Genomic DNA, 41,116 nt, shown 5'->3' with positions numbered 1-41,116 from the left:
CGCCTCTACCCGTTGCCGGCCACGGCCGACATCCCCGACGCCACCCAGGTCTGCCGCTGTGAGGGCGTCAGCGCCGGCGAGATCCGGCAGGCCGCCGCGACCGGCTGGAACGACCTGCACGGCACCAAGGCCGCCACCCGCGCCGGCATGGGCCCCTGCCAGGGACGCGAATGCGGCCACATCGTCGCGGCGTTGACCGGACGGGGCGAGGGCGGGGCGGAGTGCTTCGCGGCCCGGATGCCGATACGGCCGCTGCCCATGGCCGCGACGGTCGAAGGGCGGGAAGTCCCGTGAACCAGCCCGACGTCGTCGTCATCGGCGCCGGCATCCTCGGCGCCAGTGCTGCCTTCCATCTCGCCGAACGCGGTTACCGGGTAGTGGTGTTGGAGCGCGGCGCACCCAACCGCGAAGGCTCCGGCACCACCGCGGGCAACCTGCACATCCAGGCCATCCACACCCGCCGCCCGGGCCAGGAGGTCCCGGTCGACAGCGCCCGCCTGCTGCCGCTGCAACGCCGGGCCTCCGACCACTGGTCGCAGATCGAGGAACGGCTCGGCGCGGACGTGGAGTTGCGGCGCGGAGGCGGCTTCATGGTCGCCGAAACCGCCGTACAGGAAGAGGAGTTGCGGGAGAAGCACGAATGGGAGCGGCGGGCGGGCATCCCCACCGAGGTGCTCACCGGCGACGAAGCCCGTAAGGAACTGCCGCTGCTCTCCGGCCGTGTACGCGCGGCGAGTTGGTGCTCGCTGGACGGCTACGCCAACCCGCTCCTGATCACCCCCGCCTATCTCGCCGCGGCCCGCCGCCTCGGCGTCGAGGTGCACGCCTTCACCCCGGTGACCGGCATCCAGCGGGTCGGCGACGACTACACGGTCCTTTCAGACGACCGGAGTTGGACGGCACCCGTGGTCGTCAACGTGGCCGGACCGTGGATCACCGAGATCTCCGCACTCGCCGGGTTGGGGATACAGATGTCCCCGGTCGCGATCCAGATGCATGTGACCGTGCGGGTCCCGCCGGTCATGCACCATCTGGTCCAGCACATCGGCGAGGGCATGTCGGTCAAGCAGGTCAGCGCGGGCAACCTGCTGATCGGCGGTGGCTGGCCGGCCGGCGAGCTGAACATGGCGGGCCGCAGCACGGTCAGCGTGCCCAGCATGGCCGGCAACCTCGCCCAGGCCGGGCGCATCCTGCCGTTCCTCGGTGATCTGCGGCTGCTGCGCATGTGGGCCGGACCGCTGGCCGCCACCCCGGACGAGATGCCGGTGATCGGCGAAGTCCCCGGCCACCCGGGCTTCTTCGTCGCGGGCGGCACCTACGCGTTCACCCTCGCCCCGGTGTGGGGTGACACGCTGGCCCGCCAAGTCGCCGGGGAGGCACCGGCCGACCCGGTCGACGACTTGGGTCCCGGCCGCCTGTTGCACGACGACGCCACCACTCCCGTATCGCCCTGAAAGGCACTCCCCCATGACCCTGAGAATGTTCGTCAACGGCCAGGCCATGTCCGGAGGCACCCTCAACCACGCACTGAGCGAGGCCCGCCTCCTCGGTCCCGCCCGCACGGCCCCCGCGTACCAATTCTTCTCCGTACGCGACGAGTTCCCCGGCCTGCACCCGGTCGCGGAGGGCGGCGCGTCGATCAACGGCGAGGTGTACGAGGTCAGTTACGAGGTGCTGCGCGAACGGCTCCTCCCCGAGGAGCCCGCGGAACTCGAACTGGGCGTGATCGCGCTGGCGGACGGCTCGGGTTCCTTCTCGATGCGGATGCGTGCCTCCGCGCTGACGGCCCCCGGTGTCGTCGACATCACCGCCCACGGCGGCTGGCACTCCTACCTCGCCTCTCTCTGACACTTCGTCCTCGCTGGAGGTCTGCCATGTCCCACCCCACATCGATCGAACCCGTCGCACCCGTCGACCTCGTGGTCCGAGGCGGCACCGTGGTCAACGCCGACTGGCAGGGCGCCGCGGACGTCCTGGTGGGCGGCGGCAAGGTGCTCGGGGTGGTGGAGCCGGGCGCGTACCGCACCGTACAGGCTCCCGGCACCACCGAGTTGGACGCTTCAGGGCGCCTCGTGCTGCCCGGCGGCGTGGACCCGCACTGCCATGTCGGCTTCACTTCGGGGGACTTCACCTCTCTCGACGACTACCGCCAGGCCACCACCGCGGCTGTCTTCGGCGGTACGACGACGATCGTGGACTTCGCCATCCCGCGCCCCGGTGAGAACCCGGCCGATGTCGCCGCGGCCCAACGGGCCAAGGCGGCACAGGGGTTGTGCGACAGCGCGCTGCACGGGTGCGTGGTCGAGTGGGACGAATCCGTGCCGGAGCAGCTGCGGTCGCTGGCCTCCGACGGCATCGTCACGGTGAAGATGTTCACCACCTACCGCGGCGAGACCATGGCCGACGAGAAGACCATCCTCAACGTGATGACCACGCTGCGGGACCTCGGCGGCATGGTGGTCATCCACTGCGAGGCCGACCACATTATCGCGGACACGCAGGAGCGCGGCGAGGCGGCCGGGGCGATCAGCGCGGGCCATCACGCCGGTACCCGGCCGGAGTTGGCCGAGAACGCGTCGGTCGCCGAGATCCTCGCCATCGCCGAGTCGGTGTCGGCCCCGGTGTACTTCGTCCACCAGTCGACACCCGAGGCGGTCGACCTGGTGGCCCGCGCCCGTGGCCGCGGAGTGCGGGCGTTCACGGAGACGGTGGCCCACCACCTTGTGCTGGACGACACGGCGTACGCGGGCCCGCACCCCGAACGCTTCGTGTGCTGCCCGCCGTTGCGGGACGCCGGCACGGTCGCCGGACTGCGCTCACGACTGCTCATGGGCCAGGTCGCGACGATCGGCAGCGACCACTGCTGCTACGACACGGCCCAGAAGGAGTCGGTGAGTCACGACGTACGGGCAATGCCCAACGGGCTGCCGGGAGTTGAGACGCGCATGCCGGTGATCTTCAGCGAGCTGGTGGTCAAGGGCGGTCTGCCGATGGGCCGCTTCGTGGAGTTGATGTGTGCCAACCCGGCCAGGCTCAACGGCCTCTACCCCCGCAAGGGAGTCATCGCCCCCGGCTCGGACGCGGACCTGGCGATCTGGAACCCGACGGCCACCCGCACCGTCCGCAGCACCGGCCTGCACATGGCCACGGACTACACGCCGTACGAGGGCATGCCGGTCACCGGCTGGCCGGAGACCGTCGTGGTGGGCGGCCGTCCCGTCGTCGACGCCGGCCGACTGACCGACGCCGAACCCCACGGCCGTCATCTGCGCTCGGGCCCACTGAGCCGGTCCCTGGTGTGCTGACGCGGGTGGTCGTTCGCGGCACGCGATCTCGTGGTGCGCGGCGCGAAGACCGAGTTCTCACCGGGAGGTGAACAGCCGCTCCGGCCCTGGTCAGAGTCCGCAGCCGCCGTCGCCGTCGCCGTCGCCGGGACGGCAACCCGGCCCGCGCCAAGATCGGTACGGCGCTGACGGCACGGCCCCCGTCAGCGGGGCTTGGCCATGGTGCGGCGTACGACGAGATGCGGAGCCAGGACCACCTCTCGGGGCTCGGTGCGACCCTGGTCGAGGCGTTCCACCGCGGCGGCGACCGCGTAGCGCGCCTGCTCCTCGGCTCCCTGGCTGACCGTGGTCAGGTCGAAGCAGCTCAGGCGGGAGAGTCTGTCGTCGTCGTACCCCGCGACGGACACCTCACCGGGGACGGACACACCGGCGCGGGCGAGAGCGGCCAGGACGCCGATCGCGCTCTGGTCGTTGAACGCGACCACGGCGGTGGGCAGTTCGTCCGCGTCGAGGAGGTGGCGGGCGGCGCGCTCGCCGGCCGCCTCGGTGTTGTCACCGCGCAGCACACGGATGTACGCGTCCAGACCGTGGCGCCGCATGGCGGTGCGGTACCCGCGGCGCCGGTCGGTGGCGATCACGCCCTTGCCGCCGTCGACGTATGTGATCTCACGGTGCCCGAGCGCCACCAGACGGTCGACTATCTGCCCCACGCCGGCGTCGTCCGCGGTGCGCACCACGTCCAGCTCCCCGTCTTCGATACGACGGCCCACGACGATGACGGGGGCCTTGCCGTCCAGTGCGGCGAGCGTGTCGACGGGGGCGGTCGGGCCGAGCAGGATCAGTGCCTCGCTGCGGAAGGCCAGCAGCGTCTCGATGGCGGTGCGCTCGTCGCGGGTGCGGGTCTGGGTGCTCAGGACGAGGTCGTAGCCGACCTCCTCGGCGGCCGAGTGGAGGTGTTCGACCAGGTCCGCGTGGAAGGGGCTGTGGACGTCGACCATGACGCCGAGCATCCGGGTGCGCCTGCTGGCCAGCAGGCTGGCGGTGCGGTCCACCTGGTAGCCGAGGTCGGCGGCGGCCTTCAGGACGCGCTGCCTGGTGCGTTCGCTGGGGCCCGCCACACCGCGCAGCACGAGGGAGACGGACGCGGTGGAGACACCCACGCGTGCGGCTACGTCTTCCAGCCGCGGGCGCCTCTTCGCAGCTGCCCGGCGGTGTTCCGCCCCGGCGTCCTCCACTTGTTCCTCCCGGCCGCATTCTTCTCGCGCAACGCCCTTGACACGCTCTCGAAACGAGTCGATAGTACCAGGAATTAAAGCGCTTTAAATTGTCCTGACGTTCCAACGAAGGTCGTTGGCTCGTCGCCCGCGACCGGCGGGGACACTCGCTCACCGTCGACGCCGCCCACAAGGCGGACAAGCTGTCGCGGACGGTACATCCGGCCACCACACCGCAATGTGAGCCCACTCCGGTCCTCCGGTCCTCCCGTCCTTCCTTCCGACCCCGGCCCATCAAGCAGCCGCGGACCTGCCGCCCTGCTACCTCTTTCAGTCGCACAGCGAGGTGCACGAACCATGAGCCGTACAGCCCTTCCCCGCTCCCGCAGAATCGCCCCCGTCGTGGCGGTCGCCGCCGCGGCCGCCCTCACCCTCGCGGGCTGCTCCAGCAGCTCAGGTGGCAAGAAGTCCGACGAGACCGCGGGCAACGTCTCCGCGGGCAAGGCGACCACGCCCCGTATGACGATCGCGATGGTCACCCACGCACCCTCCGGCGACACCTTCTGGGACACCATCCGCAAGGGCGCCGAGGCCGCCGCGGCCAAGGACAACGTCAAGCTCATCTACTCCAACGACGAGACCGCCGCCGACCAGGCCAACCTCGTGCAGAACGCGATCGACCAGAAGGTCGACGGCATCGCGGTCACCCTCGCCAAGCCCGACGCCATGAAGGCCGTCGTCGCCAAGGCCGAGCAGGCCGGCATCCCGGTCGTGGGCTTCAACGCCGGGCTGAGCGACTGGAAGAAGCAGGGCCTGCTGTCCTTCTTCGGACAGGACGAGTCCGTCTCCGGGCAGGCACTCGGCACCAAGCTCAACTCCACCGGCGCCAAGCACGCGTTGTGTGTCATCCAGGCCCAGGGCGACGTCAACCTCGAACAGCGCTGCGCCGGCGTGAAGAAGACCTTCACCGGCAAGACCGACATCCTCTACGTCAACGGCACGGACATGCCGTCGGTGAAGTCGACGATCACCGCCAAGCTCACGCAGGACAAGTCCGTCGACGAGGTAGTCACACTCGGGGCGCCCTTCGCGCTGACGGCGGTGCAGTCGCTGTCCGACGCGGGCAGCAAGGCGAAGGTCGCCACCTTCGACCTCAACGCGAACCTCATCTCCGCGATCGAGAAGGGCAGCATCCAGTTCGCGGTCGACCAGCAGCCGTACCTCCAGGGCTACTTGGCGGTCGACTCGCTGTGGCTCTACAAGACGAACGGCAACTACAGCGGTGGCGGTGAGCAGCCCGTACTGACCGGCCCGGCCTTCGTCGACAAGACCAACGTCGCAGCCGTCGCCAAGTACGCCGCCAACGGAACCCGGTGATGAGCATGACCCAGCACGCCGAGCCGGCGGTGACCTCACCGCCGGCCCCCGGCCCGAAGGAAACCGACGGCCGGACCTCTGAACGGCCCCTGGTGATACGGCTGTTGGCGCGTCCTGAGATCGGTGTCTTCCTCGGCGCGGCAGCGGTGTACGTGTTCTTCCTGATCGCTGCTCCGCCGGTGCGGGACGGCGCCTCGATGGCGAACATCCTCTACAGCTCGTCGACCATCGGCATCATGGCGCTGCCGGTCGCCCTGCTGATGATCGGCGGGGAGTTCGACCTCTCCGCCGGTGTCGCGGTCATCACCTCGGCGCTGACCGCGAGCATGCTCAGCTACCAGCTCACCATGAACGTGTGGGTCGGTGTGATCGTCGCCCTGCTCGTGTCCTTGGGGGTCGGTTTCCTGAACGGCTGGATGGTCGTCAAGACCGGCCTGCCGAGCTTCCTGGTCACCCTGGGCAGCTTCCTGATCCTGCAAGGCGTGAACCTCGCGGTCACCAAGCTGGTCACCGGCAACGTGGCGACCGACGACATCAGCAACATGGACGGCTTCGGCCAGGCGAAGAAGGTCTTCGCGTCGTCGTTCGACGTCGGCGGTGTCAACGTGAAGATCACCATCGTCTACTGGCTGGTGTTCGCGGCGATCGCGACCTGGGTGCTGCTGCGCACGAAGTACGGCAACTGGATCTTCGCGGTCGGCGGCAACAAGGACAGTGCTCGCGCTGTGGGTGTGCCGGTGGCGTTCACGAAGATCTCGCTGTTCATGCTGGTCGGTTTCGGTGCCTGGTTCATCGGCATGCACCAGCTGTTCACCTTCAACACCGTGCAGTCCGGCGAGGGTGTCGGCCAGGAGCTGATCTACATCTCCGCGGCGGTGATCGGCGGCTGTCTGCTGACCGGTGGTGCGGGTTCGGCGATCGGCCCGGTGTTCGGGGCGTTCATGTTCGGGATGGTGCAGCAGGGCATCGTCTACGCGGGCTGGAACCCCGACTGGTTCAAGGCGTTCCTGGGCGTGATGCTGCTCGGCGCCGTCCTCATCAATCTGTGGGTGCAGCGCACCGCGACCCGGAGGTGACCTCCATGACGAGCGACCATCCCCTCGTTCAACTCCGCGGCACCGGCAAGGCGTACGGCAATGTGCGTGCCCTGCACGGGGTCGACCTCGCGGTCCGCCCCGGCCAGGTCACCTGCGTCCTGGGCGACAACGGCGCGGGCAAGTCGACGCTGATCAAAATCATCTCCGGGCTGCACCAGCACACCGAGGGCGAGTTCCTCGTCGACGGCGGGGCGGTGCACTTCACCACCCCGCGCCAGGCACTGGACCGGGGTATCGCGACGGTCTACCAGGACCTGGCCGTCGTGCCGCTGATGCCGGTGTGGCGCAACTTCTTCCTCGGCTCCGAGATGACCAAGGGCCCCTGGCCGCTGCGCCGTCTCGACATCGAGAGGATGAAGAAGACCGCGGACGAGGAACTGCGCAACATGGGCATCGTCCTGGACAACCTGGACCAGCCCATCGGCGCCCTCTCCGGCGGCCAGCGCCAGTGCGTCGCCATCGCCCGCGCCGTCTACTTCGGCGCCCGGGTGCTGATCCTGGACGAGCCGACCGCAGCCCTCGGCGTCAAGCAGTCCGGCGTCGTCCTCAAGTACGTGGCAGCAGCGCGTGAACGGGGCCTCGGGGTCATCTTCATCACGCACAACCCGCACCACGCCTACATGGTCGGCGACCACTTCAGCGTGCTGCGCCTGGGCACCATGGAACTCTCCGCCGAACGCAGCGAGATCACCCTGGAGGAGCTCACCAACCACATGGCCGGCGGTACCGAACTCGCCGCGCTCAAGCACGAGTTGTCCCAGGTCCGCGGCCTCGACGTCGATGAACTCCCCGAGGAGTCCGCGCTCAAAGTCGGCTGACAGCGACAGCGGACAGCAGCCCTGCCCCGCGCGGGCGGACGGCGGCACCAGACGTATCCCCGCTCCCCTACACCCAAAGGCATTCCCTCATGAAGATCGCCCTCGACCCGTACATGATCCGTCATGTCCCGTTGCTCGAACTGCCCGGTGTGGTGGCCGAGTTGGGCTACGAGTGGATCGAGCTGTCGCCCCGCGAGGACTTCATCCCGTTCTTCCGGCACCCCCGCGTGGACGACGCCACCGTGCGCAAGTTCCGCAAGGCGCTGGACGCGGCCGGCGTCGGGATCTCCTCCCTGCTGCCGCTGTTCCGCTGGTCCGGCCCCGACGAGGACGACCGGCAGGCCGCCGTGCGCTACTGGAAGCGCTCGATCCAGATCGCGGCCGAGCTGGGCGTGGACAGCATGATCTCGGAGTTCAACGGTCGGCCCGAGGAAGCGGACCGCAGCGAGGCCCGGTTCTGGAAGTCGATGGACGAACTCCTCCCCCTCTTCGAGCAGGAGGGCATCCGGCTGACCCTGGAACCGCACCCCGACGACTTCATCGAGGACGGCCACCAGGCGGTCGACTTCATCCGGGGCATCAACCACCCGAGCGTCAGCTTCCTCTACTGCGCCCCGCACACCTTCCACATCGGCGACGACGCCCCCGGGATCATCCGGCACGCGGGCGATCTGCTCACCCATGTCCATCTGGCCGACGCGTTCGACCACAACGCGTCCTCCGGCAACCGCTACATCCTCAACCCGCCCGGCACCACGGCCCGGATCCACCAGCATCTCGACATGGGCGAGGGCGAGGTCGACTTCGGCGAGCTGTTCCGGGCCCTGCGGGACAACGACTTCGACGGCACCCTCACGGCGTGCGTCTTCGCCTGGGAGGAACGGGCCAAGGAGTCCTCGCTGTTCATGCGCGCGAAGATCGACGAATACCTCGCCGCATCGTCGTGACCAAGCCCGAGGCGGCGGGCCTCGGACACTCCGACTTCGCGCAACCGCCGCGCGCGTCGGAGGCCCTGGACAGCAGTGCGGACGGTGGGACGTTCGCACTGCCCTCCGCCCGTACCGAGCGGAGCTCACTCTCCGCTCGGTACGGGCCCAACGGCACCGCCCTGTTCGCGGCCTCCGGCGAGACCGCGCCCCGATTCCGGCGCAACGTCGGGATCCAGACGATCGGGGTCGACGTGCCGGTGCCCGTGCCGATCCTCTCCACCCGCCCCATCCTCTCCACCCGCCCCAAGGCCGCCACCACCCGTCGGCCACAGCCCGCCCAGCAACACACGGCCGCCTTCGGCCTTCCCGCCCCCAGCTGATCCAACTTCTCAAGGGACACCCCCATGACCTCGTCCGCCAAGCCCCTGTCCGTCGCGGTGATCGGAGCCGGTATGGCCGGCCGCAGCCACGCCGCCGGATACCGCAACGCCAACACCGTCTTCGGCCCGGGTCTCCCGCCGGTCCGGCTGGCCGCGATAGCCGACGCCAACACCGCGCTCGCCCAGGACGCCGCCCGCCGCTACGGCTTCGACAAGGCGCTGCCGAGTTGGGAGGCCGTCGCCGAGGACCCCACGATCGACGCCGTCAGCATCGTCGTGGGAAACGCGCTGCACCGGCCGATCGCCGAGGCGCTGGTCGCCGCCGGGAAGCACGTGCTGTGCGAGAAGCCGCTGGCCGGCTCGCTCGAAGACGCCCGTGCGATGGCCGAGTTGGAGCGGTCCGCCGATGTCGTCACCGCCGTCGGGTACACCTTCCGCCGCTCCCCCGGCATCGCCGCTATCCGCGACCACGTGCGGCGCGGGGAGCTGGGTGACCTCACCCTGTTCAGCGGGCGCTACTGGTGCGACTACGCCACCGACCCCAAGGGGCCACTGAGTTGGCGCTTCAAGGGGGGTGCCGGTTCCGGCGCGCTCGGGGACGTCGGCTCGCATGTCATCGACGCCGCCGAGTACGTCGCCGGGCCCATCGCCTCGGTTTCCGGTGCCACGCTGTCCACACAGATCCCCAAGCGTCCGCTGCCGCTGGGCGCGGTCGTCGGGCACAACTCCGCTCCCGTCTCCGACGAGTTCGGCGAGGTGGAGAACGAGGACACCGCCTCCTTCACCGCCCGCTTCGAGTCCGGGCTCGTCGGCACCTTCTCGGTGACCCGTACCGGTTTCGGACTGCCCAACGGGCTCGCGTTCGACGTGCTCGGGGTCGGCGGGCGGGCCGCCTTCGACCAGCACCGGCCGGCCGAGTACCTCTTCGACGACGCCCAGCCCGACGCCCGTACCCGCGGTGCCCGGCAGATCATCGCCGGCCCCCAACTGCCGTACTTCGCGGGCGGGGTGCCGATGGAGGCGCCGGGTGTGGGTGCGAGCAACGCCGACAACTTCACCTACCAGGCACGGGCGTTCCTCGACCAGGTCGCGGGGGTCGCCGAACCGCTGCCGGCCTGCGCCACGTTCGCCGAGGGACTGCGGACCATGGAGATCATCCGCGCGATCGTCGAGTCCTCGCAGGCCGGTGGCGCCGCCGTTCCCGTCCCGCCCGCCGTCTGACCACCCGCACACATACAAGGAGCACCCGCATGTCTCTCAAGCTCGGCGCCTACACCGCCTGTCTGCACGACCGCCCCCTGGCGGAGGCCCTCGACTTCCTCAAGGAGAACGGCCTGACCTCCGTCGAGGTCAACACCGGCGGGTTCATCCCCTCCCCGCACTGCCCGGTAGACCTGCTGCTGTCCTCGGCGACCGCACGCGAGGAGTACCTGGCGACGTTCGCCGAGCGCGGAATGGAGCTCACCGGCCTCAACTGCAACGGGAATCCGCTCAACCCGCTCCCCGGGGTCGGTCCGAAGCACGCGGACGACCTGCGTCGTACGATCCGCCTCGCGGGGCTGCTCGGCGTGCGGCACGTGGTCACCATGTCCGGCACGCCGGGCTCCGACCCGGACGCCAAGTACCCCTCCTGGGTGGTGAATCCGTGGGACGGCGTCTACATGGACGTCCTGGACTACCAGTGGGGTGTGGCGGTCGAGTTCTGGAAGGAGATCGACGCGCTGGCCCGGGAGAGCGGTGTCCGGGTCGCCATCGAGATGCACCCGCACAATCTCGTCTTCTCCCCGGTCACCCTGAAGCGGCTCGTCGACACGACCGGCGCGACCAACCTCGGTGCGGAGATGGACCCTTCGCATCTGATGTGGCAGGGCATGGACATCGTCGCCTCCATCAAGTGGCTCGGCCCGCTGGTGTTCCACGCCGCCGCGAAGGACGCGACGCTCTGCCCCGGCGCCGACATCCGCGGTGTACTGGACACGTCGTTCACCCGCGTGCCGGCCGACGCACCCGACAAGGTGCCCACCGGCTACGGCTTCTGGTGCAACTCCTGGCCCGAGAACCCGGCGTGGAAGTTCGTCGCCGTCGGTGTCGGCCACGACGTGGCGTACTGGACGGAGTTCCTGCGCGCTCTCGCCGAGGTCGACCCGGACATGGCGGTGAACATCGAGCACGAGGACGCCGCCTACTCCCAGACCGAGGGTCTCGCCCTGGCGGCGAAGAACCTGCACGCCGCCGCGACCGCCGTCTAGGGCGGACACCCCGGCACCGCCGCACGGGACCGGCCCCGCCGGGTCGGTCCACCGTCCGCGGCCAACTCGACGTGGCCGCTCGTCACCGATGGTTGCGGGGTCTCGCTGCCGTCGAGACGCTGGGACGCCGAGGTTGCAGCTCCAACGACCGCACACAGACGCCGAGTTGCCGACGCCGTACGCCAACTGGGCGGCCCTGTCGGCGTCCTTGCCGGCCTCTGCCCGGGAGACGGGTGAACCGCGGGCGGGTACCGCTCCGGACGAAGCCGTACGCTCCCCGGGAAAGCGTCGTCCGCCGATCCGTCAGGCCGGCTCCGTGGTCCGACGCCGATCGCTGACGACCACCAGGCCACCGATGACCGCGAGCCCCATGAGGACGGCGCCGAAGACGGTGGTGCCGTTGGTCAGGCCCACGGCATCGCTGAGGTAGCCGGCGGACACGGGCAGGATGCCGGCCAGGACGTAACCGCCCACGTTGAGCGCGGCGTTGGCTTCCGCCAGGCGCTGCGGCGGGACGCCGGCGTTGAGCAGTGACAGGCCGCCGAGCTGGCCCATCCCCTGGCCGGCGCCGGCTAGCAGCGCGGCGGCGAGGAGGACCGGCACCGACGAGGTGTGCACAGTGACGATCAGGGTGACCATGCCCAGTGTGGTGCTCACCGCACCGGCCGCGAGGATGGTGGGCCGGCTCAGCCGTTGGACGGCGAACTGCACCCCGGTGGCGGTGAGGAACATGGCGAACGCCATGGCGCCCGCGACGATCCGGCTGGTGGTGCCGAGCAGGCCGGACAGGAGCGAGGGTCCGAGCGAGAGCACGAAGGACGTGGCGGTGATGCCAGGGGCGAACACCGCGATACCCAGGGCGAGTTGACGTCCGTTGCCCTGCGGTACGCCTGGCACCCGCACCCAGGCACCTTTCGCGGGCGCCGCGGGACGCCGTATCGGCATGCGCAGCACGGCGAGCACCGCGGTGATCAGCAGTACGGCCTCGACGGCGAAGACGGTGACGGTCGGCGCGGGCAGCATCTCGGAGAGCACACCGGCGAGCAGCGGGCCGAGTCCCGCTCCGAAGACCATCGCGCAGGAAGCGAGCAGGGCGGCGATCCGCTTGCGTCCGGGACCTGCCACGTCGGTCACCGCGGCCATGCCCGCCGAGACGACGGCACCCACGGCGATCCCGGTGAACAGCCGTGCCACGATCAGCGCGGTCACGGTGGTGGCGGTCGCGAAGATCAGGCAGGCCGCCAGGGCGAGCCCCAGGGCCGGGAACAGTACGGGTTTGCGTCCCAGCCGGTCCGAGACGACGCCGGAGACCAGCAGCGAGCCGATGAGCCCGACGATGTAGAACGCGAACACCACGGTCAGGGTGCCTTTGGAGAATCCGATGTCGCGCTGCCACAGCACATACAAGGGCGTCGCCGCGTTCGAGAGCACGAACACGGCGGTGACCGGCCAGGCCGCCAGCCACACCCACCAGAGCGGAGCGTCGTCCCGTCCGCCGGCCCCCGCAGAGCCACTCCCCTGCCTTCCGTCGACGGCCTGGACAGACGCGGTCCCGGTCCCGGTCTCGGACATGACTGTTCCTCCCGACTCCCAAGTACGAGTTAAGTCGAACTTAGCATGCAGTACGATTGGAGTCGTACAAGGAATCCCGCTACGAGGAGTTGCCCATGCCTCCGACCACGGGCACCGCACCCGTCATCAAGGCGCTCCCGGAGCCGCCCGACCTGCCCGCACCGCTTCCGGAGCCGGCGGTCGACGAACTGCGCCTGGAGACCGTGCTCGGCGCGCTCAGTGACCCACTGCGGCTGACGATCATCCGCAAACTCCTCCTGGAATCCGAGCAGTTCGACCACACCTGCGGCTGGTTCGGCTTCGACCGGCCCAAGTCCTCGCTCACGCACCACTTCAAGGCACTGCGGGAAGCAGGGCTCACGCGCCAGCGCCAGTACGGGCTCGAACGCCGCAGCCACGTACGCGTCGAGGACCTCGACGCCCGCTTCCCCGGCCTGCTGGACCTGGTCGCGGCATGGACCCCGGAGGCATGACCGGTCCGGCCGTCCCGCGGCGACGGATTCCGCCCAGCCGGACGACCCGACCGGCGTGCGACCCGAGGGCCTGGCATCACCGCAGGTGACAGTGGTAACGGTGCTCATTGCAGCCTTTGGTGAAAACCTCCGGGGCGCGGTTGACTTGCCTTCCGCCGACGCAAGACCGCGACTCCTGGGAGCTCCCGTGTCCGACCACCCCGACCACGAGCACGGCGGCCACGACCACGACAGCGGCGGCGGTCATTCCGGCCACTCCCACGGGGTGTCCGCGGACGCCGACCGGCGCTGGCTGACGCTCGCCCTCACCCTGATCAGCGTGTTCATGCTCGCCGAGGTCGTGGTCGGGGTCGCGGCCAACTCGCTGGCGCTGATCTCGGACGCCGCGCACATGCTCACCGACGTCGCCTCCATCGTCCTGGCACTCGTCGCGATGCGACTGGCGGCCCGCCCGGCCAAGGGGCACTTCACCTACGGCTTCAAGCGCGTGGAGATCCTGTCGGCGCAGGCCAACGGCCTGACCCTGCTGCTCCTTTCGGTGTGGCTGGCCTACGAGGCGGTACGTCGCCTCGTCTCCCCGCCGGAGGTCACCGGCGGCCTGGTCCTCGTCACCGCCCTGGTCGGAGTGGCGGTCAACCTGCTGGCCACCTGGTTCATCTCCAAGGCCAACCGCACCTCGCTGAACGTCGAGGGCACCTACCAGCACATCCTCACCGACCTGTTCGGCTTCATCGCCACCGCCGTCGCCGGAGCCGTCGTACTCACCACCGGCTTCGCCCGCGCGGACGCGCTCGCCTCCCTGCTCGTGGTGGTCCTGATGCTCAAGGCCGGGTACGGCCTGGTCCGCGACTCCGGGCGGATCTTCCTCGAAGCCTCGCCCGCCGGGATCGACCCCGACGCCCTCGGCGATCGCCTGGCCGCGCAGGACACCGTGGTCGAGGTTCACGACCTGCACGTCTGGACGATCACCTCCGGCCAGAGCGCTCTGTCCGCCCATGTCCTGGTGGAGCCGGGCGGCGACTGCCACGCCGTACGCCGCGGCCTGCAGAAAATGCTCCTGGACGACTACCGCATCGGCCATGCCACGCTGCAGGTCGACCACCTGGGCGAGGACGCCCCGGACCTGCTGCAGATCACCAGCGCCACCGGCGACGACCGGGACGCACACTGCGACGACGCCCACGGTCCCGTCCACCGCCCGGGCCCCCACGACCACTGACCGACCGACGACTCACCCGGCGGATGCCCGACTCCTCCGCCAGGTCGGAGGGGAGGAGGTCTGCGGTCCCGCCGCCGCGCCGGCCGGCCGCCGTACACGAGGTCCCCGCCCTCGACCGCGACCCGCGCTGACGAGCACGACCCGCGCACCGACGATCAAGCCGACGGTCAGCAGTTGCACCGCCGTCTCGGTGTCGGCCGACGCGCCGTGGTCGGCGCAGGGCTCTGCCCGCCTTGTGAGTGCGGCTGCGGCGAGGAGGGCTCCGAGCGCCCAGGGCAGCAGCCGGGTGACGCCTCGATGCCTACGGTCGTCCACGATGACGTCGGCATGAACCCACAGGCCGGCAAGGGTCCCCCCGGGGTGGCGGGCGATCTCGGCAAGGATCTCCGGGTTCAGCTTCCGTTCGCGGGGCGTCACGTGGTCGTCTCCCCCGGGCCTGACGGCGTCAGTTCGGCAGGTGCTCGGCCAGTTCTCGGGTGAGAGCGGTGGCGGCGCGTTCCAGTTGGGAGCGCAGCTGTTCCAGACGGGCCCGGTTGAAGCGGACCGAGGGGACTGCCAGGGCGATAGCGGCCAACGGGTCGTGATGCGGGGCGAGTACCACGCTGATTCCGACAACTCCGGTCTCTGTCTTCTGGTCGTTGACGGCGAAGCCGCGTTTGCGGATAAGCGCGAGTTGCTTGCCGAGTTGCGCCAGGTCGGGGTGGTCGGGATCGTCCTCGTACAGCCTTCTGAGCGCATCGTCGTCAAGGGCCGCGAGGAGCGCCAGTCCGCCCGACGCCTGGTGGACGGGCAGGACGCGGCCTGTGCGGTCGCCGACGCGGAGGACCTGCTCGCATTCCACAGAGGCGATGAAGCGGATCTCCGTCCCGGCCCTGACCTGCAGGTTGGCGGTCTCGTGCACCCGCCCGACGAGCTCACGCAGATGCGGGGTGCCGATCTGACGCAGGAGACTGATCGGCCCATGGCTGATCAGCGTCGGCCGCAGCGTCTCGCCGGGCCGGTACCTGCGGTCGTCGCCCCGGACGGCGAAATCGCGGTAGACGAGCATCGCGAGCAGCCGGTGCGCGGTGGAGCGCGACACGTTCAGACGCTCGGCGGCGTCGGTGACCCGCAGCGATCCCTCCTGCTGCAGGAGCTGCGCGAGCTGCAGGGCATGGTCGACGGACTCGATCGCGTATGCCGGTTTGTTCTTCACAGTAGAAAAACGTATCCCGACAGACAGAACAGCTCCACCATCCTGTCTATGAACGACTTCACGGGCGGCCCGGCGGGAGTGGCAGTGTCGCGAGGGCCCGGGCAGCCAGAACAGACCGCGGAACTCCGAGAGCTCCATCAGGGGTTCGAGCGCGAACTGCTGGTCCCGCTGTGGACCGAGATCGGTGAGCTGATGCCCGCCGAGCCGATGCCGAAGACCTCGGCGCACCTGTGGCGGTGGGATCGGCTGCTGCCGCTCGCCGAGCAGGCCGGTGAGCTGGTACCGGTCGGCCGGGGCGGGGAGCGGCGCGCGATCGCCTTGGCGAACCCGGGGCTGGGGGGTGCGCCGTTCGCCACCTCGACACTGTGGGCGGCGATCCAGTATCTGGGTCCGCGTGAGGTCGCGCCCGAGCACCGCCATACCCAGAACGCGTTCCGGTTCGTGGTCGAGGGCGAGGGCGTCTGGACGGTCGTCGACGGCGACCCGGTCGCCATGCGCCGTGGGGACTTCCTGCTCACCCCGGGCTGGCACTTCCACGGTCACCACAACGTGTCCGACACCCCGATGGTGTGGCTCGACGGCCTGGACATCCCGTTCGCGCACCACATGGACTCGGCGTTCTTCGAGTACGGCGCGGACGAGGTCAGCGACCGTTCCACGCCCGAGCGGTCACGCGCCGAGCGACTGTGGGCACACCCCGGGCTGCGCCCCGTGTCGCAGCCGCGGTCCCTGCCCAGCTCGCCGATCGCCGCCTACCGCTGGGAGCACACCGACGCCGCTCTGTCCGAGCAGTTGGCGTTGGAACGCGAAGGCCACCCCGGTGTCATCGAGCCGGGACACGCCGGCGTGCGGTTCACCAACCCCACCACCGGCGGGGACGTGATGCCGACCCTGCGGGCGGAGTTCCACAGGCTGCTCGCCGGCACGACCACGCTGCCGCGCAGGGAGGTCGGTTCGGCCGTATGGCAGGTGTTCGACGGTGCCGGAGTCGTGCGGGTGGGTCATTCGACCTGGACCGTCGGCCGCGGCGACCTGTTCGTGGTGCCCTCCTGGCAGCAGTTGGAGATCGGCGCCGAGTCGGAGCTCGACCTGTTCCGGTTCAGCGACACCCCCATTTTCGAGCACCTGCACGCCCACCGCGTGCAACTGGAAGGAGCGTCGTGATGAGACTCGCGACCCTGCGTATCGCGGGTGCCACGCGCGCGGTTCGTATCGACGGCGTCCACGCGGTGGACCTCGGCCACGCCGATGTCGGCGCTCTGCTGGCGCATCCGGACTGGCCCGAGCGCGCCACCGTGGACGGGCCCACCCACAGCCTCGCCGGTGCCGAGTTCGCACCCGTGGTACCCACGCCCGGCAAGATCTGGTGCGTCGGACTGAACTACCGCGGCCACATCCTGGAGATGGGACGCGAACTCCCGGAATTCCCCACCCTGTTCGCCAAGTTCGCCGACGCCCTGATCGGGCCCAACGACTCGATCATGCTGCCGCCGGAATCCGACGCGGTGGACTGGGAGGCCGAACTCGCCGTCGTGATCGGCCGGCCCCTGCGCCGCGCGTCGCACACCGAGGCCGCGGCCGGTATCGCGGGGTTCACCGCCGCCAACGACGTCACCGCGCGCGACTGGCAGTTCCGTACCCGCGAATGGCTCCAGGGCAAGACCTTCGAAGCCACCACCCCGATCGGGCCCGTGCTGGTCACACCTGATGAACTGCCCGGCGGCGTCCGGCCCCGACTGGACATCACCGGATACGTCGACGGGAGGATCGTTCAACAATCCCGCACCGACGACCTGGTGTTCGACCCGCTGGACCTGGTCTGCTACATCTCCACGATCACGACGCTGCGCCCTGGTGACGTGATCCTGACCGGCACCCCTGCCGGCGTCGGACACGCGCGCACACCCGCCCAGTACCTGCGGCCCGGCAACCGCCTGATCACCGAGGTCAGCGGCATCGGCAGACTGGACAACCGGGCCGACGCCGAACTCGTCGAGGCCGGAGCATGACACCCGACGCTCGCACCCACACCGTCAGGGCCTGGATGCGCGAGGGCACGGTGACGCTCCTGGACGACCTGGCCCGGCTCGACGACGGGGCCCTCGACGCATCCAGTGCCCTGCCCGGCTGGACCCGCCGTCATCTGCTGGCACACGTGGCGTCCAACGCCGAGGCATTGAGGCGCCTGGTCGCCTGGGCGCGCACCAATGTCCCGAACGCCATGTACGCCTCCCCCGCCGCGCGCGGCGCGGACATCGAAACCGGCAGCCGGCTCCCCGCGGCCGAGTTGCGGGCGTGGGTGATCTCGTCGGCCCGCCAACTCGCCGCCGACCTCGAAGAGTTGCCCGGCCCGGCATGGCAGCACCAGGTCGTCACTGCCCAGGGCCGCACCGTGCCCGCATCGGAGATCCCGTGGCTACGGGCACGGGAGATCAGCATCCACGCGATCGACCTCCTCGCGGGGAGCGACTTCGACGACCTTCCAGCCGGAATGTGCGAAGCCCTGCTCCTGGACGTGACCACGCACCGCTCCGCCCGCCACGGCGGGCCCTCGGTCCTGCTGCTGTCCACCGACGGCGGTGGCCCGTGGAAGATCACCGGCACCGAACCAGAAGTCACCGTCAGCGCCGGCCGGGCCCACCTGACCCGCTGGGTCACCGGCCGGGGCGCCGACGGGTTGACGGCCGAAGGCCCGCTCCCGGAGCTGGGCCGGTGGCTGTGACCGCAGTGGACACCCTCCGACATCACTGGACATGACCACGGAAATCCCCCGAACAGAAGGACAGCCCCATGACCATCACCGAGTCGCCCACCGCCCACCGCGTCGACACCTCACATCCCACTCCCGTGCCGTGGAGAGTCTGGGTGACCCACCACCGTCTCCCGGCCGCGCTGCTGGCGGGCCTGGTCGCCACCCAGATGGCCACGATCGTCGGCTACTTCCTGCCAGGCGTGGGACTGGCCAAACTCGACTGGAACATGGTCAATGGCGCCGTCTACACCCCGGGCGCGTCCCCGATGGCGCAGTTCGTGTCCGGCGGCTTCTTCCACTACCTCGACGGCATCGTGTTCACGGTGCTGTTCGTCGTGGCCGTGCACCCGCGGCTGCCATGGCGCGACACCGCGGCCGGCAACCTGGCCAAGGCCCTCGTCTTCGGCACGGCCCTGGCCCTCGTCAGCCTCGTGTTCATGACGCCCCGCGTCTACGGGCCCGCACTCGGCGCCGACGCCGGGTTCTTCAGTCACCACTTCGGCTGGAAGTTCATCGTGTCCGTCTTCGTGTGGCATGCGGTCTACGCGGTCCATCTCGGCCTGATCTACAACCCGTCGGCGCAGTCACCGGACACCGAACGATGAGCGCGGGCGCGGTGACCAGGGCGACCGCGGCCGTGGTGGAGGGAACCGGCGCCCCGTTCACCGTCACCGACATCGTCCTGGACTCCCCCAGGTCGCACGAGGTCGTCGTCCGGGTCGAGGCGGTCGGCATGTGCCACACCGACCTGTCCGTGCGATCGGGTGCCACGCCGTTCCCGCTTCCCGGAGTGCTCGGGCACGAAGGCGCCGGCACGGTGGAGGCCGTGGGCCCGGAGGTCATCAAGGTGGCGCCCGGGGACAAGGTGCTGATGACGTTCACCTCCTGCGGGTCGTGTATCGCCTGCGTGACGGGCCGCCCGGCGCAGTGCGCGCACTGGCCGGCGCTCAATCTCCTCGGCGGCAGCAGACTCGACGGGTCCGCCACGATCCGGCGCGACGGGGACGACCGGCCGCTGCACGGACACTTCTTCGGCCAGTCCTCGTTCGCCTCGCACGCGATGACCCATGAACGCAACGTCGTCAAAGTCGCGCCGGACACGCCCCTGGACGTCCTCGCCCCGCTGGGCTGCGGCGTGCAGACCGGGGCCGGCGCGGTGTTCAACGTGCTGCGCCCACGGGCCGGCGGCGCGCTGGTGGTGTTCGGCGCGGGCGCTGTCGGACTGTCCGCCGTCATCGCCGCGAGGCTCACCCCGTTGACGAAGATCATCACGGTGGACCTGCACGACTCACGACTCGACCTGGCTCTGCGACTCGGCGCGACCGACGTCGTCAATCCCCGGCACGCCGATGCCGTCGGGGCGGTTCGTGACATCACCGGTGACGGAGCCGACTACGCACTGGAGACCACCGGAAACACTCACGTTCTCCGCCAGGCGGTGGACGCGCTGGCCACCGACGGCACATGCGGTGTGATCGGAGCCCCGCCGTTCGGGAGCGAGGTGAGCCTGGACGTACCCCGGATGCTGGTGCGCAACCCGCACATAGTGGGCGTCAACCAGGGTTCCTCGGTACCGGACCGGTTCCTGCCCGCTCTCGTCGAACTGCACCGGCAAGGCCGGTTCCCCGTCGAGCGACTCGTCGAGCACTTCGCGTTCGACGACATCGAGAACGCCGCCAAGGCCGCGCACCACGGTGACGTCATCAAACCCGTACTACGACTGTCGTGACCCACGAAGAGGAAGGACCAACGATGTCCACTTCCGCACCGCACGCCAGAAACTTCATCGACGGCCGATGGGTCGACTCCGCCACGGTCGGCGAGTCGAGCAATCCCGCGACCGGTGAAGTCCTGGGCACCTTCGCCGACGGCGGAGCCGACGCGGCGACGGCCGCGATTGCCGCCGCCCGCAGGGCCTTTGACACCGGGGACTGGTCACGCAACCGCGACCTGCGCGCCGCCGCGCTCTTCGAAATGGCCGACCGGATGGCCGCCCGCCGGGACGAACTCGTCGAACTCCTGGCCAGGGAGAACGGCAAGGTCCTCGGGGAGGCCGCGTTCGAGATCGACCTGACCATTCCGAAACTGCGCTACTACGCGGCCCTCGCCCTCACCGATCTCGGCAGCGCCGCGGAAGGCAGACCCGGCCTGTACTCGATGGCGCTGAAGGAGCCCGTCGGGGTCGCGGGCGTCATCGCGCCCTGGAACTCCCCGGTCGTCCTCGCGGTGCGCTCCTTCGCCCCCGCCCTGGCCGCCGGCTGCACGGTCGCGCTCAAGCTGCCCGGCCAGACCGGCCTGACCAACGGGCTGCTCTACGAGATCATCGCCGCCACCGAGAGCCTGCCCGCCGGCGTCCTCAACGCCTTCACCGAATCGGGCAACGACGGCGCACCGCTGCTGGTCTCCTCACCCGACGTCGACGTGGTCAGCTACACCGGCAGCACCAGGGTCGGCAGGCTGATCATGGCCGAGGCCGCGGCCACCCTCAAGCCGGTGTCACTGGAACTCGGCGGCAAGAGCCCGATGATCGTCTTCGACGACGCCGACCTCGACGCCGTGGTCCCGGTACTGACCAAGGCCGTGACGACCTTCGCCGGCCAGTTCTGCATGACGGGCAGCCGGATCCTCGCCCAGAGCGGGATCGCCGACGCGCTCCGCGAACGTCTGTCCGCCGCGTTGGCCGCCGTAAAGGCAGGCCCCGGCGATGACCCCACCAGCGAGATGGGTCCGATGATCGACCGCGCCAGTGCCCAGCGCGTCGATCAGCTCGTCCAGGACAGCGCCACCTACGCGAAAATCTTGGTACGCGGTGGACTCGTCACCGAGGGCCCCCTGGCAGGTCAGGCGTTCTGTCTGCCCAGCCTGGTCGAAGTCACCGACCCCGCCGGGCCGATCGTGCAACAGGAAGTGTTCGGCCCGGTCGCCACTTTCGAAGTGTTCGAGACCGAGGCCGACGCCGTCACGCTTGCCAACGCCACCGAGTACGGGCTCGCCGCCGGCATCTGGACCCGCGACGTCGACCGCCCCCTGCGGGTGGGACGCGAACTCAAGGCGGGCACCGTCTGGACGAACACCTGGGCTGTCGTCCTCGACCAGTTCGCGGAGGGCGGCTTCAAGCAGAGTGGGGTGGGCCGGCTCAACGGCCGGCGTGGACTGGAGGAGTTCCAGGAGATCAAACACCTCGTCCACCTCGCACCCCCGACCGCCTGAAACCACCGCCGGCCACAGACACCTCGCACAGGGCCGAGCGCGGACCTGAGCGTCTCCCAGAAAGAGTCAAGCCATGACAACCCGTCGTACCGTACTCCGCAAGAGCGCCGCCGTGACCCTCGGCGCCGCCGCCCTCGGCGCGTTCGTCCCCGCTGCCTCCGCGGAGGCTCACACGTCGGATGCGCGTCAGCAGAACCGGCTCAGGGCACAGCAGTGTGCCGAGATCGTGGGAGTGCTGAAGAACTACGAGCGATCACTCAACGCCGGTGATGTCGCAGGCGTGGTCCGGCTGTACACCGACGATGCCGTGTTCCTGCCGCCGCAGGCCCCGACCGCGGTCGGCATCGATGCCGTGCGGGCGACGTACGCGGGCCTGTTCCAGACGCTCCGCCTCGACCTCACCTTCGAGATCGCCGAGGTGAACGTCGTGTCTCCCGACTGGGCGTTCCTGCGAAGCTCCTCGACCGGCGTCGCCACCGTCCTCGCCAACGGAACACAGGTCCCGAGCAGCAACCACGAACTGTTCGTGCTGCAGAGGATTCACGGCCGTTGGAAGCTCGCACGCTACAGCTTCTCGTCGGTCCTGCCGTCGGCATAGCCAACTGCGGTTGCTGTTCCGATCGTTCGGCGTTCGCGTCGCCGACCTGTGGGTTCCGGGGCGCCGGAGCCCGCAGGGATGGCTGGGCTGTGCCCCAGGTGCGGTCGGCGTGGCCGCCGGCGAGTTCGGCAAGGATCCGGCTGGTCTTGGCGAAGCGGACGTCACACTCGCCTCCCGGGCCAGACCGACCACCACCAGCGTGCCGCCGGGCCGCAGCAGCTCACGCATGCGGACGAGGGCCGCCTCGAAGTCCATGTGATGGATCGTGGTCACCGAGCAGACGAAGTCGTGCTGCGCATCGGGAAGTTCCGCGGTGAGGAAACCTCCCTCGATGAAGGTGAGTTGCGGGTGGCCGGCAGCGGACTCGCGTGCGCAGGCGATCATGTCCGGCGACGTGTCGATACCGGTGACGTGTTTGGCCCGCCCGGCGAGCTTCCGGGCCAGCAGCCCGTCCCCGCAGCCGACGTCCAGGGCATCGCCGCACCCCAGGGATGGGGGATTACGTGAAGCCGATCATGGGGAATTGCCTGACCGTCAACACCCTCTGTACGTCACCGTTGTTCATCCGCTCACCACCGCCTCCGTCGCCACCGGGCTCGCCGCCCGAAGTTCCTGCGCCCTCACCCGCCCGCGGCCGAGGGCCAGCGTGCCGAGGAAGCCGAGCACGAGAGCCACCAGCACGCCCAGGTTCGCGTACGCCCACGCGCCCGACTTCCCGCCGAGGCCGAGCGGCCCGAGCAGATAGCCCTGCCACTCCAGCCAGCTCGCCGCCGCGTTGGTGACCAGCCCCCAGCCGATCCCCGTCACGGCCAGGGTGAGCAGCAACGGCCGCAGGGGAACATCGCCGTACCGACCGTCGCCGCGGAACAGGTCGGCCTCGTCGTAGTCCCGGCGGCGCAGCGCCAGGTCGGCCAGCATGATTCCGCACCAGGCGGCAACCGGGACACCCAGCGTGGTGAGGAAGCCGATGAACTGGCCGAGGAAGTCGTCGGTGAAGAACACGATGTAGACCGAACCGGCGATCATCAGGACGCCGTCGACGAGCGCGGCCACGTACCGCGGCACCCGCAGGCCCGCGGCGAGCAGCGCCAGGCCGGAGGAGTAGATGTCGAGGACCGCGCCACCGACCATGCCGAGGACGGCGACCACGGCGAAGGGGACCAGGAACCACTGGGGCAGGATCGTGGTCAGCGCGCCGATGGGGTCGAGGCCGATGGCCTTGCTGAGGTTGCCGGAGGAGGCCGCGAGGAGCAGGCCGAACACCAGCAGGAGCAGGGGTGCCACCGAACCGCCGAAGGTGGTCCAGCCGATGACACCCCGGCTGGTGGAGTCGCGCGGCAGGTAACGGGAGTAGTCCGCGGCCGCGTTGACCCAGCCGAGGCCGAAGCCGGTCATCATGAAGACCAGGGCGCCGATGAACTCCTGCGCGGAGCCGGCCGGTACGGCACTGACGGTGTGCCAGTGGATGTGGTCGGCCACGAGCGCGATGTAGACGACGGTGAGTACGCCGGTGACGACCGTGATCACCGTCTGCAGTCGCATGATCAGGTCGAAGCCCATCACCCCGCCGACCACGGTCAGCGCGCTGACCAGGAGCAGGGCAACCACCTTGATCCCGCTGCCGCCGCCCCAGCCGAGCCGGTCGAAGACGGTGGCGGTGGCCATGGTGGCGAGGGAGACGAGCACGATCTCCCAGCCGACGGTGAGCACCCACGAGATCGCCGAGGGCAGCCGGTTGCCGCGGATGCCGTACGCGGCGCGGCTGAGCACCATCGTCGGCGCGGACGCCCGCTTGCCGCCGACCGCGATGAACCCGCAGAGCAGGAACGACAGCACGATGCCGAGCGCCCCGGCCACCAGTGCCTGCCAGAAGGAGATGCCGAAGCCGAGCGCGAAAGCGCCGTAACTGAGGCCCAGAACCCCGACGTTGGCTCCGAACCAGGGCCAGAACAGCGTGCGTGGCGTGCCCTTGCGCTCGGCGTCCCCGATCACGTCGAGGCCGTGCACCTCCACCTGGAGCTGCTGCCTGCCGGAAGTGCCGCCGTCGGTCGCGTTGCCCGGAAATTCCGTCATCGTCGACCTGCCTTTCTTCAGGATCTGTACGGAGTCGTGGTCGATGGGCCGGTAGAGCTCTCGGGTGGGTGGACCGGCTCCGGCAGTACGCCCTTGACGGCCAGGAAGCAGCCGTACGGCCGTGTCTCACCGGTCTGGACGACCGCGAACGCGCCCTTCGTCCGGGAGTAGAAGGCATGGCGTTCGATCGGCTCCACATCAAGAGAGCGATCGGCGGACCGCGAGGCGGCACGGATGAACTCGGCCTGCACATCGGGAATCGTGTCCGGGTCGCCGACGATCTCCATCCGTGCGAGCGGTGACGGCACGAAGGTGTCGAGGGGCAGCAGGCTGAAGACGGCCTCGCCGGTCTCGACGACATCCGCCGCGGCCAGGTGGATGACACGATCACTCAGCGAGTACGCCGGGAAGTTGCGGTCGACGATCGCGATCGTGTCGCCGTGTCCCATCGCGGCAAGGGCGTGCAGCAGGTCCGGGGTGAGGAGCGGGTTGAGTCCCTTAAGCATGGTGGCTCTCTGAGTCGTCGTTCGTCATGGCGGATTCCGTGGCGGCGTCGGCGAGGACCGGCGGTGCGAGCAGGCCGCACGGCTCCGGGCCCGCGCGCAGGCCGGTGCCGGCGTAGTAGCGGTTTGCCGCCGGGGGCGCCACGCGTACGCGCAGTTCGCAGCGCTCGGCGCCGGGCGATGGCCGGCCGGGCAGGATGAACCGGTACGGGGGCCAGCCGGCGGCTGCGACGCTCATGCCGTCGACGAGAACCTCCACCGCGCCGGCGACGGCCGGGAGTTCGAGGTGGCGCGGAATCCCGCTCGCGGGAATCTCGCGTACGTAGTCCGCGATGCCGGCGAAGGTGTCCAGGCCCTGCTGTTCCCATCCTGCGGTCACGGCGATGGGGCGGCTGGTGCCCGGGCTTGTGTGGGCCTCCTGAGGGAGTTCGAGGTGCCAGCCCGAATCGAGCACGGTGGCGGCCGTCATCGAGGACCCTTCGAAACGCGACGGGACGTGCGCCGGTCCGCTCGCCCCGGTGCCGGGCGCGTCCGCAGCCGCGTGCAGGCGGAGCAGGCGTACCTCCTGATCGGCGAGGGCGACCGTCAGCGTGGACGACGCGGTGCCGATCGTCTGCCGCTGTCCGGTAGCCGGCTCCCAGTCCTCGACGATCCAGTCTCCCGGCGGGAGGTCGACCGTCGCCTCCGTACCCGTACCGGCGGTCGCGAACAGCGCGACGCGCAGCGCCCCGCGGCCGTCCGTCCCCGCGCGGACACGCAGTGCGGAGTCCGACGGAACCGAATCCGAAGGCGCCCGCACCGACAACTCCTGTGCCGGTGCCGGGAAGAGGCCGGGCAGCTCGGCGGCAGCGGGGACCGTGTCGAGGCTCGTGACCGACGCGCCGAGGCGCGCCCAGTCCGTGCCCGCCGTCTGCGGCCCGTACTCGTAGACCTCCGGCTTCGGTCCGCTCGCCACCACTGGTACGCCCGCGGCAAGCAGGTCGCGCAGTGTGTCCATCGTCCTGCTCGACCGCAGTGTGGTCGTCGCGGGCAGGACGAGGGCGCGGAAACTCCGGTCGCCGATGCGCAGGGCGCCGTCCCTGGCTTCCGCGGCGGCGAGGTCACGCTCGTCGATGAGCAGGAAGGGCACGCCCGCCGAGGACAACCCGGCCGCCCACTGGCCCAGTTCACTCGCCTGCCGTGCGCACTGCCCTTCCGACCACACCGTACGGAGCGGGTAGAGGACCGCGACATGGGTACGCGGACGTACGGGTTCGAGGAACTCGCTCACCCTCGCGCTCTCCAACGCGAAGCGGGCGTGATGCCCGGTGAACCACGGCTCGAAGTTGATGCCCGGCGGGAAGTCGAACCGGGGGTTGGCAAGGGACTCGTGGTCGTGGCCGTGCCCATGGGTCTGGTAGAAGCCGTGGAAGATCATCTGCCGCATGCCGCGCAGATGATGCGTCATGGCGGTGGCCCGCAGCTCCCGCAGGCTCAGGCCCCAGTGCCCCGACCACGGCGTGCCGCCCGGTGGCGGGGTGAGGAAGTACTGCTCGACCAGTGTGCCGCTGCGCCCGTGGTGGCGGGCCACCGAGTCGCCGAAGACCGGACTGAGTTGGTCTACGGCGTCCTGCGCGTCCACCGCGGTCAGGTCGCGGTAGCCGTCGACGCCGAAGTGGTCGAGGCCGAAGTTGACCCGCAGGTCCCAGTGCGAGAAGGCGGTGTCGAGGTTCCAGCCGCCGACGTGTCCGAGCACTTCGTGCCCGGACACGAGCAGCCCGTGGCCGTGGCACCAGTCCCGGACGCGTCCGAGGAACGTCTCCTGCGCGTGCCGGCTGAAGTGGTCGTAGAAGCGGGTGCGCAGGCTGCGTGCCTCGGTGTCGGCGCCGCCGAGCAGGGCGGTCAGGGCGCGCGGCAGGTCATCGGCGAGTTCCTTGCGCAGTGCGTCGCCGAGGCTGTGGTGGTACGGGATCGCCGATCGCTGCTGGCCGGTTCGCTCCGCCCAGTCGTAGAAGACGGCGTGCGGCTGGTCGAAGAACAGGTAGGCGACGGTCGAGCCGAAGTGGTCGCCGAGGGCCCGGGCGAACGGTTCGTAGCCGGCCGCGATGAAACGGTCGACGGCGACGGGATCCATCGGGTTGACCAGACGCGACGTCGCACAGCGGGCGGACACGAACACCACGACCTCGGCATCGGCCGGCGCCGTGTCCTCCAGCGTGACCCGGCAGCCCTGTGCCCGCCCGTCCACCTGGACGCTCGCGGCGTCGCGCTCGACGCCGCCGGCCACCACGTACTCGCAACGCCAGTCCGTCCAGGCGACGTTGCCGCCCTCGTAGTGCCACTCCATCGCCACCCGGCCGAGGGACTGCGTCGCCGAGCGGATGCCGCTCACCTCGCCCGCGCGGGAGCCCGGCGCGAGCCGGATCCAGAACAGATGACGTTCACGCAGCTCGTCATGACCGCTGACCGCTCGTCCGGCCGCGTGGCCGCTCTGCCAGTTGTAGTCGTCGTAGAGCCCGACAACCATGCCGAGCCCACTCGCCGTATCGACCGCGAGCCGGCACGCCGTGAGAAAGTCCTCGTCCAGATAACCCTCACGCGGGTACGACAGGCGGGCCTGGATCTGGAAGCTGCGGATGCCCGCGTCGTACATCTCGTGCACCTGACGCCGGATCAGTGCCGGGTCGGGCGGCTCGTGCCAGAACCAGTACGCGGCCGGCCGGTGCCAGGCGTCCGGGTCGGCGAACGTGCCCTGCCCGCGTGCCGTCGCGCTGGTCAACGCTCCACCGCCGCAGGCTTCTTGGCACGGCCGTCGGCCGACGCACGTGAATAGTCGGGCCGCGGGTCGAGCCCCAGCGCGTACGTGAGCACGGCATAGAGCGCCGCCGCGATCACCATCGCGATGACGACGCCGAGACTGCTGGCGCCGAACACTCCGTCGCGGCCCGCCTTCGTGAGCAGGAAGCCGGTCAGCTTCGCGAAGTTGGGGTCGGCACTGGTGACGAGGCCGAGCCCGACGACGGTCCCGACGCCGAGGCTCACCAGGGCCGTCCAGCGGCCGTTGCGCCCGCCGTATCCGGCCGGCAGCGCCATGTCCGTGTTCCACCCCATCCGGCGCTGGCGTACGAAGTCGACCAGCTGGATGCCGCCCATCGTCCCCATCATCACGGCGATCAGCGACAGGAACGACTGGAACGTGGCCAGGAACGAGTCCGAGATGAACAGCAGGTAGAACGCGCCCAGAGCGATGACCACCGCGTTGAACGCGGTCGTCGCCGAGCGGCGCAGGGGGACACCGACGGCCATCAGGGCGAGCCCGGAGCTGTAGATGCCGGTGATGGCGGCGGAGACGAGGGAGACGACGATGACGATGGAGAAGGGGACGAAGAACCACATGGGCAGCAGATCGGTGAGCGCGCCGATCGGATTGGCCGCGGCAGCCGCTCCGAGCTGGGGGTCGCTGCCGACCAGCAGGGCGCCGACGATGAGCAGTAGCACGACGGGCAGGCTGAGTCCGGTGGCGGTCCAGCCGACGACACCGCGCGCCGGAGTGTCCTGCCGCAGGTAACGGGCGAAATCCCCGCCGTAGTTGAGAAACCCGAGGCCGACCATCGTCATCGCCATGACGACGCCGCCGATGAAGACGAACGGTCCGCCCGCGGGCGCGTCACCGAGATGGGACCAGTGCACCTCGGGGAGTACGAACCCGAGGAACGCGAGGGTCATGACGCCCGTGACCCACGAGACCCACACCTCGATCCGCATGATGAACTCGTGCCCCAGCACGGACACGGTCATCGTGACGGCCAGAACGAGGACGAACCAGATCACGATGGTGAAGGTCGAGCTCGACCCGTCGGAGTCCGCGAAGACGCCCGGCCACAACTTCCCGAAGAGGTTCGCGCCCGTGGTCGAGGCGAGCGTGATGATGGTGATCTTCCAGCCCATGTTGGAGAGATAGGCGAAGAACGCCGGTATGCGGTTGCCCTGGATACCGAAGGCGAACCTCGTCTGTACAAGGGTCGGTAGGCCGGTGCGCGGACCGCCGACGGCGAGCACGCCGACCATCGTGCAGGAGATCGCGTAACCGAGGGTTCCGGCCACGATGGTCTGCCAGACGTTCAGGCCCAGGCCGAAGACGTAGATCCCGTAGCTGATTCCCAGGATCGAGACGTTCCAGGCGAACCAGACAGCGAAGAGTCCACTCGGCTTGCCTCTGCGTTCGTCGAGCGGAACGGGATTGACCCCGTTCGTCTCGATCGTGCTGCTCTTCTTCTCATCGACGCTCATACCTCGGACTCCTTCGTCTGTATGTCGTTCTCCTGTGAACGTCAGGCGTGATCGAGCTGGTCGGCCGGCATGGGGGCGTCGATCCCGGTCGCGGTGAGATCGACGCCGGTCGGGTCGCGGTGACCGCCGAATCCGTGCGCGGGTCACAGTCCTCGGCGAGACAGGCGGCGAGGTTGCCGAGGCAGGTACCGCACGTGCGGGACGACCACGGGCCGGAGGTCTCGTTGCCATTCCCTACGGCCCGCACGGAGTTCATGACGCCGCCTTCGTCGTGCCGCGCTCGACGAGACGGGTGCCGAGCAGGACCGTCCGTGCCGTGTGATCGCCGGACATCTGCCGGTCGAGCTCCGCCACGGCGCGCGAACCCAGCTCCCCGATCTCCTGGGCGACGGTCGTCAGGGCGGGACGGACGAGCGCCGCCAGGGCGATGTTGTCGTAGCCGACGACGCTGAGATCCTCCGGCACCCGCATGCCCCGGGCGAACACGGCGTTCATGGCACCGATGGCGGCGATGTCGTTCGCCGTCGTGACGGCCGTCGGGGGCTCGGGCCCGTCAAGCAGCCGACCCACGGCGTCTGCTCCGCAGTCCGCTGTGAAACCGCCCTCGACGACGGTCGGTTCGAGGCCCGCCTTGCGCATCTCGCTTTCGTATCCGCAGACACGCAGCGCGGTGACATCGAGCTCGGACGGGCCGCTGATGTGGGCGATCCGGGTGTGCCCGAGCGCCAACAGGTGGCGCACCGCGAGTGCGGCGCCGTCGACATGGTCCGTGACGACCGTCGAGATGTCGGTGATCGACTCCGCCCGGTCGACGACAACGAGCGGTCGCGTCCCGGCCGCCTCCCGCAGCCGCGTGGCGGAGTCGAACGGATTTCCCACGACGATGAAGCCGTCGACCCCGCGCGCACGCAGCAATCGGAGATCCTCCCGCGCCGACTCCGCCCCTGGCGACGCGGCGAGCAGGATGGTCTGCCCGCGTTCCTTCGCCGCGCTCTCCGCACCGGCCATGAGCTCCGGGAAGAACGGGTTCGTGATGTCAGGAACGATCAGACCGAGGGAGTGTGAACGGCCTGAGGACAGGCTCCGAGCTATCTCGTTCGGCTGGAACTGCAGCCGGTCCGCGACGGCCCGCACCCGCTCCACCGTCGCCGCCGAGACCCGGCCCTTGCCGGTGAGCGCACGCGACGCCGTCGCCACGGACACACCGGCCTCAGTCGCGATGTCACGGATGTTCACCACGTGGGATTCACTCCTCCACAGGTTGCGTAACCGGTTGCGCAGGCCAAAGTAGGCGCGTTCGGGGAATGTGCGCAACCGGTTACGCAGCACTAATTTCCGCAGTGGCCGTTCCAGGTCCGATCGGGACTTCGGAGCGCCCCGAGTCGGCCGGAGAGACGATCTTGGCGCACTCGCCGGGCTGCCGACCCAAGCCCGCCGCTACATGGGCCTCGACCTGCCGGCCAAGGCCCGCCTCCACCCGATCGAGTCGGCAACCGACGACACCGACCTACCACCGAACTCAGCACATGGCCTCAAACACGAGATCACCGAGTGGCCGTCAATACACCACTCCCGCGGACGTGACCCTCCTGCCAAAGGGGCGGGTACTCGCAGTTGGCGGCTATGACGCGCTGACACTGCTGTGCGTGACAGTTGCAGCAAAGCTGGCATTCGACGGCATCGGGCAGCTGAACCTACTGGGGAACGCTGCGGAGGTTCGGCCAGAGCCCGGGTCTGCGCGGGGTGGCTGCGGTGGTGGGAGTTGGCCAGGGGGAAGTGGCCCAGCGGGCCGAAGTAGGCCTCGATCAAGTTGCCCCAGGAGGCCTAGAACGGGGTGAAGCACAGCTCGACCTTGTTCTTCTTCGTTCTTCTTCGTCCAGCGGCGGATATCAGCGCCGGTGTGGACAGAGAGGTTGTCCAGGATGATGTAGCGGGAGTTCATCGCCGGACGGGCCTGGCTGACTGTCTACCAGCTGCCGTCCTACGCACCGGACCTCAACCCAGTCGAGGGCATCTGGTCACCGCTGCGGGGCGGCTGTCTGTCCAACACCGAACCCACCTCATCGACGGATGCCTCGCCGGAACCGGACTGTCACTCACACCAACGACAACCCGAGTTCAAGCTCAGTAACCGCGCTACCGACTGTCCGAGGAGTCTGCCGAGCGCTCGTGGCTCTCAGCGGTGAATCGTACGCAGGTGTATCCAGTGGGCGACATCGCGTCGGTGCGTTATGGAGACCACCGCAGATATCTCGTCACCGCCCGCCATCTCGACGGTGACGTATTTCCCTTGATGGAAGTCGACTTGCCCTCCCAGGTGTGGACTCCCCTTTGCACGTCCAGAAAATATGGAGCAGGGCTGGATGATCGATCGACGATCAGTGAGCATTACGATGAACTCTTCGTGGAGCATCACATACGGCAGTCGACCCACCCTACTGCGTGCCGGGAATATGATTCGGACTTGTTCACCCTCCGGGACAATCCCGCGGGCATTCGATTTCACGCCGGCTCGCAGCGAAACCATTTTCGTCGTGTACAAGACGATGACGAGAGCAGCGTTCCACACCACCGACACCGGGAACGGCCATTCCATGATCCAAGGGAGTGAGACAGCCCAGACGGCCAGAGCGAGCGTCAGCAATCGGACGCACAGGATCGTGATGGCTTTGGCCACGGGGCCCTTCCGTTCTCGGGTTCACCAACGACCGGCTTGCCTTGCCAGGCTTACCCTTCCGGGGAGGCCCGGCATGACACCTCAGGCATGGGTGGGCATAGAATAGCGGTCCGAATCCGGGCACGACCGGCGACAAAATCCCGCCGACGATACCTTCGGCCATCCCCTCCATGGGATCATCGGCAGGCAGCTGCCTCGCCTCGGCTGTGGTGAATGCGGTGTTGGACAGCCAGCCGCGCCGCAGCAGTGACCAGATGCCCTCGACCGGGTTGAGGTCCGGAGCATAGGACGGCAGCTGGTAGACAGTCAGCCAAGCCCGTCCGGCGATGAACTCCCGCATCCCGGCGGCGAGATGGACGTTCAGGTTGTCCCACACGAGCACGATCGGGCCCGCCTGGCTGCTGGTGGGCCGCGATCAGCAGGTCGCGGTAGTCGGTCCAGGCGAAGCTCTTGCGGCCGTCGCGCCGGCCGTCGTCGCGGCGTGGCCGGTGGATCAGCTGGGAGCGTCCGCGGACCCGGATCACGGGCGTGTGCCCGCGTCGGGCCCAGGTGCGGGCGGTGGGCGGCGTCATCGAGAAGCCGGACTCGTCCTCGAAGACGATCCACGCATCGAGCGCCGCCGCGGCCCTTCCACCTGCGGCCACGTCTCCTTCACCCAGCCGGTGACCTGCTCCTCGTCACGTTCGACGGCCCGTCCGGCCGGGACCTGGCAGGAAAAACGGTGCCGGATCAGCAACTTGCGCACCCCTTGCAAGGTGTAGCTCTTGTGGAAGCGGCGGCCGATCACGGTCTCTACCCGGGACAGGGTCCACCGCTGGTCGGGCCAGCCGTGCGCGACCGGCCCTTTGGCCAACTCCGTTTCCAGTACGACGAACTGAGTCTCGCTCAGCCGCGGGGGCGAGGCCGAACCCGCCGACCGCAGAGCCCATGGACCGCCCCTGTCCCACAACCGCCGCCACCGCTGGACCGACCGAACGCCGACCCGTAACTCCTTCACGATCACCGAGCTCGGCTCGCCCGCAGCGAACCGCTCCGCGGCCACCATCCGGACGCCTTCACGGAACTGACGGCGCTCATCCGACAGACCGCCGCCTTGCGCATACCTCATAAGAGACGGCGTACCGCGAGAATCAACCGAATCCCGCGATCGACCAACACCCCCACTTCCGACGCGATTTATCCGAACAAGAGCAGTGAGCCGCCGTGACCGGCCGGCACCGACCCTGAGTTCCTTCCGCAAGGTCTCTGCAGGAATGGGCCGCTGATGCAAATCTCGATGTCGGGCATCGAGCATCAACGCGCGTGCCGGCAAAGGGTCGGCGCTGCGAGGACCGTCGCCCTCCACCTGACCGTCTCCTTCGGGCGCAATGGTCACCCCATTCACCGGCCGATGTACCAGAAGTTCTGCCGACAGGAACAAGGCCACCGGAGGCCACCCCGCGACATGCACCGGCTTCCGTTCCAAGGCCGGTGCCGCCGCGACGTTCGCAGCCAACGAGACCGCGATCCCCAGCAGAAAGGCGGTCCACACAGCACCTCGCGCTCGCCGTGTCCGCGGGCCCGACGGCTTCAACAGCCCCACCGTCGCCAAGAGCAGCAACCCGTCGACCGACAGCGGCCACAACGAGGCGCTGACCGCGTCCGCTCGACCCTGGCCGATGAACTCCCGCTGATGCACATAGGAGGCGTACGCGGACACCCCCGCCACAACCAGAGCGCACAGAGGTCGAATCCAGGCGTCGAGATCGAAGGCCCGACTCGTGACCGCACCCTCCCGCTGTGCCGCGGCAGCGGTCATCCGGCCCACCACCCACCACCCGGACCCAGTTCACAATCAGTGCACATTTCCGCGGGAACTTCCGGGAACTCGCAGGTAGAAGCGGGGTGCCCGCCGGCCTTCGAATCAGCTGCTACCAGCCCAAAAGACCTGGTCAGAGTCTCCACAGTAAACACCTTGTAGCGTACTACGCGTATAGTTTCGCTGTGAGCAACTACAGTCCAGATACTGAAACGACAGGTTCGCAGTCCGGCGGGGTGCAGTCCGTGGACCGTGCGATCAGCGTGCTGGAGATTCTCGCCCAGCGTGGTGAGGCCGGTGTCAGCGAGGTGGCCGGTGAGATCGACGTGCACAAGTCGACCGCGTTCCGGCTGCTCGGCGCCCTGGAGGCACGTGGGCTCGTGGAGCAGGCGGGCGAACGCGGCAAGTACCGGCTCGGCTTCGGGATCGTACGGCTGGCCGGCGCGGTCACCGGACGGATCGACATCACCCAGCAGGGCCGCCCGGTCTGCGAGCGCCTCGCCGAGGAGATCGGCGAGACCGTCAACATCGCCGTCATGCAGGAGCAGTACGCGATCAACCTGTACGAGGTCCGCGGCCCCGGCGCCGTCACCGCGCACAACTGGGTAGGAGAACTCACCCCGTTGCACGCCACGTCCAGCGGCAAGGTCCTGCTGGCCCACCTCCCCGCCAAGGAGCGCACCGCGCTGCTGTCGGAGGCCGGCCTGAAGAAGGTGACCCCGCACACCCTGACCTCGAAGACGAAGCTGGAGAAGAACCTCGCCGAGGCCCGGGAGCGCGGATACGCCTGGACGCTGGAGGAGTTGGAGCTCGGGCTGCACGCCGTGGCCGCGCCGGTCCGCAACCGCGACGGCGAGGTGATCGCCGCGGTCAGCGCCTCGGGACCGGCGTACCGGTTCACCGAGGAGCGTCTGCACGAACTCGCCCCGGTGCTGGTCAAGGGCGCCGAGGAGATCAGCCACCGCATGGGTTACCTGGGCTGAAACACCCTTGGCTCACCCCTGGTTGATCCCCAGGCGCTCGTTCACCCAGTCGTGGAACGCGCCGATGTGATGCTCGCTGGGCACCAGCACCCCGCCCTTGGCGTACATCCGTGAGCTCATTCCGGGCTGCGTGCGCTCGCAGGCCTCGAAGTCCTGGCGGTTGACCCGGTCGAAGAGTTCCACGGACCGGCCGACGTCCTTGCCGCTCTCGACGACGTGCGGGAGGTAGAGCCAGTCGCACTCGACGATCGTGCGGTCGACGGCCACCGGGTACATCCGGTGGAAGATCACGTGGTCGGGGACGAGGTTGATGAACACCTGCGGCTTGATGGTGATCGCGTAGTAGCGGCGGTCCTGGTCCTCGCTGACCCCGGGTATGCGGTCGAGGCCCTCGGAGCCGTCGACGGTGAATCCCTGGACCTCCTCGCCGAACTCGGCGCCGTGGCCGACGTAGTACTGGGCGGCGTAGCCGTCGGCGAACTCCGGTAGCACCTCGGTGAGTTCGGGGTGGATCGTGGCGCAGTGGTAGCACTCCATGAAGTTCTCGATGATGAGTTTCCAGTTGGCGTGGACGTCGTAGACGATGCGCCGGCCCACCGAGAGGTGGTCGATGTCGTAGTGATCGAGGGACTCCACGTCGCCGAGCCGGGTGACGACCTCGCTGATGACGTCCTCGTCGAACGACGGCGGGTTCTCCGCCAGGTTGACCCACACATAGCCGAGCCATTCACGGACGGCGACGCTCACCAGCCCGAACTCGGTACGGCCGACATCGGGCATCTTCGTCAGGTTGGGAGCGGCGACGAGCTTGCCGTTCAGGTCGTACGTCCAGGCGTGGTACGGGCATTGGAAGGCCCGCTTGACCTCGCCGGCCTCCTCGGTGCAGAGCTTGGCGCCGCGGTGCCGGCACACGTTGAAGTAGGCGCGTACGGAGTTGTCGCGGGCGCGTGTGATGAGGATGCTCTCGCGGCCCACCTCGACGGTCCGGAAGGCGCCCGGTCTGGCGAGCTCGGAGGAGCGCACGGCGCAGAACCACATCGTCTCGAAGATGCGTTCCTGTTCCTGGGCGAAGATGCCCGGGTCCGTGTAGGAGGAGCCGGGCAGGGTGGCGATCAGGCTGTCCGGCAGGCTGGTCGAGGTCACAGTGCACTCCTCGGAGAACGTCGTGGATCGGTCGGTCACGCGCCGGGAAGAGCGACTCCGGACGGCGTAGGTACGGGTCAACTCACCGTGGCGGCAAGCTGCTTGCGCCACCGCATGAACAGCCGCGGCTGGTCCATCGCGAGCACGGCGACCGGCTGCCCGCCGCACCGGTAGACGGCGAGGAAACTACGGTCGCCCGGGGCGCCCTCCTCGACGGTCACACTGTCGGCACCGGCCGCGTGACCGGCGAACTGGATCTTCACGCCGTACTGGTCCGACCAGAAGTACGGCGGCCGGGGCACACCCGGTTCCGCCGCCCCCCACGACAGCAGCGCGGCCACCGCCGCGTCGGGCCGCTCCCGCGCACCGGTCCAGTGCTCGACCCGACGGTGGAACCCCACCCGCGGGTCGTACCAGGACGCGCAGTCTCCTACGGCTACCACACCGGCGACGCTGGTACGGCCGTCCGCACCGCACTTGACGCCGTTGTCGAGCTCGACGCCTGAGCCTTCGAGCCACTCGACGCACGGGCGCGCGCCCACCCCCACGACGACGATGTCGGCGGGGACCGTTCGCCCGTCCTCCAGGAGAACGGCGTCGACGCGGGTCTCCCCGCTCAGCCCTTTCACTCCGACACCGCACAACAGCCGTACGCCGTGGGCCTCGTGGAGGGCGGAGACGATGCCGCCCATGGTCTCGCCGAGCGGTCCCGCGAGGGGGGTCGGCGCCGCTTCGATCACCGTCACGTCGAGGCCGAGGGCGTACGCGGTGGAGGCGACCTCGGCGCCGATGAAGCCGCCGCCGATCACCACCAGCCGTCCGCCCAGGGTGAGTTCGTCGCGCAGGGCGCGGGCGTCGTCCAGGGTGCGCAGGGTGTGCACGCCGGCCAGCCCGTCCGTGCCCGGCAGGTCGCGCGCCACCGCGCCGGTCGCAACGACGACGCCGTCGGCCCGGACCTCCCGGCCGTCGTCCAGGGTCAACACCCGTTCCGTACCGTCGACTTGGAGTCGGACGGCGCGGGCGCCGAGCAGCCACTCGGCGCGCAGGTCCTCGTCGTCCGACTCCAGCGCGAGATCGGCCTCACCGAGGGTGCCGGCCAGGAACTCCTTGGACAACGGCGGTCTGTCGTACGGGCGATGGGGTTCGTCGCCGATGACGACGAGCCGTCCGTCGTAGCCCTGTTTCCGCAGCGAGCGTGCCGCCGACAGCCCGGCCAGCGAGGCGCCGACCACGGCCACGGTCCTCACGCGGGTCCTCCGGCGAGCCGGGACGCGACGCAGGGCGGCAGGTTCGGGGCGTCCGTGGACGGCACGACGTAGATCATGCCGTCCTGGACGAGGACCTCATGGGTACGCACCGGGCGCTTGGCCGGCGGGGCGTCCACGGCACCGGTCCGCAGGTCGAACTTCGAAGCGTGCAGCGGGCATTCCACCTCGCAGCCCTCCAGCCAGCCGTCGGCGAGCGAGGCGTCCTGGTGAGTGCACGTGTCGTCGATGGCGAAGACCTCGCCGTCGTCGGTGTGGAACACCGAAACCGGCGGATCGATGTCGAGCCGGTAGGCCTCGCCTCGCGGCAGATCCACGAGAAGGCACGCGGGAATCATCATGACACCTCGGTGCGTATAGCGAAACGGATTGCGGTAAGCGCAACGTCAGTTTGAGGGCGCCCCCAAACCCTTGTCAAGGCATCCAGAGGACAGGTGAACCCCTGGCTCGACGTTGCTCCTCACGCAACATGCGCCACAATAAGCAACTCCACGGGTAGAGGGTGGACGGTTCATACGACGCCGAGGGAACCCGGGTCGACGCCGTCGAGCTGAAGGCATGTGTCACGGCTCAGGCCGAGGAGTTCCGCCATGGGCACCGCGCGACGGCTGGTCGCCGACAGCTCCCGGCGGCCCTCGGCCGACCACAGCGGCGGGAAGAACGACAGCCCCTGCCGGCCCTTGAGCGCGGAGACCTCGGCGTGCCAGCCGTCCCAGCGCAGGCTGCCGTAGAACTCCTGGAGTCCGCCGGAGAGAATCCAGCTCAGCCAGGCCGAGTGGCCGGCGCCCAGGGCCTCCCAGCGGAGGGCGTCGGGGGCGAAGTAGAGGATCTCGCCCGGCTCTCCCGGCCGGCCGGCCGCGCGGGGGTCGCCCCCGTTGAGGGTGAAGACCCCGCCCAGCACATCGTGCGCGACGACGAGCCCCGCGCCCGAGGGCCACGCGGGGTCGAACGTCGCGGGCATCGCGTTGACCTCGGCCAGGCCGGGCAGCCCGGTGGCGTCGACACCGCTCGGGCTGCCGAAGATCCGCAGCCATCCGCCGTCCACGAGCAGACCGCCGCAGTTCAGCACGATGCCGCCGAGATGCGATCGGGCGGAGACCTGTAGTTGCAGCAGGCAGGCGCGGCCCGACTCGGGATCGCCGGGCAGCACCTCGACCGGTGTGTCGCCGGCGGACAGCTCCTGAAGGAGCAGCGGCCAGGCCGGATCGTCGACGTCGGTCAACTCATCGAGTTCGCGCACCTCCGCATCGTCGCACCGCCATCAGTCCTGGGAGTTCAGTCCCCTTGGCCGACGTGCAGGCGGGCCTCCCTGCGGGCGTGGGCGCGGCGGCCGGACAGGCGCCACAGGAGGCGGGCGGGCGCCGGGGCCTTGGTGAGGAGCGTGCGCTGCTCTTCGGGGGTCGCCACGGCCATCAACACGCTTAAGGCGCGCAGCAGATGCTTCTTGTCCAGCTTCGCCAGGCTGATCTCGCCGAGTTCCTCCCATTCGGCGACGCTGAGGTGTTCGGCGGCCAGCGGCAGGATGGTGTTCTCCTCCTCGTCCATGTGCGCGGTCAACACCGAGCCCAGTTCGGTGAGTTGATCCGCGACCTGCTCCGCGAGGGGTCGGGGGTCAGCTGCCAGTCCGTCCAGCGCGCCTCTCACCTCCGTGACCAGTTCTTCGAGCCGGTGGTGCTGTTCCTCCATGCGCGCGACCGCGTCGGCCCGAACCCCCGTCCGTGCCGTGAGCAGGGGCCAGAGGTACTCGTCCTCGCTGACGTGGTGGGCTTCCAGGCCCATGAGCATGAACCGCACCGCGTCGACGACCAGCGCGGCCCGCGCGGTGTCGCCGGGCCGCAGCCCGCGCACCAGGTCCGGCAGTTCCGCGCACGATCGCCGGAACGTGCGGTGGACGACCACCATGTCGTGGACATCCGGTTTCGAGGTGACTACGTCGGACATGGTGCTCCCTAACCCTTGCTCAGCTGCGCGTGGAAACGGTGTGCCAGGTCCGTCAGCTCTTCCGCGCTCCGCGCGGTCTGCTGCAGGTCGATCAGGACCTCGTCGGTCCCTGCCGCGTGGGCGGCGAGCAGGTAGTCCGTGACCTGGACGACCGTTCCCCGGTGCGGGACGGCGTCGTTCGGTGCGGCCTCGGCCGTCACCACGGGGTTGACGCGGACGACGGTGCGCAGGCTGTCGGGGTCACGCCCGCCCGCCTCCGCGATCTGCCGGATCTGGCTGATGACGTAGGCCAGTTGGGGCACCGGCAGGGCGACTCCGGCCCAGCCGTCCGCGCGACGGCCGATGCGTTCCAGCGTGGCCGGGGTGAAACCGCCCAGGAGCACCGGCGGGCGGGGACGCTGTACGGGGAGTGTCTCGATGTGCGCGCTCGGGATCGTCCACCGCTCCCCCTTGTACTCGGCCGAGGAGCCGGACCAGACGTGTTCCAGGACGTCCAGGGTCTCCTCCAGCCGGGCCCCGCGTCCCCGCCACGGCACCCCGATGGCCTCGTACTCGTCGGACGACCAGCCGAGCCCGAAGCCGAGGTCGAGCCGCCCCCCGCTCAGGATGTCGACGGACGCCAGCGAGCGGGCCAGCAGGAGCGGGGAGTAGAAGGGAGCGTTCAGCGTGCTGGTCCCGAGGCGCAGCCGTCGGGTGGCGTGTGCCAGGAAGGACAGGGTGACGACGGGGTCCAGGAAGGTGCGGTACTCCTCCGGTACGGGACCACCGCCGGGATACGGGTCTTTGGGCTGCGTCGGTACCAGGGCCCGGTCGCCCACCCACAGGCTGTCGTAGCCGATCTCTTCGACTGCGGCGGCGAACCCCGAGATGGTGGCGGGGTCGGTGAACAATCCGTACTGGGGAGATCCCAGTCCGATCTTGAGCATGTGTGTCACCTGTTCGAGAAGCTGGTGCGGTCCGTTCTCGGATCACCGTGCCGGACGCGGATCGACGTCCGGTCGACGGCGGGTGAAAGCGGGGTCGACCCGGCGGGCGGACGGGCTCAGCGCCCGGCCGCTTCCTTCCGCAGGCGATCGCTGACCTCGTACACATGCTGTGCCGCGGAGATGTCGACCTCGGCCCGGTCCGAGCTCAGTGCGGTGAACAGGCGGGCCACCTCCTGAAGGAAGTAGGCCGGGCTGTTCGGGTCGTCCGGCGCGCCGCCGACGGCCTCCGACTCGGCGAAGAACTCGACGGCCTCCGCGTTCCGTCCCTGGTCCGCGAGCACGACCGACAGCAGCCGGGTGGACATGAAGAGCGTCAGCGGGTCGTCGCCGTCGCGGGACCGCCGGATTCCCTGGCGCAGATCGGTTTCCGCCGCTGTCAGATCACCGCGGATGAAGCCGAGCCAGGCCCGGATGTGCCGGGTCTGCGAGGGCAGCGCCGGGTCGTCTCCCAGGTCGGCCGCCGCGACCGCGTGGTCCGTGACGCGTTCCAGTTCCCGCTGGTGCGCGGGCCCGGCGAAGAGCCCGCTCGACGCGATCACCGACAGCGCGGCGACGACGACCTGCGAGGCGTCGGGGATGTCGCGCAGCACCCGGGAGAACACCGCGACCAGCAGGGTGTGCTCGGCCAGCAGCCAGGTACGCGCCCCGGCGGCGTCGGCGAACCGCAGTCCGGTCAGTGGCACGGAGAAGAGATGGATGCTGAGGGAGCCGGACCGCTCGGTCGCGCTCATGGCCTGGAGCAGGGTGGCGTGCAGGAACATCGTCAGCCGTACGAGTGCCGCCTCGCGATCCGCTGCGGGGTCCTCGCGGTCGGCACGACGGGCGGCGAACGCCCGTACCAGATCGTGGAATCGGTAGCGGTCGGCCGAATGCGGTTCGAGCAGACCGGCCTCGACCAGATGCTCCAACTGGTCCTCGGTCTCCGCTTCCGGCTGGTCGAGCAGCACCGCCGCGACCGCGACCGGGAAGTCGGCGGCGTCGAGCAGCGCGCACAGGCGCATCGCCCGGGCCTGCGCGGGGGCGAGGGCCCGGTAGCCGACCTGGAAGGTGGCCTCCACCGAGATGCCTCCGGCCCGCAACTCGTCGAGCTGGTGCTCCTCGGCGCGCAGCC

The 41,116-nt window shown here is 69.5% G+C and carries 37 protein-coding genes and 5 pseudogenes; 22 read left to right on the top strand and 20 right to left on the bottom strand.

Going from position 1 to position 41,116, the window contains the following annotated elements:
* From R6V09_RS04315 to hydA, 4 genes are all read left to right on the top strand, one after another.
* The coding region (locus tag R6V09_RS04315; RefSeq protein WP_317879984.1) for a (2Fe-2S)-binding protein at positions 1–294 on the top strand (294 nt) is incomplete at its 5' end.
* Entirely contained in the window at positions 291–1,454 is a 1,164-nt protein-coding gene (locus tag R6V09_RS04310) for an NAD(P)/FAD-dependent oxidoreductase (protein ID WP_317879983.1), read from the top strand. The genes R6V09_RS04315 and R6V09_RS04310, both read left to right, overlap by 4 nt.
* 13 nt (positions 1,455–1,467) lie before the next feature.
* Positions 1,468–1,848, top strand: coding sequence for an allophanate hydrolase-related protein (locus R6V09_RS04305; protein WP_317879982.1), 381 nt, complete (start codon positions 1,468–1,470; stop codon positions 1,846–1,848).
* A 26-nt stretch (positions 1,849–1,874) separates the two neighbouring features.
* A complete protein-coding gene (gene hydA, locus R6V09_RS04300) occupies positions 1,875–3,305 on the top strand; it encodes a dihydropyrimidinase (protein ID WP_317879981.1) in 1,431 nt (476 codons plus the stop codon).
* Positions 3,306–3,487: 182 nt separating this feature from the next.
* Here hydA and R6V09_RS04295 read toward each other — a convergent pair whose 3' ends face one another.
* Positions 3,488–4,519 (bottom strand): LacI family DNA-binding transcriptional regulator, encoded by a 1,032-nt coding sequence (locus R6V09_RS04295; protein WP_317879980.1) that lies wholly within the window; start codon positions 4,517–4,519, stop codon positions 3,488–3,490.
* A gap of 336 nt (positions 4,520–4,855) precedes the next feature.
* Here R6V09_RS04295 and R6V09_RS04290 point away from each other — a divergent pair, with 336 nt between their 5' ends.
* From R6V09_RS04290 to R6V09_RS04260, 7 genes are all read left to right on the top strand, one after another.
* Positions 4,856–5,875, top strand: coding sequence for a sugar ABC transporter substrate-binding protein (locus R6V09_RS04290; RefSeq protein WP_317879979.1), 1,020 nt, complete (start codon positions 4,856–4,858; stop codon positions 5,873–5,875).
* On the top strand, positions 5,875–6,951 hold the full coding sequence (locus tag R6V09_RS04285) for an ABC transporter permease (protein ID WP_317879978.1): 1,077 nt from the start codon (positions 5,875–5,877) through the stop codon (positions 6,949–6,951). Before R6V09_RS04290 ends, R6V09_RS04285 begins: the two co-directional genes overlap by 1 nt.
* Positions 6,952–6,956: 5 nt before the next feature.
* A complete protein-coding gene (locus tag R6V09_RS04280; RefSeq protein ID WP_317879977.1) occupies positions 6,957–7,790 on the top strand; it encodes an ATP-binding cassette domain-containing protein in 834 nt (277 codons plus the stop codon).
* Between the two features lie 89 nt (positions 7,791–7,879).
* A complete protein-coding gene (locus tag R6V09_RS04275; protein WP_317879976.1) occupies positions 7,880–8,737 on the top strand; it encodes a sugar phosphate isomerase/epimerase family protein in 858 nt (285 codons plus the stop codon).
* Positions 8,734–9,099: a hypothetical protein gene (locus R6V09_RS04270; protein WP_317879975.1), complete on the top strand. Its 366-nt coding sequence runs from the start codon at positions 8,734–8,736 to the stop codon at positions 9,097–9,099. The genes R6V09_RS04275 and R6V09_RS04270 overlap by 4 nt, the downstream gene beginning before the upstream one ends.
* A 24-nt stretch (positions 9,100–9,123) precedes the next feature.
* Complete coding sequence (locus R6V09_RS04265) at positions 9,124–10,320, top strand: Gfo/Idh/MocA family protein (RefSeq protein ID WP_317879974.1); 1,197 nt, start codon at positions 9,124–9,126, stop codon at positions 10,318–10,320.
* Between the two features lie 29 nt (positions 10,321–10,349).
* Complete coding sequence (locus R6V09_RS04260) at positions 10,350–11,348, top strand: sugar phosphate isomerase/epimerase family protein (protein ID WP_317879973.1); 999 nt, start codon at positions 10,350–10,352, stop codon at positions 11,346–11,348.
* A 303-nt stretch (positions 11,349–11,651) separates the two neighbouring features.
* Here R6V09_RS04260 and R6V09_RS04255 read toward each other — a convergent pair whose 3' ends face one another.
* Positions 11,652–12,920, bottom strand: a complete 1,269-nt coding sequence (locus R6V09_RS04255; RefSeq protein ID WP_317879972.1) for an MFS transporter — start codon at positions 12,918–12,920, stop codon at positions 11,652–11,654.
* A 95-nt stretch (positions 12,921–13,015) separates the two neighbouring features.
* Between R6V09_RS04255 and R6V09_RS04250 the strand changes: the two genes are divergently transcribed.
* Positions 13,016–13,393 (top strand): ArsR/SmtB family transcription factor, encoded by a 378-nt coding sequence (locus R6V09_RS04250; RefSeq protein ID WP_317879971.1) that lies wholly within the window; start codon positions 13,016–13,018, stop codon positions 13,391–13,393.
* A 187-nt stretch (positions 13,394–13,580) separates the two neighbouring features.
* Entirely contained in the window at positions 13,581–14,612 is a 1,032-nt protein-coding gene (locus R6V09_RS04245) for a cation diffusion facilitator family transporter (protein ID WP_317879970.1), read from the top strand.
* Positions 14,613–14,624: 12 nt separating this feature from the next.
* Here the strand turns inward: R6V09_RS04245 and R6V09_RS04240 are convergent, their stop codons facing one another.
* Entirely contained in the window at positions 14,625–15,029 is a 405-nt protein-coding gene (locus R6V09_RS04240; RefSeq protein WP_317879969.1) for a hypothetical protein, read from the bottom strand.
* Between the two features lie 28 nt (positions 15,030–15,057).
* A complete protein-coding gene (locus R6V09_RS04235) occupies positions 15,058–15,807 on the bottom strand; it encodes an IclR family transcriptional regulator (protein ID WP_317879968.1) in 750 nt (249 codons plus the stop codon).
* Between the two features lie 48 nt (positions 15,808–15,855).
* Here R6V09_RS04235 and R6V09_RS04230 point away from each other — a divergent pair, with 48 nt between their 5' ends.
* The 7 genes from R6V09_RS04230 (at position 15,856) to R6V09_RS04200 (ending at position 22,367) form a co-directional block, all read left to right on the top strand.
* Positions 15,856–16,971 (top strand): cupin domain-containing protein, encoded by a 1,116-nt coding sequence (locus tag R6V09_RS04230; RefSeq protein ID WP_317879967.1) that lies wholly within the window; start codon positions 15,856–15,858, stop codon positions 16,969–16,971.
* Positions 16,971–17,816: a fumarylacetoacetate hydrolase family protein gene (locus tag R6V09_RS04225; protein ID WP_317879966.1), complete on the top strand. Its 846-nt coding sequence runs from the start codon at positions 16,971–16,973 to the stop codon at positions 17,814–17,816. Before R6V09_RS04230 ends, R6V09_RS04225 begins: the two co-directional genes overlap by 1 nt.
* Complete coding sequence (locus tag R6V09_RS04220) at positions 17,813–18,529, top strand: maleylpyruvate isomerase family mycothiol-dependent enzyme (RefSeq protein WP_317879965.1); 717 nt, start codon at positions 17,813–17,815, stop codon at positions 18,527–18,529. Before R6V09_RS04225 ends, R6V09_RS04220 begins: the two co-directional genes overlap by 4 nt.
* Before the next feature lie 68 nt (positions 18,530–18,597).
* Positions 18,598–19,164: a hypothetical protein gene (locus R6V09_RS04215; protein ID WP_317879964.1), complete on the top strand. Its 567-nt coding sequence runs from the start codon at positions 18,598–18,600 to the stop codon at positions 19,162–19,164.
* Complete coding sequence (locus R6V09_RS04210) at positions 19,161–20,288, top strand: NAD(P)-dependent alcohol dehydrogenase (RefSeq protein WP_442809967.1); 1,128 nt, start codon at positions 19,161–19,163, stop codon at positions 20,286–20,288. The genes R6V09_RS04215 and R6V09_RS04210 overlap by 4 nt, the downstream gene beginning before the upstream one ends.
* 23 nt (positions 20,289–20,311) lie before the next feature.
* Positions 20,312–21,769 carry an aldehyde dehydrogenase family protein gene (locus R6V09_RS04205; RefSeq protein ID WP_317879962.1) on the top strand — a complete coding sequence of 486 codons (1,458 nt, stop codon included), beginning with the start codon at positions 20,312–20,314 and terminating at the stop codon, positions 21,767–21,769.
* A gap of 73 nt (positions 21,770–21,842) precedes the next feature.
* Positions 21,843–22,367, top strand: a complete 525-nt coding sequence (locus R6V09_RS04200) for a YybH family protein (RefSeq protein ID WP_317879961.1) — start codon at positions 21,843–21,845, stop codon at positions 22,365–22,367.
* Between the two features lie 234 nt (positions 22,368–22,601).
* Here the strand turns inward: R6V09_RS04200 and R6V09_RS04195 are convergent.
* The 6 genes and pseudogenes from R6V09_RS04195 to R6V09_RS04170 all read right to left on the bottom strand — a co-directional run.
* Positions 22,602–22,811, bottom strand: a pseudogene (locus R6V09_RS04195) (class I SAM-dependent methyltransferase); the annotation flags it as partial.
* A 117-nt stretch (positions 22,812–22,928) separates the two neighbouring features.
* Positions 22,929–24,440, bottom strand: a complete 1,512-nt coding sequence (locus tag R6V09_RS04190) for a purine-cytosine permease family protein (protein WP_317879960.1) — start codon at positions 24,438–24,440, stop codon at positions 22,929–22,931.
* Between the two features lie 17 nt (positions 24,441–24,457).
* Positions 24,458–24,946: an RbsD/FucU family protein gene (locus R6V09_RS04185; RefSeq protein WP_317879959.1), complete on the bottom strand. Its 489-nt coding sequence runs from the start codon at positions 24,944–24,946 to the stop codon at positions 24,458–24,460.
* Positions 24,939–27,701 (bottom strand): hypothetical protein, encoded by a 2,763-nt coding sequence (locus tag R6V09_RS04180; RefSeq protein ID WP_317879958.1) that lies wholly within the window; start codon positions 27,699–27,701, stop codon positions 24,939–24,941. Before R6V09_RS04180 ends, R6V09_RS04185 begins: the two co-directional genes overlap by 8 nt.
* On the bottom strand, positions 27,698–29,212 hold the full coding sequence (locus R6V09_RS04175; RefSeq protein ID WP_317879957.1) for a purine-cytosine permease family protein: 1,515 nt from the start codon (positions 29,210–29,212) through the stop codon (positions 27,698–27,700). The genes R6V09_RS04180 and R6V09_RS04175 overlap by 4 nt, the downstream gene beginning before the upstream one ends.
* A gap of 252 nt (positions 29,213–29,464) precedes the next feature.
* Complete coding sequence (locus R6V09_RS04170; RefSeq protein WP_317879956.1) at positions 29,465–30,451, bottom strand: LacI family DNA-binding transcriptional regulator; 987 nt, start codon at positions 30,449–30,451, stop codon at positions 29,465–29,467.
* Between the two features lie 692 nt (positions 30,452–31,143).
* On the opposite strand from R6V09_RS04170, the pseudogene R6V09_RS04160 reads away from it, so the two are divergent.
* Positions 31,144–31,343 (top strand): annotated as a pseudogene (locus R6V09_RS04160) (IS630 family transposase); the annotation flags it as partial.
* A 45-nt stretch (positions 31,344–31,388) separates the two neighbouring features.
* Here R6V09_RS04160 and R6V09_RS04155 read toward each other — a convergent pair.
* The 3 genes and pseudogenes from R6V09_RS04155 to R6V09_RS04140 form a co-directional block, all read right to left on the bottom strand.
* Positions 31,389–31,889: a hypothetical protein gene (locus R6V09_RS04155; RefSeq protein ID WP_317879987.1), complete on the bottom strand. Its 501-nt coding sequence runs from the start codon at positions 31,887–31,889 to the stop codon at positions 31,389–31,391.
* A gap of 199 nt (positions 31,890–32,088) precedes the next feature.
* Positions 32,089–32,997, bottom strand: a pseudogene (locus R6V09_RS54525) (IS630 family transposase); the annotation flags it as partial.
* Positions 32,998–33,294: 297 nt separating this feature from the next.
* A pseudogene (locus R6V09_RS04140) lies at positions 33,295–33,687 on the bottom strand (DUF2637 domain-containing protein); the annotation flags it as partial.
* 236 nt (positions 33,688–33,923) lie between these two features.
* Between R6V09_RS04140 and R6V09_RS04135 the strand changes: the two are divergent.
* Complete coding sequence (locus R6V09_RS04135) at positions 33,924–34,670, top strand: IclR family transcriptional regulator (RefSeq protein ID WP_317879985.1); 747 nt, start codon at positions 33,924–33,926, stop codon at positions 34,668–34,670.
* Between the two features lie 12 nt (positions 34,671–34,682).
* Here the strand turns inward: R6V09_RS04135 and R6V09_RS04130 are convergent, their stop codons facing one another.
* The 7 genes and pseudogenes from R6V09_RS04130 to R6V09_RS04100 all read right to left on the bottom strand — a co-directional run.
* Positions 34,683–35,813 (bottom strand): aromatic ring-hydroxylating oxygenase subunit alpha, encoded by a 1,131-nt coding sequence (locus tag R6V09_RS04130; protein WP_317879955.1) that lies wholly within the window; start codon positions 35,811–35,813, stop codon positions 34,683–34,685.
* A gap of 77 nt (positions 35,814–35,890) precedes the next feature.
* A complete protein-coding gene (locus R6V09_RS04125; RefSeq protein ID WP_317879954.1) occupies positions 35,891–37,060 on the bottom strand; it encodes an NAD(P)/FAD-dependent oxidoreductase in 1,170 nt (389 codons plus the stop codon).
* Positions 37,057–37,419, bottom strand: coding sequence for a bifunctional 3-phenylpropionate/cinnamic acid dioxygenase ferredoxin subunit (locus R6V09_RS04120; protein WP_019069625.1), 363 nt, complete (start codon positions 37,417–37,419; stop codon positions 37,057–37,059). Before R6V09_RS04120 ends, R6V09_RS04125 begins: the two co-directional genes overlap by 4 nt.
* 170 nt (positions 37,420–37,589) lie before the next feature.
* Entirely contained in the window at positions 37,590–38,318 is a 729-nt protein-coding gene (locus tag R6V09_RS04115; protein WP_317879953.1) for a DUF2625 domain-containing protein, read from the bottom strand.
* 35 nt (positions 38,319–38,353) lie between these two features.
* A complete protein-coding gene (locus R6V09_RS04110; protein ID WP_317879952.1) occupies positions 38,354–39,019 on the bottom strand; it encodes a hemerythrin domain-containing protein in 666 nt (221 codons plus the stop codon).
* A gap of 8 nt (positions 39,020–39,027) precedes the next feature.
* Complete coding sequence (locus tag R6V09_RS04105; RefSeq protein WP_317879951.1) at positions 39,028–39,945, bottom strand: LLM class F420-dependent oxidoreductase; 918 nt, start codon at positions 39,943–39,945, stop codon at positions 39,028–39,030.
* 116 nt (positions 39,946–40,061) lie between these two features.
* Positions 40,062–41,116 (bottom strand): annotated as a pseudogene (locus R6V09_RS04100) (AfsR family transcriptional regulator); the annotation flags it as partial.

The organism is Streptomyces sp. W16 (assembly GCF_033194735.1).
GTDB lineage: Bacteria > Actinomycetota > Actinomycetes > Streptomycetales > Streptomycetaceae > Streptomyces.
Note: the sequence above shows the minus strand (reverse complement) of the source record. Positions and strands in the feature narration are given on the sequence as shown.

Bases quoted from the DNA above. Each gene is read 5' to 3' on its own strand.
- R6V09_RS04305 (WP_317879982.1), top strand. From the start codon at position 1,468: ATGACCCTGAGAATGTTCGTCAACGGCCAGGCCATGTCCGGAGGCACC.
- hydA (WP_317879981.1), top strand. From the start codon at position 1,875: ATGTCCCACCCCACATCGATCGAACCCGTCGCACCCGTCGACCTCGTG.
- R6V09_RS04290 (WP_317879979.1), top strand. From the start codon at position 4,856: ATGAGCCGTACAGCCCTTCCCCGCTCCCGCAGAATCGCCCCCGTCGTG.
- R6V09_RS04285 (WP_317879978.1), top strand. From the start codon at position 5,875: ATGAGCATGACCCAGCACGCCGAGCCGGCGGTGACCTCACCGCCGGCC.
- R6V09_RS04280 (WP_317879977.1), top strand. From the start codon at position 6,957: ATGACGAGCGACCATCCCCTCGTTCAACTCCGCGGCACCGGCAAGGCG.
- R6V09_RS04275 (WP_317879976.1), top strand. From the start codon at position 7,880: ATGAAGATCGCCCTCGACCCGTACATGATCCGTCATGTCCCGTTGCTC.
- R6V09_RS04265 (WP_317879974.1), top strand. From the start codon at position 9,124: ATGACCTCGTCCGCCAAGCCCCTGTCCGTCGCGGTGATCGGAGCCGGT.
- R6V09_RS04260 (WP_317879973.1), top strand. From the start codon at position 10,350: ATGTCTCTCAAGCTCGGCGCCTACACCGCCTGTCTGCACGACCGCCCC.
- R6V09_RS04255 (WP_317879972.1), bottom strand. From the start codon at position 12,920: ATGTCCGAGACCGGGACCGGGACCGCGTCTGTCCAGGCCGTCGACGGA.
- R6V09_RS04250 (WP_317879971.1), top strand. From the start codon at position 13,016: ATGCCTCCGACCACGGGCACCGCACCCGTCATCAAGGCGCTCCCGGAG.
- R6V09_RS04230 (WP_317879967.1), top strand. From the start codon at position 15,856: ATGAACGACTTCACGGGCGGCCCGGCGGGAGTGGCAGTGTCGCGAGGG.
- R6V09_RS04225 (WP_317879966.1), top strand. From the start codon at position 16,971: ATGAGACTCGCGACCCTGCGTATCGCGGGTGCCACGCGCGCGGTTCGT.
- R6V09_RS04220 (WP_317879965.1), top strand. From the start codon at position 17,813: ATGACACCCGACGCTCGCACCCACACCGTCAGGGCCTGGATGCGCGAG.
- R6V09_RS04215 (WP_317879964.1), top strand. From the start codon at position 18,598: ATGACCATCACCGAGTCGCCCACCGCCCACCGCGTCGACACCTCACAT.
- R6V09_RS04210 (WP_442809967.1), top strand. From the start codon at position 19,161: ATGAGCGCGGGCGCGGTGACCAGGGCGACCGCGGCCGTGGTGGAGGGA.
- R6V09_RS04205 (WP_317879962.1), top strand. From the start codon at position 20,312: ATGTCCACTTCCGCACCGCACGCCAGAAACTTCATCGACGGCCGATGG.
- R6V09_RS04200 (WP_317879961.1), top strand. From the start codon at position 21,843: ATGACAACCCGTCGTACCGTACTCCGCAAGAGCGCCGCCGTGACCCTC.
- R6V09_RS04190 (WP_317879960.1), bottom strand. From the start codon at position 24,440: ATGACGGAATTTCCGGGCAACGCGACCGACGGCGGCACTTCCGGCAGG.
- R6V09_RS04185 (WP_317879959.1), bottom strand. From the start codon at position 24,946: ATGCTTAAGGGACTCAACCCGCTCCTCACCCCGGACCTGCTGCACGCC.
- R6V09_RS04175 (WP_317879957.1), bottom strand. From the start codon at position 29,212: ATGAGCGTCGATGAGAAGAAGAGCAGCACGATCGAGACGAACGGGGTC.
- R6V09_RS04120 (WP_019069625.1), bottom strand. From the start codon at position 37,419: ATGATGATTCCCGCGTGCCTTCTCGTGGATCTGCCGCGAGGCGAGGCC.
- R6V09_RS04110 (WP_317879952.1), bottom strand. From the start codon at position 39,019: ATGTCCGACGTAGTCACCTCGAAACCGGATGTCCACGACATGGTGGTC.
- R6V09_RS04105 (WP_317879951.1), bottom strand. From the start codon at position 39,945: ATGCTCAAGATCGGACTGGGATCTCCCCAGTACGGATTGTTCACCGAC.